Raw genomic sequence first — 57671 nt, 5'->3', positions numbered from 1 at the left:
GCTTTGCCAAAAGCTGTGTACAGATGATTGCTCTTAGGAGCCAGGGCCATGTATACGGCTGCCTCAGCAATAGCACGTGCACCTTCGGTCTCGCCTACACGGGTGTAGATATCCCAGGCATTCAGACCAATCTGCATGGCCTGAGGATCGGCAAGACCAATGTCCTCAGTAGCCACAGCCAGCAGCCGACGGGCCACATAAAGCGGATCCCCTCCGGCCTCAAGAATACGGGCATACCAGTAAAGGGCCGCATCAGGAGCCGATCCACGTACAGATTTGTGGAAGGCAGATATCAGGTCGTAGAAATTATCTCCGCCCTTGTCATAACTGATGAGGCGGCGACCGGCTACAGCTCCGACCATGGCGTAGGTAATGACCTTGCGGCCGTCAGGCAGAGGAGCGGCATCATCTGAGAGCATCTCAAGTGTAGTCAGCAGGTGACGGGCATCACCACCTGAAAGCTCCATAATGGCATGTCGCACCCTGTCATCAAAGGTCAGGTTCAGATCGGCAAGGCCACGCTCAGAGGTCAGAGCAAGATCGATTAGAGCCGAGAGCTCTTCATCGGTAAGCTTTTTGAGCACATAGACGCGGGCACGTGACAGCAGAGCTGAATTAACCTGGAAGGACGGATTTTCTGTGGTAGCGCCGATAAAAATCACAGTGCCGTTTTCAATATGCGGCAGGAAAGCGTCCTGCTGAGCCTTGTTGAAGCGGTGCACCTCATCGACAAAAAGAATGGTTCTGATGCCCCGGGCACGACGCTGACGGGCACGCTCCACAGCCTCACGTATATCTTTGATACCGCTGGTAACAGCTGAAATCTGCTCAAGATGGGCATTAGTACTGCGGGCAATGATAAAGGCAAGAGTAGTCTTACCCACACCAGGCGGTCCCCACAGAATCATGGAGTAGCACTGACCACGCTCAAGCGCCATACGTAAAGGGCGGCCCGGGCCAATAAGATGACTCTGACCAATGTACTCATTAAGATTGCGCGGACGCAGTCGTGCGGCCAGTGGCGCAAATGGGTCATCAGCGGCATTTTCATCAACCAGAGACTCAGGCTCACTGTCCATGGCAGGCCCGCCGCCGAGCATAAAGGCCGGACGGTCATCCTCCCATGCACCGCCTGATGTGCCCGAACCACCTGCCAGGCCGCCTGCACCTGAAGCCGCACCAGCTGAAGCACCTGCCGCCGCAGCGCCTGCGCCACCCACCTCATCACCACCACTGCACAAGGACAGCGGAGCACCACTTCCAGACAAAGGGGATGACAGCCCCTTGTCATCTGACTTTGCTGAGGGACTGAGGATATCGTTGTCAGCGTCGAGACAGCCGAAGAGATCTCCCTGTTTTGTGTCCATTAAAGTGCTCCTGGTGTATTAGTTACCCCTGCTCAATGCAAGCCCCCGCCCGGCCGTACCATGAGGTACCGAACAGACCGCACAGGCCGCTCCGCCGCAGTTGCGTCTGCAGCGGCGTCTGCAAAAGCGTCAGTTGCCGCAATGGCGGCCAGGCAGCTCACAACGGTGTGGCTTACGTTTTGTGAAGCAATCAGCGCTGATCGTCGATCTCTACGTCAGGTGGCAGGCTGAACTCAAAGTTTTTGCGGGATACGGCATCTTTCTGGTTGGTAAAGAGATAGAAATTGGTATTGCCATCGTCCATGCGAATGGTCAGCGAATCAATGGTGTTGATATAACCCTTGCGGCCATCAATATTGTGGTTGATGAACTTGATGGTAATGCTGCGCACTTCCTGAGGATCTTTAGGAATAAGGGTATAAATGGATCCGTCACGGCTTACGCTGTAGTTATCCCACCTGGCCGGATCGGAGCTGGAGAGCAGAATGATAGGATTGCTGCCCAGATTGTCCATGCTGAAAATGGAGACCTGATTTACGGCAGCGTCATAGTAGTAGATGTCCTTGCCCCTGGTATAGAGAGCGGTTTCATCAGGGATGCGGGTATGCATCATGAAGTGGTCAGGATTCATCATGTAAATCTTGCCACGGGCCTCAGAAAGAACAGTGCCACTCTCGTCCGTCAGTTCCTGCTTGAAGTTGGCAGTAAAGCGGGGTATTGCATCGACAAGCTCCTTAAGCGAGGCCCTGGCAGCATTGGTTGCTGATGCCTTTACAGCAGCCGGAGCCTGAGCTGCATGGGCCGTCATGGCGCCTGCCCCCAGTGAGGCTGCCAGCACCATGCCGATACCGGCTGACTTCAGGGCTGTAAGAGCCCCTCCCTTAGAAAACAGACGTGAGTAAGCCATAGTAATAATTGCCTTGGATAAAGAAAAACCTGTGTGTCCTTAATGCGCGCTTTGTCGGCAGGCCGCTGCAGCGCAGCACCAGATGCACCTGCCGCCTCACCTGCGACGCGGCGCCCTGTGAGCGCCCTGTGGACACCCACAGGGCGTATGTGCAGCAAATACTCGAGCTGATGCGTCAGCCGCATGGGGTCTTGAGTGTGCATACCACCTCAAAGCATGATAACCCACTACAGAGCATTTTATACAGCCAGGAGCTCACAGGCGGCATTTTTGCCAGGCCATTAAGCAGACAGGGGCGTCTGCATGATGCAGACGCCCCTGTCTTTGTCAGTATTTCTCTACCTTAAGCGGTATGAAGAAATCCTGTTAATTCAAAACTGACCTTGCAGCTGAATTATAAAGCGGCCTTGGCAGCAGCCAGAGCAGCCTCGTAGTTTGGCTCGTTGGTGATTTCGCCAACCAGCTCAACGTAGGCAACCTTGCCTTCCTTGTCAACTACGATAACAGCACGGGTTAACAGGCCACGCAGAACGGTATCGGCGATCTCAAGACCATAGGCCTCACCGAAGTTGGAGTCGTTGCGGAAGTCGGACAGAGCAACTACGTTCTGGATGCCCTCAGCGGTGCAGAAACGGCCGGAAGCAAATGGGAGGTCCTTGGAGATGCAGAGAACTTCAGCGCCCAGACCGGCAGCCTTCTCATTGAAAGCGCGGGCAGAAGCCTGGCAAACTGGGGTGTCGAGGCTTGGAACAACTGATAAAACTAATACTTTACCCTTGTTGGCAGCCAGCTCGTAGTCGCTCAGGTCGTTCTTGGTCATTACAAAGTTAGGAGCAACGTCGCCAACCTTGATTAAAGAGCCCTTTACGTTTACTGGTGCCTGCTGGAAAGTAACTTGAGTCATTTCATATCTCCTGGGTTAATGTTCTGCAACGATTATACATACTTCGCACAGTGACGCCGTCCAATTAGTTGCAACCAAGAATTTTTCTTAGATGCAACAGGAGTTTTCGATAAACAAAGCACATCCAGACTAAACAGACTGCTAAAAACGGCCTGCAACTGGGATCCAGGAAACCTGCCTTATGTTCGGGGGCCAAAGACATTTTGACTGCAGGAAAACACGCCAGTTCTGGCTCAACTCAGACTCACAGATAGAGCCGGAATCACGTGAAAAAAGACGGGGGCGCAGATTTCTCTGCGCCCCCGCTCTTTTATCTGCAGGCTCCATGCCTGCTACCGACCACGTTACTGAGCCCGTTACCGACCCAGTTACTGAGCCCGTTACCGAGCCCGTTCCAGGAGCAGTTAATGGTCCGGTAACTGGATCTGTAAACCTGTAACCGGAGCAGTTAATGAACCAGTAAGCAGTGGCAGGACCGGTAAACAGGAGCCGGGCCTGATCTGTCAGTTGAAGACGCCTTCACGCATGAGCTGCATGTGAATCTTCTTGGCTCTTGGGAAGCCTACACCAAGCTCAGTCTGAAGATCTGAAACGGTTGGCGGTTTGCCACGCAGCTCCAGGTACTCACGGGCCAGGGCAGCGGCAGCATCGAACTTTACGTCCAGTTCGCGCTCGCGGGCACGGGCCTCACCTGGCTCGTCATGCTCCTCTTCAGGAACGTAAATAACGTCCTCAAGGTACTCAGGAGCACCGGCATGCTCACGCCATGCCTCAACCACAGCCCTTACATCATCATTGGAGGTAAATGCGCCGTGAGCACGGGTAGCTGTGCTTGAGCCGGTGAACTTGTAAAGCATGTCGCCATTGCCAAGCAAAGTCTCTGCGCCCTTTTCATCCAGCACAATGGTGGAATCAAGACGGTTCTGCACAGTAAAGGCCACACGAGATGGGAAGTTGGCCTTGATGGTACCGGTGACCACCTCTGAACGTGGAGTCTGGGTAACCAGTACCAGATGGATACCTGCGGCACGGGACTTGGCACTAAGACGGGCAATCAGGCCCTCAGGAGTACCCTCCTTGTCCTTCTTGCGACCGCTTTGGGCCATGAGGTCAGCAAATTCCTCAACCACCACCACAATGCATGGCAGAGGCTCAAGAGCCTGAGGATGAGGTCCCTGATCAACAGTCCACAGCGGATCGGCAATAGAGCGTCCGGCCTGAGCCTCACGTCTTACCATTTCGTTGAACTCGGAGAGCTTTCTTACACCCAGCATGGACATGAGCTTGAAGCGGCGCTCCATCTCATCAACACACCAGTTGAGGGCTACCGGAGTCTTTTCAGCAACATCGGTGATTACCGGAGTAATCAGATGAGGCAGATCCTTGTAGATAGAGAACTCAAGCTGCTTAGGGTCCACGAGAATAAGACGCAGCTCAGCCGGTGAACACTTGAGCAGCATGGAAATCAGCATGGTGTTCAGACCGGCTGACTTGCCAGAACCTGTAGTACCGGCAACCAGCAGATGTGGAGCCTCAGCCAGATCCTTTACTACAGGGCTGCCTGTTACCGAGGCACCAAGACACATAGGCAGTGAGCTGGTGGTCTCCTGGAACTCACGGCTTTCTGCCATATCAGCCAGGGTAATAAAGCGGCGTACGGTATTAGGCACCTCAAGACCGACATAGGACGAGCCGTCAATAATCGGTACCACACGAATGTTAGGCACCATCAGATTGCGGCACAGCTCGGTTTCAATAGAGGAAATAGCCGAGGTCTTAACGCCCGGAGCCAGGTCCAGATCAAAGCGGGTGATCACAGGTCCGGTAAGGTAATCAGCTACTGTTGCCTTGACACCAAATGACTGCAGGACCTCATTGATAAGTTCGGCTCTCTTATTGAGCTCCTCAAGATCCTCGCTGACATGGCTGTTTGAGCGGGCCAGCAGATCAAGAGATGGTCTCCAGCTGTCGTACTTGCGGCGTGGCACTGTGCACAGAGCACGGCTGCCACGTGGCTCGCTCACCGGGCTTTGCCCCTGAGCCACTCCGGCCATGTAAGATGGCAGATTTGAAGTGCTGGAGTTGTAAGCTCCCATAAAGTTGTTACCGGCCTCAGGCATGCCAGCCTGTCCTGCCAGCCCCTGCTGGCCTGCAGAGGCAGGCTGACCTGCAGCAGCCGGCTGATTTTGCAGCTGCTGCTGACCTGGCAGTGGCAGCTGACCTGGCAGTGGCAGCTGTTGCTGGCCCTGCTGACCCATCATGCCATGTACGGCTGTCTGGCCGGGAAAACCTGACTGAGCTGCCAGGCCTTGCTGACCTGCAAAGCCTGCCTGTCCCTGCATTGCCTGCTGTGGGTGCATGCCATTTGCCATGGCTGGATTCATCATGCCGTTTAGCTGCCCCTGGTAAATCATGCCCTGGTTCATATTACCAGGCACGAACGGCATTACCTGTCCGTTGGGAAGCTGAACGTACTGCCCCATACCGGGCATGCTGTTTACCGGCTGGTTAACTGCACCTGGCATTACAGGTACTACCTGTCCGTTGGGCATCTGCATGTACTGCACAGGCTGGCCATTGTTACCGAAGCCGGCCTGAGCACCGGCAAGGGTCTGTCCCTCCGGTACAGGTACGAACTGTCCTGCAGGCTCCATATTCTGGCCACCGGCATTATTTAACTGTGCTGCACCAGTGCTCTGGTTTTCCATACCGGCGGAACCCTCATTGAGAGCTGAGGCTACGGCACCGGCCCAGGATGCCAGATCATCATGATCAGTATCTGCAGCGGTTGCGTAGGTGTTACCTGCGCTGTCAGCAGTCTGTTTCTTTTCTTCCTGTGCTACATGGGCAGCTTCAATGGCAGCCTTTTCAGTGCGCTGTGACTTTTCCTGAACAGATGCAGAGCCGGAGCGTACCGGAGTCTGTCTGACAGGAGCATGGTTGTCATCAGGTACAGGAATGAAGGCAGAGGTAAGCGCGCCTACTTCATAGCCGCTGTCTTCCTTGCCAATGCTGTCAAAGGCAATGATGTTCTCGTTGTCATCATCGTCTGCGTCATCAGAGCTGTCTTCACTGTGATCATGCATGGCGGCACCGGCAAAATAGCCCTCATCATCGTCATCGCTGTCACCAGATGATGAAGTGCCACTGAGGCTTTCATCGAGCTGACCTGCCTTCTGGCCGCTGCCAAAATCATAGGCATGACGTGGCTCATAAGGGCTGTCTGCATCATCAGAACCAAACATGTTTACTTCAACACTGCCAGATTCCTGAGCGCCATCAGCACCAGCTGCGGCTGCCGAAGCAGCTGCGTCAGCACCCTGACCCGACTGTGCAGCTTTAGCCTGAGCGGCACGGGCAGCCTGAGCCTCTTCAAACTCACGGCGGGTATCACGAATAATAGTGCTTGGGCCCTGCTCTTCTTTGTGCTCTTGAGCATCCTGAGCACTTTCTTCAAGCTCTTCGCTCTTGCGTCTGTTCTTGCGACCACTGCGGGCTTCCTGAGCCGCACGCTCACGGGCCAGCTTGGCGGCATAAGTACCGGCGTAGATAGGCGCCTCTTCCTCTTCGTCACTGGCACCATCAGTCAGCTGATCTGTATCATCAGCATCCTGACCTGCATTATCGGACTGAGAGTCCTGTGCAGCTGCAGCAGCCTGCTCATTTTCGAGCTCAGTCTGCTTACGCTCAGCTTCCTCTCGCTCCTTACGCTCTGCCTCTTCACGATCGCGGCGCTCTGCTTCTTCGCGTTCCTTGCGTTCGGCCTCTTCACGTTCCTTGCGCTCAGCTTCCTCGCGCTCCTTGCGCTCGGCCTCTTCGCGCTCACGGCGTTCAGCCTCCTCACGCTCCTTGCGTCGGGCTTCCTGCTGAGCAGCAAAAACCTCAGGATCGGTACGCTGAACGATAGTGTGTACAGCACCCGGATTTTCCTCAGCTGCCTCTTCTTTATTGCCCTGAGATTCTGTTGTCTCAGGTGCAGCAACAGCAGCATGATCTTCACGCTCGCGACGCAGCTTATGGGTAGCAGCATAAGTGCCGTAACCATAAGGGCTGTTCTCATCAGCCCCCTCAGGCTTGCCACTTTCCTGAGCAGCACGGGCCGCCTCAGCCTCGGCAGCAGCCTGAGCGGCGGCCTCTGCAGCTGCAGCCTCAGCGGCCGCTGCTTCAGCTGCTTCACGCTCCAGGCGCTCAGCCTCTTCGCGCTCACGGCGTTCAGCTTCCTCACGCTCCTTGCGCTCAGCCTCTTCGCGCTCACGACGTTCAGCTTCCTCACGCTCCTTGCGCTCAGCTTCCTCACGCTCCTTGCGCTCAGCCTCTTCGCGCTCACGGCGTTCAGCTTCCTCACGCTCCTTGCGCTCAGCCTCTTCACGTTCACGACGTTCAGTTTCCTCACGCTCCTTGCGCTCAGCCTCTTCGCGTTCACGGCGGGCAGCATCGTCACGCTCCTGGCGCTCGCGCTCCAGGCGTTTGGCCTCCTCGCGCTCACGACGGGCTGCTTCATCCCGCTCAGCAGCATCCTTATCTGCAGCAGCACGATCCCTGAAGTGATCAGCTGCAGCACTCAGAGCCATTACAGGACCGGAAGCGGCACTGCCAGCTGCATGAGCGGCTGCAGCACCGGCAGCGCCGGTAAATCCAGCAGCTGCAGCACGACCAGCTGCAGCTGCGGCGGCAGCGGAAATAGCACTGCGGGCTGCAGCTACAGATGAGTCAGAGGTCATGCCCTCAGAGGCATCAGCAGCTGCATTTGCAGCTTCATCATAGAACTCACCTGCAACTGGCAGAAGGTCATCTGCAGCGCGGTCGACCTCAGCAGCTGGCGCAGCTGAACGCAGATTCTGATCCTGAGAAGGCTGAACATCAGGCTGAGCACTGTCGGCAGCTCTCTGAGCTTCATCTTGCCATGAGGCAAATGAATCATCAGCAGCAATACCCTGAATTCCGCCCTGATCAGCTCCCAGAGTGTCTGGAGCACCGGCCTCAGGGGCAAAATCCCTGTAAGAATCATCAGCCTGGCTGATATTGTCAGCAGCACGCCCGAACTGATCTGAATCGTAATCAGCTCCCATGGCGTCATTAATGCCATCGCGCATACCGCCCATGCTGTCGCGCATGCTACCTGGGGCATTGCCCATTTCGACTGCCTCGCCGGAATCAGCCGGGGCTGCAGCTGAATCATGGGCCATGCTCTCACGCATGGCATCGTTCATGGTGGCTGCAAAGAAATCGTTAACCGGAGCGCTATCTCCAAGGTCAGGCATTGGAGAGACATCACCAGGAACATGTTCACCCTCGAGGGCGTCTACGCCTCCAGCCATTCTCTGTTCGGCATCGCTGACAATTGGGCCGCTGAAGAAGTCGCTGGCCACATCAGGATCTGAGCTGTTAAGAGCCTCATGCTCCAGAGCAGCGGCATCCTGAATTGAGCTGTCAAGCTGATTATTGAGTGAACCTGGCTCCTGGATATTGTAATCAGGCTTCAGATCAGGAGACATGCGACCATGTTCGCCAGTGATTACATTGCCAAAGAAATCGCCAGACATGGCTGATCCGTCATCCTGCCCCTCAAGTTCCTGATCACGGGCGGCCTCAACAGCAGCCTGCAGGAAGGCATCATCCATGTTGTTGACATGGTCAGGCATATCAGGACTGTACTGATGACCACCCATGCTCTGAGATTCAGGCATGTCACCAGCGCCCCCCATGTCGCCCAGCAGATCATCAGGCAGCCTTAATGAATGGGCCTGAGCGGCGTCTGCATCGGCTGCACCAGCTGCGGCGGCTACATCTGCTGCACCAGTAGCTGCAGCACCATTACCGGCTACAGAAGCTGAGTCGAGATCCTGCAGCTGCTGGCCTTGCTGAAGAGACAGAGTGTCACCGCGCTCGCCATTGAGATCTGGCAGTGAAGGGATACCGTCATCAAGAGGTACAGGCTGGCCAAAGGCAAGGGCGTCGGAGCTGCCCAGACCATTTGCCTGAGTGCCGTCGTCATTAAGGTCGGCAGGATCATCAAGAGGAATAACCAGATCACTCATGCCAGGCTGCAGCTCATTTCCAGCTGCCTGAGCCTCAGAGCCCAGGGCGCTTGCTGCCAGAGCTGCCCCGGCGCCGCCTGCTGCCAGCGCACGGGCATCAATACCATCATCCTGAGCACCGGCAGCAAGACGCTCCTGAAGTTCAGACTCTGACACGGATTCAGACTGGCTCTTGCGTGAACGGGCTGGAAGTACCTTGAAGAAGACTTCACCAAGGCCGTCAAAGAGGAAAAATGGATTGCGGCCCATTAACATGGATAAACCGCAGAAAGCTGTAATGGCGAAGATAAAGACACTGAGCAAGCCTGGCAGAGCCAGGTCAAAGAACATGTTGAGCATATCGCCCAGCAGACCACCGGCACCGGTGGTGCCCAGATCAGCTGTTCGTGACAGTACGCCGGCAAGGCCTATAAGCAGGAAGTTAAAGCCCAGCAGTCGCAGACAAGCCTTGTAAAAATCGGCATGCCAGATATCAACAGGCTTAAGTACGAGGAAGTAGCCCAGATAGACAATCATCAGGGCAAAGAGGTAGGTAAGAATACCGAAGTATTCAAAGAGGAAGCCTAAGACAGGAGAGTCCTTATGATTGTAGCTGGCAGAATCCACCTGGCCCAGAATAAGCTCACCACTGAGCTGAGCCTGAACAGAACTCTGAAAATCCAGAATGGAATAAAAGCCAAAAAGGCACAGGCCAATACTCAAAATAAAGAGCACCATGCGTAAGGGATTACGCTCACCCTGTGCGCCTGGTGTTCCCTTTGAAGCTGCCATAAAAACTTTCTCCTAATCTCCAACCACCCATGAGTTCACAGCCTCATGGCAGTCCGCAAAATCGAACTGTTTCATACCTGAAAAATTCAAGGCAAAAGCTTCCAAAGTATAAGGCAAAAATCGGTCTTTATAAAGCCGAAACAGCCTGCAAAGCCCCCGGTCATCCCCCTGATTTAACGGCAGTCACACAATATCACCTCCCCTGAGCCCCAAAGCTGACATAAATACAGAAACTGCCACCAAAAAATGACTCCACGCTTTTGCAACAGTCAATATTCCCCTGAGCTGCCATACCTGTTGCCATTCTGCCTGAACAGTCCTCCCCATATGCCACAGCTCCACGGAGTCAAAAAGAGGCCTCCAAAACCACCACGCCCGCGTGCACCGCCACTCCAGCCGGCAAAGCCGGCCCATCTGAGCCGTAACAGAGAGCAACATCAACTTGCCACTTAATCACACAGCGGCGCCAGCAAGACAGCAATACTGCACCCCCTCATGGAGCTGCAACCTCAACTGCACAGTACGCTCAAAGATCACTGCCTTTAACAGTCTGCCTGCTCTTTCCTTGCGCGCTGCCCCTGACAGTCATTGCAGGCGTACATTGTCCCATCGATCCGCAGCGCGTCACTTCCCACAACTGCCCGTATCCCCATCATTACCCGTCACCGCTATTCACTGCCCACAACTGTCCGTATCCACAAATCACTGCCAGTCACCCCCATCACTGCTCAGGAGCCAGGTTACCGGGCCTGAAGGAGTACTGCAGGACAGTGCACAGCTTCATCTGCCTTGCGTATGTATTAATTCTGCCAGGCCGTTCCAGTAGCGATGCAGTAAAACAGTTTGAAAGCCATGCAGTTGCCTGGACCGGTCATGCCTGGCAGATTGTGGCGGCGAGCTGTCACAGCTTGCTGACTGGACATATTGCCTCTCAGACCCTGCCCGTCCCCAGGCGCATTAAGGAGCTCAGCTCACGACAGAGCAAGGCAATAAAAGCAGGCACGGTGATGCTATGAAATGAGTTGAGTAGCACAGAGCCCGGGCCACTTGAGCGCCTGATGGCCGTCAAACGGCTGGTTGCGGGCTGGTAGATGTCCTGCCTCTGGACGGCTTATTGCTGGCTGTCTGGCTGGCCTGATATCTGGCTGTCTGGCTGACCTGATATCTTGCTGTCCTGATGTAAGGCTGTATGGCTGGGCTGACTGGTTACTGCCTGCAGGGCTGTGGTACTGGGCAAGGGGCCAGGAGATGGGTGAAACTCAGTATTTTCCTGGTGTTTTGAGAGGATTTTCCGGGGAAAAAGCTCAGTTGTTATGGGCTGATTTGAGCATATGGTTCCTTTGAGCAAAATGGGCGAAAAAACATAAAAAAGTTGTAAAAAACAGCTGAAAATGCCTCAAAAGGACCGATTTTTTCTAGAAAACCATCAAAAATCTGATAATATTCCTGTCGATTCTGAAAGTGTATGCACGCCTGTTCAGCTTCCTTTATCATGCTTATAGTCAGTCCTGTCTGTCTGGACAGGTGAGTCGTTCCTGCTGTATTTTCAGTACCATTGACACTGTTGCAGGCAGGCAGCAATGACAACGAATTTGGAACTTAATATGTGTATCTGCGTCTGTAGTCGACAAGAACTTATTAGAGTTAGCATTACATTAGAGTATAATTGCTGATCAGTTCTTGTTTTGTCGGTTTTAGCATCCTGCCTGTGCAGATGCCGCATGTGACGGACAGAGTACTCTTAACATGTGTATGGGTTTGCTCCCTGAGCACTGACAGAATGTCATGGCACATGCCAGATTTGACATGAAGTAATTCTGCCGAAGTTGACCTTGCTGACCAGGCCTTTACCGGCCCGGGCTCTCATTTAAAGGGATCTGAAGTGTTAGACTTTTTAATCGCCTTCTTTACTGACTATGGCTATCTGGCTGTATTTGGAATCTTAATCCTGTGCGGCTTTGGTCTACCGGTCCCTGAAGACATCACCCTGGTTTCAGGTGGTGTTATTTCCGGCCTTGATTTTGCCAACCCTCATACCATGTGTCTGGTTGGTCTGGCCGGCGTTCTTATCGGCGACAGCATAATGTTCATTGCCGGACGTGTCTTCGGTTATCGCATTCAGCGTATCCGCATGTTCCGCCGCATCCTTTCTCCACGCCGCTTTTCCCATATTCAGCGCAAGTTCAAGCAGTACGGTCTGTCACTGCTGTTTGTCGCCCGCTTCCTGCCGGGTCTGCGCTCACCTATCTTCCTCGTGGCCGGCATGAGCCGCCGCATTTCCTATCTGACCTTTATACTTATGGACGGCTTTGCGGCCCTCATTTCCGTACCGGTATGGGTCTATCTTGGCTACTTCTTTGCCGACAATCTTGACCTGCTCATGGAGTACGTCAAGGATGTGCAGAAGATGATCTACCTTGCTCTGGGTCTGCTCTTTGTCATCATTCTGATTGTCTACCTCAAAAAGCGCTTCCACAGCCGCCTCAAGACCTTTACTGATGACAGTCACCCACATCCTGCCCCATGCGGCTGCCCTGAAAAAAATGGCAATGGCACAAGCACTGCTGCCAACATGGACAGCTCAGCTTCCGCTTCTGATGCCGCAGCATCAGCAGCCTCAACACCGTCAGACACAGCCCCGTCCGCATCAGCTGCAGCTGCTGCCGACAGCAGCCCTGCTGCACTGGCTCAGGCTGATGGCAGCCAGCCATCTGATCTGAGCACAACTGGCAGCAAGGTCAGCATGGAAAAATAAAGCCTGCAGATTTCCTGTTACAAAAAGGGCTGATGCTTTGGCATCAGCCCTTTTTGTTTCTCCATTCCCAGGATCACTGCCCTCCATTCATGTCATGTCCGGACCATACATGCAGGCTCCAGCCGTCCATGCATGTTCTGCCCGGACCATACATGCATGCTCCAGCTCTACATGCATGTTCTGCCTGGACAAACATGCAGGCTCCTGCTCTCCATGCATGCCCTGGCCTCCATGCATACCCTGGTCGTAGCCATGGTCATAACCATTGGACGCGCTGTGCGTTAAGCTCATTGAGAGCTCAGCGTCAGATGACATGCTCCGGTGGAGCACGTTGCCCGCATCTTCCCAGCCAGCAATACGGTGGCAGGTGGGTCATGACAGTGCTGGCTGCTTATTTCGGTGCAAGAGCCGGGCTGGCGTGGTAAAGACGGCCAATATTGCACTATATAAGGGCAGTAACAGGGCTGATATGCTAGAATAGCCCGACGCATGCTAATGCGCTTTTTTTATCAACTGCAGTTTCGTATTACCAGTAATTCTGATCTTCGGCTCTGTTCTGGTGGATTGCGCTTCCTGTCCCCTGTTCAACATATCAGCCGAAACTGCTGCTCTCAAACCGTGCCCCGACATCAGGCTGACGCCTGCCTGCATAAGGCGCTGCCGGCACAGGCAAGAGCGGATTGAGTACTGCAGACCGGTTTTCCTTCCTGTACTCTGGAAAATTCTCATGTCTACTATGGATCAGCTCACGCATATTGTGCGTGAAATTAACTTCATTCTCTGGGGACCTTGGTGCCTTATCCCTATTCTGGTGGGCACAGGTATCTTCTTTACTTTCAAGCTGCGCTTTGTTCAGATCCGTCATTTTACCCGTGCTTTCAAACACGTGTTCGGCAACTTCTCCTTCAGCGGTGAAAAGGCCGGTCAGCACGGTATGACCTCATTCCAGTCTCTGGCTACTGCCATTGCCGCTCAGGTGGGTACAGGCAACCTGGCCGGTGTAGCCACTGCCATGGTTATGGGTGGACCAGGAGCCATTTTCTGGATGTGGGTAGCTGCTTTCTTCGGTATGGGTACTATCTTTGCCGAGGCCGTTCTGGCTCAGGTATACCGTACCCGTGATGGCGAGGGCAATATCACCGGCGGTCCATCCTACTATATCTACAAGGGTCTGGGCCTCAAGTCTCTGGCCATTCTGTTCTCGGCTCTCATCATCATTGCCCTTGGTTTTATCGGCAACATGGTGCAGGCCAACTCAATCACCACAGCCTTCTCCTCAGCCTTTAACGTGCCTAACTGGTTCTCAGGCATGATCCTTATCTGCCTTGCCGGCTTTATCTTCATTGGAGGCATCAAGCGCATTGCCAGTTTTGCCGAGAAGATTGTGCCTTTCATGGCAGGTGTATATGTACTGGGCGCCCTTTACATCATGGCCATCAACTTCGACATGATTCTTCCTGCTTTCAAGTCCATTATAGTTGGTGCTTTCAATCCTGAGGCTGCTACCGGCGGTGTTATCGGTGCCGGTATCAAGGAAGCTATACGCTATGGTGTAGCCCGTGGTCTGTTCTCAAATGAGGCCGGTATGGGTTCTACTCCTCACGCCCATGCTGTTGCCCGTGTCAGACACCCTGCCGAGCAGGGCATGGCCGCCATTATCGGCCTTACCATCGACACCTTCATCGTGCTCAACGCTACCGCTCTGGTAATTCTGGTAACCGGCTCTCTTGATGGCAAGACCACTGGTATCGTTCTGACCCAGACCGCCTTTATCAGGGGCATGGGTGAGGCCGGTGCCGGCTTCGTAGCCGTCTGTCTGTTCTTTGCAGCCTTTACTACCATTATCGGCTGGTACTTCTTTGCTGCCCAGAACTTCAAGTTCCTCTTTGGCTACCGCAACCTCAATCTCTTCTCGGTAATGGTGCTGTGCTTCCTGCTTATGGGTGCCTTCCTTGAGGTAAACCTGGTATGGGAGCTTGCAGACATGTTCAATGGTCTGATGGTTATTCCTAACATCCTGGCCGTAGTAGGTCTGTACAAACTGATAATACGCGCTGTTGACGATTACGACTATAAATTCCTCAAAGGCCAGCGTCCGCTCTTTGGTCCGTCTGAAGTTCTGACCAACCGCTTTGCATCCCTGCAGGCCGTAATGCGCCGCGCCATGTCCAAGGGCTACGTAAAAGAAAAGAACGCCCGCGACGACTAGCCGCACCAGCAAGCTTCAAGGCCAGCCTGGTTGCTGCCCAGGCACCAGGCAGTGCACATTGGGCCGCCCTGGCAGCGCCCTGACTGTCAGTGAACACATGAGCATGCCAGATCGCTCCCTGAGACGCCTGCATGTTGGCATGCAGGCTTAAGCTTGATGTATGGCAGGAGCCTGGCGTCGCTGCAGATTTATGGCATTCAATGCAGGCGGAAGCGCAAACTCATTTTTGCAGAGTCACTCTGAATGCCTCTGGCTGCTAAAACAGCTGAAAAAGCCGTTTTCTGAATGGAAAACGGCTTTTTTTATTTATACATTTTCCGGCGCAAACAAGGGTGTCCCCCGGTAACATGTTATCGATATTCATATATCAGTTTGCTTGTATGACAACACATTTTCACCTGTGACATAAGTCCGGTTTCAGGAGATAAGTTCCAAGTATTATGTGACTTGTATCTCACGAATGTCATATTTGGGCTTTTTTTGATGTACCGCTTTTAGTTAAGTTTATTTGCGCTGCACGTGGTCGTGCACTGGTTCAATCAGCCCGCACAGGCACGAAGCTGTGCGCATACGAAACATAAGGTACCTGACAGACACTGGAGTTTAAACCAGTGAATTAAGGTTTGTTTCGTCTTTTCAGCTTTATCCGTGTAAACGTTTCCACAGATATGACGAATGTGACTGTCCGGGAACGCTGACTGAAAAGTACGCTGTTGTGTGTTTAATTTTCGTAGCTGCTGCTACGACTCTGGGGAAGAGAATTCATGAAGAATTTAAAGCCTAGCCTCCTTACTATTGCCATATGCTCAGCACTTGCTGTAGCCGGCTGTGAGTCTAATGGTCAGAATGCCAAATGGAATGCCGGCCCTGATACCGTAGTGAAAGTCCACGACGGCTCCTTACGTGTTTCTACCGATCTGCCAAAGGCCCGTGATCCAAAGGCCGACGTCTTCAAGGGTGAAGAGTGGTTTGATCAGCCAACTGTCTATGCAGTAAACCGCGAAAAGGCCCACAGCTCTTTCTACTCATTTACCAGTGAGGAGGACGCCCTGGCCCGTGACCGCAGCCGCTCCGAGAACTACATGCTGTTAAACGGCACCTGGAAGTTCTCCCTTGCCAGGAACCCTCACGAGCGCAATACCGAGTTCTTCAAGCCAGGCTACTCCGTAAGCAAATGGGCCAACATTCAGGTTCCAGGCTCCTGGCAGACTCAGGGCTTTGACCGTCCATACTACACCGATACCCGTCTTTCCTGGCTGGGCACTGAAGAGCCTGGCGTAGGCGTATCCCCTACCGTATACAACCCTGTTGCCTCCTACCGCAGAGACTTCACCACTCCAGCAAACTGGGATGGCAAGCAGATTCTGGTTAACTTCCAGGGCGTCGAGTCCGCTTTCTACCTGTGGGTAAACGGCCACAAGGTAGGCTACAGCGAGGACAGCTTCACCGCCTCCGAGTTTGACATCACCAAGTACTTAAATGCTCCTGGCAAGAAGAACACCATTGCTGTTCAGGTATATCGCTGGTCTGATGCCTCCTACCTCGAAAACCACGACTATATCCGTCTTAGCGGTATCTTCCGTGACGTTGCTCTGATCGCCAAGGACAAGAACGCCAGCCTCTTTGATTTTGCTTACACCACCGATCTGGACAAGGAGTACAAGGACGCTACCTTTAACTTCACTGCCAAGATCCGCACCATGCTGCCACAGGGTCCACAGGGCTACACTGTAGAGACCACCCTGCTTGACAAGGATGGCAAGGCTGTATTCACCGAGAAGACTCCTGTCGACTTTGCAAAGACCGCCACTACTGCCACCATGCACGGCACCGGTGCTACCTACGACGCTACCGCCGGTCTTGCTGAGGTTACTTTCTCCAGGCAGGTAAGCGATCCATTAAAGTGGTCTGCTGAAAAGCCAAACCTCTACCGCGCCTTAATCACCTTACGTGATCCACAGGGCAACATTGTTGAAACCACTTCCTCCAATGTCGGTTTCCGCAAGGTTGAAATTTTCAACCGTGGTACCAACAAGGCCCAGGTTGCTGTTAATGGCAAGCCAATCGTCTTCCGTGGTGTAAACCGTCACGAGATCAGCCCACAGAACGGCCGTTACATCAGCGAAGAGTCCATGATTCGCGACATCATGCTGATGAAGCAGTACAATCTCAACTCCGTACGTAACTCCCACTATCCAAACGAGCCACGCTGGTACGAGCTGTGCGATGAGTACGGTCTGTACATGATGGACGAGGCCAACGTTGAGTCCGATTCCATCGACTCCGTACTGCCAGCTTCCGATCCAGACTGGATTGAGCCTTCTTTAGACCGCATGGTCTCCACCATCGAGCGCGCCAAGAACCACCCATCCATCATCATGTGGTCCCTGGGTAACGAGAGCTATGGCGGCGACGTATGGAAGATCCTGGCTGACACCTGCCATCAGATGGATCCTACCCGTCTGGTTCACTACGAGGCTCACCGTGACATCCCTGAGGTTGATGTCTGGTCCCGTATGTACCGTCGTGTAAACGACCTTGATAATCCAGACATGAACGCCAACCCGCTGGGCTGGTGGGCCAGGAACGGTGACAAGCCTGAGCTGCAGTGTGAGTACGCACACGGCATGGGTAACGGCATCGGTAACTTCAAGGACTACTGGGACTTCTACAACCAGCACCCAATCTTACAGGGCGGCTTTATCTGGGACTGGCGTGATCAGTCTTTAGAGATCCCAACTCCTGTTGACAAGATGCTCTCCGAGAAGGCCTCCAACCTGGAAGTTCGCCTGACCGGTAAGCTGGTAGCCGGCAAGAACGGCAGAGCCATGGACGGTTTTGCTTCCGTCTACAATGACCCAAGCCTGGTATTAAGCGGCAACCAGCCATTTACCCTCGAGGCTACTGTAAAGCCAGCCAAGGACCAGCCAGCTCTTGATGCCCCAATCATCATGAAGGGCGACATGATGGCTTCCCGTAACGAGTCTTACGGTCTGCACCGCAATGTAAACTACGACTCCGAGGGCAAGAAGGTTGTTTCTGACAACATCGAGTTCTACATCTACGGCGGCGAAGCCAATGCTGATGGCGTAATCGAGAAGTTCTCAGCTTCCATCCCAACTCCAGCTGACTGGAACAACAAGTGGCACCACGTAGCCGGTGTTTACGACGGTCAGGTCATGAAGCTCTATCTGGATGGCAAGGTTGTTGCCACTGCCATCAATCCAAAGGGCATTGCAGTTGGTCCTAACCCTGTAGGTATCGGTGGTGTTCCATTATTCGACGCTACCAAGGCTGAAACCCTCCCAACCTTCAAGGGCTTAATCGACAGCGTACGTATCTACAACCGCGCTCTTGATCAGGCTGAGCTGGCCAGAACCGACCGCAAGGTTGATTCAAGCTCCCTGTTATGGCTCGACTTTGAAGGCACCACCAACAAGAAGTATGACAAGCCTACTTACCTGTCATACGGCGGTGACTGGGATGACATCCGCTCCGGCAATCCAAATAACAAGAACTTCTGCGCCAATGGCCTGATCTCCGCTGACTTCACTGTTCAGCCAGAGCTGGTTGAGGTTAAGAAGGGTTATGAAGAGATCGCCATGACAGCTGACAACGCCAGCAATGGCAAGTTTGTTCTGGAAAACCGCAAGCTCTTTACCAACCTCAACGAGTTTGAAGCTTCCTGGAACCTGACCGAGAACGGTGTTGTTATCGAGTCCGGCAAGTTAAGCCCAGAGGATCTCGATGTTGCTCCGCTGACCAGCAAGAGCATCAAGATCGGCTTCACCAGGCCACAGGTTAAGGCCGGTGCCGATTACTTCCTCAACGTATCCTTCGCTCTCAAGCAGGATGAGCCATATGCCCCAGCCGGTCACGAGATTGCTCACGAGCAGTTCGCCCTTGACTTTGCCAGTGACGCTGAGGTTGCCCAGCCAGTTGTTGAAGTTGCCTCCATGCCAGCCCTCAAGGTTGCTGAAGACGGCATCTTAACTACCGTAACAAATTCCACTGGTGATCTGGTTGTTACCTTCGACCGCGCTGCCGGTACCGTAACCGGTATCAAGTACATGGGCAAGGATCTGATTATTCCTAACGATCACGGCTCCATCAAGACCCCAGGCATTATGCCTAACTTCTACCGTGCCGGTACTGACTCTGACCTCGGTTACTACTACCAGTTCCTGACCTCCAAGTGGCGTTATGCCGGTCTGAGCAAGAAGGTTGTCAAGGTTGAGACTGTCAAGGATTCCGACCAGCAGGTTACCTTCAAGGTTTCCAGCACTCTGCCTGTAGCAGACAACTCCGGTTATGAGCAGGTATTTACCGTCTACGGTTCCGGTGACATCAGGATTGAGACCACCTTAAACCCAACAGCCGGTCTGCCAATCATTCCTGAGATCAGCAACATGCTGACCATGCCACGTGAGTTTGCCAACGTCACCTGGTTTGGCCGTGGTCCAGATGAGAACTACATCGACCGTCAGTGGGGTTACCCGGTAGGCGTTTACAGCAAGGACGTCAAGGACTTCTACACCGACTTCATCAAGCCACAGGAAACCGGTAACCACACCGATGTTCGCTGGGTTGCCTTAACCAACGACGATGGCGTTGGTCTGATGGCCAAGGCTGAGGGCGGCGATCCAATCGAGTTCAACGCTCTGCTGTACACCCCAGAGCAGCTGTCCAACTACAACCACAGCTTCTACATGAAAGAAGGCGACATCACCTTACGCTTAACCGAGCGTCAGATGGGTCTGGGTGGTGACAACTCATGGGGCGCCATGCCATTTGAGAAGTACCAGAACCCTGCTGACAGACAGTACAAGTACACTGTAACCTTAAAGCCAGTGTCTTCTGCTGATGTAGCAAGCTTCAACTACGAATACAGCACCTTAATTAAGTAATTCAGTCTGACCGCAGTCAGCCCGTCAGCTGACTGCACAGCTGAACCAAAAGCCATGGGGAAACCCATGGCTTTTTTTCATTATGCATCCCCGCAGCTCAGCTGCGCTGCAACAGCGCCGTTGCAGCGCCGCAGCAGCGCGCAGGCACTGGTGCGCACCTCCTCCGTAAACGCTGGCCGTTGCCACAGCCTGTGGCCAGCTGCCGGGCATTTTACTTAATGGAAAAAAAGGGACCATCTGCTCAAGTACATGTGGTCTCTTTTATTTTGGAAAGCGTTTTGAAATACCCATGGTCACCTGAGGCGTGTGGACACCGCAGCAATCCACCCAGGAATCAAGGCTGCATGGCAGCGGCGCAGGCCATGAGGCATATGGGTGAGAGCCATGGCCCTGGTATTCATGAGCTCTCTGCACGTCTGCATAAAGTGCTGCCCAGGCGAGCATGTCGGCTGTTCCTGCCCTGCCATTTGCAGGGCATTTTACTTAATGGAAAAAAAACGGACCATATGCTCCAGAGCATATGGTCCTGTTTTTCTTTTGGGGTATCTTTTGTAAAGCGCCTTAAAAAGTCTCTGCGTGACAGACACGCTGCTGCGCTGATGGGCAATCATGACTGCCTGGCTGGCTGCCAGACTGCCTGGCTGGCTGCCTGGCTGGCTGCCTGGCTGCCATGCAGCATGATGCTCAGGCCTGAGGCATCAGTCCCTGGGCATCAGCCCTTGGCATCAGGCATCAGAACCACGGCTAAGGCCCCGGTCATTATGGCCTGAGAGTGCCCTCAGAGCCCTGCACGCTGCTGTCATGTGCTGCAGCGGCGACAGCAGCGGCTGCCGTAGCAGCTGCAGCTGCGACATCGGCCTGCTGCTGTGAGAGAGCTGATGGGCGGCCATCAGAGTCTGACAGAGTGGTTCCGAGCAGCTCATTGCGATCGTAATCTGCCATTAGGTCTCCGGCATAGCTCTGGGCATGTGATCCTTTGGCACTTGAACCCAGCAGATCAGAGGCAAAACAGATTTCACAGCGGCCTTTGCCATCGTAGGTAAGGACGTTTTTGTGCCTTGAGATCAGGGTAGAGCGATGTCCTACTGAAATGATAATGGACCTGTTAAGACGTTTGTGCAGGAGGTCATAGACCATGGCCTCAGTCTTTTCATCCATGGCTGAGCTGGCTTCATCAAGGAAGAGTATGTCCGGAGTATTGATGAGAGCACGGACAATGGCCACACGCTGCTGTTCACCCAGAGAAAGGATATGACTCCAGGTATCAACCTCATCAAGATGCTCAACAAGATGCTCAAGCCCCACCATTTTGAAGAACTCTTCGGTGCGGCCATCGGTTACCGGCTCAGACGGATAGGAAGCAGCAAGGCGCAGTGAGCCCTGTGGCAGATAAGGCTTTTGCGACAGGAAGAGCGTGCTGGCTCCGTTCATGTAGTGAACTTCACCGCTGCTGTAAGGCCAGATACCGGCCAGAGCCTTGATAAGAGTTGACTTGCCACAGCCTGAAGGACCACGGATTAACAGAGAGTCGCCATTGCTCATATCAAGAGACAGACCGTCAAGCAGCAGCTTGCCACGTGGGCTCTTTACTGTAAGGTTACGCACCTCAAGCTGATGGGCATCCTTTTTGACCGGCAGACAGTGCAGGGCCTCAACCTCTTCCATTGACAGATAGAACAGAGCAAGACGGTCAACCACTGACTTCCATGATGCCCATGAGGTGAAGTTGGAAACCAGAGTAGACAGACTGTCCTGAACACGGCCAAAGGCTGAGGAAATCTGCATGATAGATCCCATGGTGATGATCTTGGCAAAGTACAGCGGAGCTGAGATCAGCATTGGGAAAATCACGGCAGTCTGAGCATAACCAATGGTTAAAAAGCCCAGACGCTTGGTGCAGACAATAAGTTTGATGTAGTTGGCTACCAGATCAGCAAAGGACTGACGCAGATATTTGTTCTCCTCATGCTCACCCTTGTAAAGGGCGATGGACTCGCCATTTTCACGTACACGGATCAGGGAGAAACGGAAATCGGCTTCATAGCGCTGCTGTCTGAAGTTCAGACGTACCAGAGGCTTACCCAGCCAGAAAGTCAGAGCCGTACCAAGCACAGCGTAAAGCAGAGCCAGATAGCACATATAGCCATCAGGCAGATGGATATCCATGCCCAGAACGGTAATGTCTACAGCTGATGAGAGCTGCCAGAGCACCACGCCAAAGGAAATCATCATGGCAAGGTCAGTGGCAGTACCTAAAATGAGCACAATGGTTGCCGAAACAAACATGTTCAGGTCTTCGGCAATACGCTGATCAGGGTTATCAGTGTTCTTGTCAGCCAGCTGGAGCTTGTAGTAATTGTCACTTTGCAGCCAGCGATCCATGGTCTTGCCTGTAAGCCAGGTACGCCAGTTAATGGACAGGCACGACTTGAGGTAGGCGTTATAAACGCTCACTACCACGTGAATGGTAGCCAGCGTGGCAAAGACCACCAGCTGCTGTTTAAAGCCGTCAATATCGTAATTCTGGATAGTATCCCAGAAGGTCTTGTACCAGGTATTGATGGAGGTGGCGATATAAACAGATCCTCCGGTCAGGCCAATGATAATGGCCAGCAGCAGCCATGACTTGAGGCTGTCGCGCGTACCCCAGTAGCTCTTGAGCATAATGCCAAAAGCCTTGAGCGTAACCTTTAATGGCAGGCTGTCTACACCCTTGTGACCATCTTTCAGTCCGGCAGTGTTGCCAGCAATTTCTGTGAAAGTTCTGGCAGCTTTAGTTTCACTCATCAGATTTTTTCCTTGGTCCGGCAGCACCAGTATCAACAACCTTCTCATCAATTCTCTGTCTGCAGAGCAGCCCTGGCCACGATGCCATAGCATCAGCCATGGCATGCCCAGGGCCTGTGGCCCCGGCCATGCTCCTGACATGTGGCCCCGGCCATGGCTCTGGCCTGTGGCCCCGGCCATGGCTCTGGCCTGAGTGGCCCGGCCTCAGTGGCCTTTGAGGACCGTGGGTTGCTGTGACAGTAACCGAAAACAGCCGCCCTGATAAGAGAAGATACCGGACAGTAATTTATCCAACTGATTATCTCAAAACGCATAACAATCGCACAGTTAAGCGCTTTATGCCCTCTTTGGGCATGGGGCATATTGTGCCACATAAACTTTAGTGTGCAATTAGGCAATTCTATAAAAACAAATCCCGGACGCCCTGCTCACAAGAACAGTTCATCCGGGATCATATCTGGTCAGCCACCCTGCATCAGCCATGGCTGCTGAAATGGCGCTGCCTGCAGACCAGGCTGCGCTCTGCAGCGCCTGCCAGGCTCAGGCCTGGCTTGCAGTTGCAGGACAGCAGACTAAAGACGCAGCAGCTTGCGCAGGTAAACAGCTACACCGTCATCGAGGTAATTGAGGGTATGGTAGCGGGCTACGGCCTTTAAAGTCGGCATGGCATTGGCCACAGCTACGCCTACACCGGCATCTCGCACCATCTCAATGTCATTCTCGGCATCGCCAAATGCAGCCACATTCTCCATACCAAAGCCCAGCATCTTGCACAGACGGGCCAGGGTAGCGCCCTTGGAACAGCCCTTGTTCATGAACTCAAGGAAGTTTGGATGGGTACGGGCAATGTTAAAACGCTCTGAAAAATCTGCAGGACAGCTTGCGCGCACCTTGTCGAGTTTGTCAGCATCGCCTACCACTATTAATTTGTAGGCAGTCTCCTCAGGATTGACCTCATCAGGGAAGAGCAGCTTTTCAAATGGCTGCATGGAGGCGGCAATTTCCATCTCGGTAAAGACTATATTGCTCTCAGTAAGCAGCAGACGGCGGGTGGAATAGGCATGCACGGCACAGCCGCATGAAGCAGCTACAGCCTCAATATCAATCAGATCCTGGGCATTGATGGTGTTTATGGCCAGGTCCTTTTCCAGCTCGTTGATATTGACCAGAGAGCCGCCATTAAAACAGACGCAGTAGCCATGGCCACGGGTAAGGCCCAGAACCTCAGCCAGATCAGCAATACTCTCAGGAGCCCGTCCGGTACAGATAGCAACGGCAATGCCCTTCTCCTGTACCTTGTGAATGGTTTCAATCAGCAGAGGAGAGAAAGTCTTGTCCTCCCGCAAAGTAGTACCATCCATATCAAGGGCAACCAGTTTCACCGGTGGCATGTTATCCAGATCAGGCAGAGTGATGCTGTGATCGTGACGATCAGCCTCACTTACCTCAACTGTCATGTATTGAGTCTCACGCTCTTTCTGCTTTTGTGCAGATAAATGTTCCACTGTCATCCCTGAACCTCAAAAAATGAACAAAGTGCTGCCCTGAGGCAAAAGCCCAAATGGACACCGCTGTCCGAAAGACTGCAGCCATACGGTCCTGCCCGGAAGAAAGCAAAAGGCCCACAGGGATACCTCATATGCAGGAGTCCGTGCAGCTGACTGTCTGACCGGCCCATAAATTTATGGGCACTGAGCTGATATTGTGGCCAAACACAGCCCGGCTTGCAATATCCCCGGCACCATAGCCGGGCCTGTGGCCTGCCCCGAGTCTGGCCCATGGCCCGAGGGCTGCCTGGCCAGCACCCCAGGATGCTGCAGCCGACCGGCCGGCGGCGGACGAAGCCTGCCGCCATCCGGTGCCGCTTCCGGGCTGCTTTCAGCCAAAAAAAATAAGGCAGGATGCATTGCATCCTGCCCTATTTTTTCATCGGATATCAGTAATCACAGATTACTTGGAGCCGATAACGACAACCTTAACGGTGGTCTTAACGTCAGCGTGCAGCTGGAGAGCAATCTCGTACTCGCCAACAGAGCGGATAACACCCTCTGGCATACGAACTTCGCTCTTGTGTACCTCAACACCAGCGGCAGTTAAAGCCTCAGAGATGTCACGGGTACCGATAGAGCCGAATAACTTGCCCTCATCGCCAGCGTTGGAGGCGATGGTTACAGAACCGAGCTCAACGATCTTGTTGGCGCGGGCCTGAGCAGCGTCTAACTCAGCAGCAATCTTGGCAGCGTACTGAACACGCTCAGCTTCGAACTTCTTTAAGTTCTCTTCGGTAGCTAAAACAGCCTTCTTCTTTGGTAACAGGAAGTTACGGGCATAGCCGTTGCGAACCTTTACCTTGTCACCAAGACCGCCTAAGTGAGCGATCTTATCGAGCAGAATAATTTCCATTAGAAAATTCCTTTTAATCTTGTAAGCCTGAACTCATTGTCCCGGGATTAGCCGGGCCAGTGGAAATTAACGGCTGTGAAGATCGGTGTAAGGTAACAGGGCTAAGAAGCGAGCGCGCTTGATAGCAGTAGCGAGCTGACGCTGATACTTTGCACTAGTACCAGTGATGCGGCTTGGAACGATCTTACCGGACTCGGTAACATAGTTTCTTAAGAGAGCTACATCCTTGTAATCAATCTCGGTTACACCCTCAGCGGTGAAACGGCAGAACTTACGGCGGTGGAAATAACGAGCCATTATGATAGTCCTCTTAATTAAGCTTCTTGAGCTGAAACTTCAGCATCAGAGGACTCGTCACGGTCGCCGCGGCGACGGTCGTTGTTGTCCTCACGAGCAGCACGGCGGTCTTCACGGGCCTTCATCATTGGGGAAGGCTCAGTAACTGGACCATTGGTGCAGATGACTAACTTACGGATAACAGCGTCGTTGAAACGGAAATTGTTCTCAATGCTGTCAATAGCTTCCTGAGTAGCCTCAACGTTCATTAAAACGTAGTGAGCCTTGTGAAGCTTTAAGATAGGGTAAGCTAACTGACGACGGCCCCAGTCCTCAAGACGGTGAATCTTGCCGCCGGTCTTCTCGATCTCGCCCTTGTAACGCTCGATCATGCCTGGAACCTGATCAGACTGATCTGGGTGAACCAGGAAAATGATTTCGTAGTGACGCATGAATAAATGCCCCTTACGGTAAAAGTCTAAAATTTCAGTCTTGTTTTAGACAAGGAAGCTTACGTGACATCCAACCACTGGTATGCCAACGTGACTGAAGTGCGCAGTATTGTACCTGAATACCCGCAAAATGCAAGACAAATCACATTTTTTTCAGCATTTCCTGCACATATCCCAATATCACCTGTTAATTGCTCCCAAGGTGCCCACCCCTACTGGCAATCCAATCCATACTGCCCTGCCTGCCCCTGCTTGCCTGCCCGTCCCTGCTTGCCTGCCCGTCCCTGCGCCCCACCTGTCCCAGCTTGCATGCCCGTCCCCTAATCTGCAAGGGCCGGCCTCTGTTCGGCTATGTAAGCGACTGGCCATTCACTGCACCGCTCACCGCAAGGGCACAAGGCAGACCTGATCCTGTTGAGCTCAAATCTCTGATGCAGAAAAAGTTCAGGTCACAGCCCTGCAGGAGGAACTGTGACCTGAAAATAAGGACGAATGCACCAGCCATGGGCCCCTGGTTTGAGCCCGGATCCAGGGTACATGCTCCCTGCGCGGGGACGAGCAGGGCTGGAGTCCTTGTCCCTGACGGCTGCTCTTCGGGGACTAGTCCTGGCAGCTGCTCTCCGGGGACTAGTCCTGGCAGCTGCGCTGACGGACGGCCTCGAAGAGGGCAATACCGGCGGCTACGGATACGTTGAGACTCTCAACGCCGCTTGCCATTGGAATACGGGTGATATCGGTGCACTTTTCACGGGTCAGACGACGCATGCCGGACTCCTCAGAGCCCATAACAATAGCGACAGCACCGGTCAGCTTTGTCTCGTAGATGCTGTGCTCAGCCTCACCGTCCATACCAATGATGCGGATATCGCGCTGCTCGAGCTCATCAAGTACACGGGCCAGGTTGGTTACAGCAAACAGAGGGATTTCAGAGGCGGCACCAGAAGCTGTCTTGCGGGCTGCAGGCGAGAAAGGAGCTGACTTGTCCTTAGGCACAATCACAGCATGAGCACCGGCGGCCCATACAGAACGCATGGCAGCACCAAGATTGCGCGGATCAGTTACGCCATCAAGGATCAGGAGGAAAGGAGCTTCCTGCTTTCCATTGAGGCTGTCGAGGAAATCCATCAGATCGTGCTCATTTTTAGGCGGGGTAGCCTTCATCTCAATGACGATACCCTGATGAACGCCGTTGTCACACTTCTCATCGATAAAGTGACGCATGGCTGTCTGGGCCACAATGCCGTAATTGGCCAGCTCGCGCAGCAGCTTGTTGATTCGCTTGTCGTCCTCACGGCCCTTTACTACCCAGGCTGAAAGGATTTTGTCAGGGCTGGTCTCAATAGCCTGCTCTACGGAATTGATGCCATAGACCAGTTCGCGATTGCGACTCTTCTTTTGCACTTGCATTAATTGGTTTCCTTACATGGATAAGGGGCTAAAAGCTCTGCTTCCAACCCCTTATTGAAATAATTCTGTGCGGGGCAGACTATCCTGCCCCTGATTAAGTAATGACCTTTTGAAGACTACTTGTCAGAAGCGCCAGTCTTTTTGGCTGACTTTCTGATGGCAGGCTTTTTCACCGGCTTGCTCTCAGCACTTGTAGCACTGGCAGCTGTCTTCTTTGCAGCTGGCTTGGCCTCAGGCTCAGCAGCTGCGGACTTAGTCTTGGCAGCTGGCTTTGCAGCTGACCTGGCAGGAGCCTTGGCGGCAGCCGTCTTCTTTGCAGCTGGCTTGGCCTCTGGCTCAGCCTCAGCGTCTGCGGCCTTTGTCCTGGCTGCTGACCTGGACGGAGCCTTGGCGGCAGCGGCCTTGGTGGCGGCGGACTTCTTTGCAGCTGGCTTAGTCTCTGGCTCAGCCTCAGCGTCTACGGCCTTTGCCTTTGCAGCGGAGCTGGCCTGAGCCCTGGTGGCAGCGGCCTTGGTGGCAGCGGCCTTGGTGGCGGCGGTCTTCTTTGCAGCTGGCTTTGCCTCTGGCTCAGCCTCAGCGTCTGCGGCCTTAGTCTTGGCAACTGGCTTGGCAGCTGTCCTGGCTGGGGCCTTGGCGGCTGCAGTCTTCTTTGCAGCTGGCTTTGCCTCTGGCTCAGCCTCATCAGCGGCTGCGGCAGCTGACTTGGCGGCTGGCTTTGCAGCTGACTTGGCTGGGGTCTTGGCGGCTGCAGTCTTCTTTGCAGCTGGCTTGGCCTCTGGCTCAGCCTTAGTGTCTGCGGCCTTAGTCTTGGCAACTGGCTTTGCAGCAGTCCTGGCTGGGGCCTTGGCCGCTGCAGTCTTCTTTGCAGCTGGCTTGGCCTCTGGCTCAGCTTCGGCAGCTTCAGCCGCAGCCTTGGCAGCTTGCTTTGCTGGAGACCTGGCCTTCTTTGCTGCAGGCCTGGCCTCTGGCTCAGCCTCAGCGGCTGCGGCAGCTTGCTTGGCAGCTGGCCTGGCAGCTTGCTTGGCTGGAGTTTTGGCTGAGGCTGCCTTGCTGGCTGCTGTCTTCTTTGCAGCAGGCTTCGCTTCCGGCTCTGATGGAGGGCTGAGCTGAACCTCATCGGCTCTGACCAGCTCCATGCTGTCTGCCTGAGTCTGGGCCTTGGCTCTGCTGCGTCTGGTTACGGTAACAGTGGTATCACCGCCCAGAGCTACTTCCTGCTCAGAGACAGTTTCCTCGGCCTGACGGCTCTTGGCATTGGACCTGGAGGCAGTACTGCGGCCTGATTTTGCAGGTGCAGCACTGTCGCCCTTGTCAGCCTTCTCGGCCTTGCTCTTGCCAGACTTTTTGGATGGACGGCTCTGCCCGGCACTTTCAAGGTCAGCATCGATACGTGATGCAGTATCAATCAGCAGTGGATCAACATCATCGTCGTTCTTGCGGGCTCGGCTGCGGGCCGGCTTTTCCTGAGCCTTTTCGCTGTCATCAAGAGCAATGACTTTGGTCCTGGCAGTGCTGCTGCCAGTCTTGCGCTTGACGGTAATAACGGTGCCTGAAGAGACGGCCTCATCCTGAGCTTCATCCTTTGCAGCCTCAGCTTTTGCCGGTGCTGCTTTGGCAGCGGCTTTGGACTTGCCCTTTGCTGCCTTGGTCTCCTGAGCGTCAGCTGGCTCTGATGTGGCCTGCTGAGCTGGCTTAGTCCTGGCAGCGGCCTTGGAACCTTTGGCGCTGCGGGATGAGTTTTTGGCATTCTCGATATTGCTGATGCTCTCATCCTCAGAAATGTTCAGACTCTTTGCCACTGAGAAGTCGCAATGCGGACGGGTAACAGTATTGCTGTTATCAGGCTCAACACCACGGGTAAAGCGGCCAATGTCATCGAGGAAAGCATTCTTGACGTCATTGCTGCCACGGTAGCCCTCACTTGCTGTTGACTTGAGCTGCTCCTTGGCTGCATTGATATCAAATTTGGCGTCACTCTTACGTGGGCTTTCAACAGGCATCAGGTCGATAAAACGGGCCTGACTGTTGACGTTGCCAATACGTACCTTGATCTGATCTCCCTCATGGAAGACAGCGCCGCCGTAGCAGACAAAGCTGCGGTCATTGGCGTTGATGGTGCAGCCATCCTTGAGCATGCCGTCAATGTAGAAATCATTGAGGGTTACAAAGATGCCATGGCTGGAAATAGTGGAAACAGTTGCATCCACAGCCTCGCCAATGAAGTTCCTGACGTACTCGCACTTGAGGGAGTTATCAACATCGTACTCGGCATCAGCTGCAGAGATTTCCTTTTCAGTACAGGAGTTGCCCAGCTTGACCAGAGCATCGTGGCTGTACTGCTGAGAACCAATCTTGCCCCACTCGCGCTTCTGCTTCTTCTCCAGAATGTATTTGATAACACGGTGAATCTGCAGATCAGGATAACGGCGGATTGGAGAGGTGAAGTGTGAGTAGTTCTCCAGAGCCAGACCGAAGTGGCCGATGTTGTCAGGGCTGTAAGTAGCCTTGGACATGGAGCGCAGCAGCTGCAGGGAAATGATCTGGTGTACACCTTCGGCAAGCTTGCTTACCTGCAGGGATACATCCTTGAAATCAAGGGGGGTTGGCTCATAGCCGTGGGCCAGATCGATACCGTGCTTGGACAGAATGGCGCGCAGACGGTCGAGCTTCTCCTCAGTTGGGCGGGAGTGCACACGATACAGGCTCTGGAAGCCGTTTTCCTTGACGAAAGATGCAGCACAGACGTTAGCTGCAATCATGCACTCTTCAATGAGCATGTGAGCGTCATTGCGCTCGTATGGAACCATGCCCTTGATGCGCCACTTTTCGTCGAAGAGGAAGTTGACCTCAGTGCTCTCAAACTCGAATGCGCCACGGCCTTCGCGGGCCTTTCTCAGAGCCTGATAGAGCTTGTGCAGAGTCTTGACCCATGGGACGCACTTCTGGTTTTCCTCAGAAATGGCCTTGCCCTCGGAAATCATTGACCATGCTTCGGTGTAGGTCAAACGGGCGTGAGAGTTCATGACGGCCGGATAGAATTCGTAGCTTTCAATGCGGCCACGGGTATTTACTATCATTTCGCAGACCATACACAGACGATCTACACCAGGATTGAGCGAACAGATGCCGTTGGACAACTCCTCAGGGAGCATAGGCACTACGTAGTAAGGGAAGTAAACGGAGGTGGTACGCTCAAGAGCTTCGGCATCAATGGCGCTGCCTGTTCTTACATAGTAGGAAACGTCAGCAATGGCGACATACAGGTGGAACTTGCTGCCCTGCATCTCACAGTAAACAGCATCGTCAAAGTCCTTTGCATCCTCACCGTCAATGGTAACCAGAGGCAGATCACGCAGGTCGACACGACCCTTGATCTCATCTTTCTTAACCACGGCTGGAATGCTCTTGATAGAACTCTTTACGGTCTCAGGCCATGCTGAAGGAATACCGTGCTCGAGCAGAGCCTTGATAATGAAATTATCAAGCATGCCGCGATCGCCCTTAACAGGAGTAGGACGGACTACCAGGATATTTGGAGCCTTGCGGGCAAGAATTTCAGCTACTACCAGAGAGCCGCCCTTGATGTCCTTTTCATCCTTGGTAACACGAATGTCATAGGCACTGAAGCCCTTTTCACGGAAGAAGATCTTCTTGTTGCCGCCGGTAACATCACCGATCAGAGATGAACGCATCTTGACCAGCTTGATGACATAGGCTGCATTGATAAAGGTGTTGACCACAACCTTGACGCGATCGCCAGGTATGATCATGAACTTGCTGAACAGCGGGTATGTATTGCCCTCGCCGTCATCAAAGCGCAGTTCAACAGCGCTTAAAGGAGGTTCACGGCGTACGTTTACGCAGCTGACCTCGCCCTCGCATACGCGGGCAAAGCCGGTGGCCACAAAGCCTGCACTGTGTCCGATGTACTGCAGGGCGCCATCATCAATGAGCTCCTGAATGACATCAAGATATTGCTCAATACTGATATTTGAGGTGGATCCCTTGAAACCTACTGAAGAGAGCATAAAGCTCAGCAGATCAAGGCGGCGGTTGGAAAGTACTTCCTCAAAGGAGAAATGACGGGTGGCTGCACACAGATAAACAGCTGTCTTGAAGTCGGAGGCGACATCTCCCTTTGGAGCATTCTTTTGTTTTAGCAGCTCAGATGCATCTGCCAGAACATCAGTCTGAGCTGTGTCGGTATGCATATCATTAGCCATAGCAAAATCCTTAATATAAAAAGCCGCATAACAGGCAGCCATCCTTAACTGATGACCAGCTCTGCGTGAAGCCTGCGGGGGGCTGCAACCCTGTTCACCTGGTGCATGAATCTGTCCTTGCACACCACAATCCATCCGGGAAAGCCATGCTTTGAGGTACACAGAGATACCGAGGCAAGACCAGAACTGTCTGATAACACCATAACTGTCTGGTAACACCTGGATCCACTGATAGAACCTGAAATGACTGATCCTGGTATTGTTGTTCCTGCATTAAGGGATGTATGAGAAAGGTGAGAGTTGAAAACTTAAATATAAATCCTGTTCAGGCCCTGACCAGTACAACCAAAAGACCTGAATATCATGCCTTAAAGTGCAGCTGGCTGTGCTGCCCTCAGGCCATAAGAAAAACCGTGTGAACTGACAGTGACGATGTGATCCACATACGTGACAGCCCGGTGCGGCTGTCCACTGCAACCTCCCATTACCGGCCTCAGCCCTGAATTAACCCGATTACCAGCCCCTGTCCGGGCAGGCTGTGCACGCTCACATACACAAAGATCTGCCCCAAATCACAGGACACAAACGCTGCTCAACACAATAGCCTGTCTGAACTCAGACTATGTCAGTCAGACTACCTTGCCAGCTGTAAGGCCAGAGGCCTGTATCTGCAGGCCACACCTCACCGTCTTACAGATGATGCCGGTCTCAGTATCAGTCGCAGTTTTTGCTAACTGGCCGGAGCTCTTAATAAGAGCAGTGGCTTATGACTTTGCTGACTTTATCAGCTGTGTCATGGTTGCCGGACTCATGGGCGCAAGGTCAGTACTTGTAGATGACCATTGCGCAGAGTCTGCCTGTAGTAACAGTATTTTGGGTCAGGTATGTAAGCAGCATAAGGGACTTAAGAAAAGGCTGCGTTAAAAATGCACCTGACTGTACTGTAATCATACGCTTTTCACGCGGCTGTGCACGTATATTTCCTGTCTAATCTGACAACAGCGGGCTCCTGCTCAAAAAGAGCAGGTTAAAAATTCTTATTGCTGCGGCGCAGCGCTATGCTGCAGCACCTATGCAGCGTCACCGTATCTGCAGCAAAGATTGCGCACTGCGTTGCTGCAGAGCAGCGCTATGTTGCTGCAGCGCTGAGCGTGCAGCGCTGGTCCTGCCGCGTCAGGCAGACGGTTGCAGGCTCATACTGGTATTTTTTCACAAAAACCGCGCAATAACATCATTTAACATGATTTTTCCCTGCTGCGTCAAAGAAAAACTCAGATCATGCTCCAGCTCAATGAGGCCATCGGCAGCAATCTCAGTCAGACTGTCCTTGAGTGAAGACACAGGCATGCCGGTGCGAAGCTGATATTCACTGCTGTCTACCCTGTCTATGAACAGACGCAGGCGGTTGAGCATGAACTCAAAAGGTATGTCTCCTGACTCAACAACTGTTTTACTGCGCACGCCCTTACCATCCTTGAGCTGGCCCTGAATGCACCAGTTGAGGTAGTCCTGATAGTTTTCAGGATTTGCTGAGCGGGTAATGACAAAATCATTGCCTGATGTCAGAGTGATTTTCTGATGAGCGGCCGCGCCAATGCCCAGATAGTCGCCATAGAGCCAGTAGTTCTGATTATGAACACAGCGGTATGCGCCACCAAGGTTATAACCTGACACTTCATAATGCTCAAACCCGGCCCTGTCGATAAGATCAAAGCCCTGCTCCTCAATGGCAAGGAGCACGTCCTCATCAGGCAGCACCGGAGGACGCTCTCCAAAAACAGTACCCTCTTCAAGAGTCAGCTCATACCAGGACAGGTGGGTGCTCTCAAGCTGCAGAGCAATAAGCAGATCATCAAGAGCCTGTTCCACATCCTGACGTGGCAGGCCGTGCATAATGTCCAGATTGTAATTGTAAAATCCGGCAGCCACGGCATTACGGCAGGCAGCCCTGGCCTCATCGCCATTATGGATACGGCCAAGACGGGAGAGCATGCGATCGTTAAAGCTCTGTACGCCAATGCTGATGCGGTTAAACCCCGCAGCCCGCAGCTCACGCATTTTGGCCAGATCCACAGTGCCCGGATTGGCCTCCAGCGAAACCTCAGCCCCAAGTGCAAGGTAAGGACCGACCTTTTCAAAAAGACGCGCCCACTGGGCAGGCTGACACAGACTTGGGGTGCCTCCGCCAATGTAGACACTGACAATGCTGCGGCCCTGCAGCAAAGGCAGCTTGAGCTCAAACTCACTTATGAGCAGGTTTACGTACTGCGCATCACGGGAGCTGTCCTCACCTGAGGCTATGGAGGCAAAGTCACAGTAAGGGCATTTTTGCACGCAGAAAGGATAGTGGATATACAGCCCCACATCATTGCGCGAAAAGAGCAGCTTATGGCGCTGCTCAGGCTCAAGCATCAGCCCCGGTGGCATGGTAGCCGCCTGAGCACGGGCCCGGCTCAGATGAGTATTGAGCGTGTCAGCATGCTGGTTAAACAGCTCCTGAGCATTTGCAGTCATAACCTACCTTACAAATCATCATCTCTTCCCTCCAGCATAATCCCACACACTCACACTGTAATGACGTACTGGGTCACCATAGTGGCCTGACCTGCCATGGGTGCAGCTGCGCTGCAGGCCTGCAGCGGTGCCTGAATGAACAGCCAAGCATATGGACATGCATATGGACATGCATGCGGTCATCATGCGGCAGTGTATGCGTGCAGGCATAAGGCCACCATGCCGCCGGCGTGCAGGCATAAGGCCACCATGCCGCCGGCGTGCTGGCATGCGGTCGAGCAGCGTAGGAATGGACTGAACGGCCCCTGCAGTCTGTGGTGCCGGGGTTACTCTTATGTCTTGAATGAGTGGAGGGAAAGAAAAGAAAAGTTTAAGCAAAAGACTCAGCCCTGCAGACTGGCTGGATGGCTGCTGCAGGACTGCAGGGCAGGCATGTGCTTCCTGCCGTGGGGATATCAGATTTCGTTGCAGCGGGAAAGCTCAGAGACGAGCAGTGACAGAGCGCGGGCACGATGGGAAATTACATTTTTGATCTGATGAGGGATCTGGGCTGCAGTGCAGTTACGTCCTGTGACCACAAAAAGAGGATCGTAGCCAAAGCCGTTCTGTCCCATCGGCTTCATGCCAATGGTGCCTTCCCATGAAGCGGTCACGACTACAGGCACAGGATCGTCCTTGCTGCGTACATAGGCAAGGGCTACAAAGTAACGGGCGGTACGCTTGTCAGCAGGAACATCCTTGAGAGCCTCGAGAAGCTTGTCATTATTGGCCTTGTCATTACCCCAGGTGCCACAGTAACGGGCTGAGTAAATGCCCGGAGCACCGCCAAGGGCATCGACGCACAGGCCGGAGTCATCAGCAAGAGCTGGCATATGAGCATGGGCAGCGGCATTGCGGGCCTTAATCAGAGCGTTTTCAATAAAGCTCAGACCATTTTCCTCAGCCTCGGGAATATCAAATTCCTTCTGCAGGTGTACTTCAATGCCCAGAGGTGACAGGATGTCGCCAAATTCGCGTGCTTTTCCGCTGTTATTGGAGGCAAGTACTATCTCTTTGACCATTTTGTGCTCAATATCCTTATCTTCGGTAATTCTATTGCGTATGCAGTGCCTGCATGTTGTGTGTCTTCAGCTGCTAAGCAAGGCTCAGCCTGGCAGCCTGGCAGTAATGACCGGACTGACCTCAGGCTGGCCAGCCGGGCTTGCAAGCCGGGCGGGCTTCCCGGCAAGGCAGAAGCGGCTCTTCAGATCAGGAAGCCTAAAGCCCTACGGCCTTGCGGGCTATGTTTTTGATGGCCTGCTCACAGGCTGACTTAATGACGGCTTCGTAGGATGGGGTGAAGTACGGCAGCTGTGCTACCTGCTCTATTGTGAGCTCCTGGGCAATTGCCATGGCCAGCAGATGAGCAAGATGACTGGCGTCATGCATGCACAGCTCGGCGCCCAGAATTTTATGGCTGCTCTCATCTACGTACATGCGCAGCAGTCCGCCATCGTTATGGGTGATGAGGAACAGCCCGCTATTACTGCGCACCTCTGCTGAAATAAAGGAGTTGCCTGCGCGGGCACGCACCTTGACCTCTTCATAACTCATACCCACCATGGCCATTTCAGGGTCAGTTGCCAGAATGTTCAGAGCAAATGCCGGCTGGCACTGCTTAACATCAGGCCAGGTAACAGCATTGGTGCCTGCAGCTGCACCCTGCTGCCGGGCCTTGTCAGTAGTCATGGTGGTGTTGGTGACATCACCAGCTGCAAAAATATGAGCAATGGAGGTCTGCATGGTCTGCTCATTGATTTTGATGCAGCCGTTGCGATCGACATCCATACCAATGGCTCTGAGGTTAAGACCATCAAGTTTTGGATAGCGTATTGAGCAGGTCAGAATGGTATCCACACCCATATGGTTTTCGTAATTATCTGAATCCAGATAGTAGATACCAAAACCGCGCTCATACTTTTCAATGGCTGTGGTGTAGCTGTTAAGTACCAGATCAAAGCGCTCGTTGAAGGCATCCACAGCTGCTGAAATTACTGACTCGTCAGTAAGATTCCACAGTCCGTTGTTGCCAAACACCACTACTCTGACGCCAAGGTAGGAAAGTGCCTGACCAAGCTGCAGACCTTCGCGGTTGGAGCCGAAAATGGCAATGGACTGTGGCAGCTGATCGAGCTCGAAAAAGTCCTGAGTGGTATAGACACCCTGACTTTGATACTTGCTGAGCTCGTATGGAACTACCGGTACTGAACCTGTGGCGATAACAGCGGTCTTGAACTTTACCGTATGGCTCTCATTGACCATCAGGGTATTGGCATCAATGAAGTGGGCACGGCCGATAAGACGGTTACTTTCAGGAATGCGGTAGATAAAGGAGAGAATCTCGCTGGTATCTTTGGCGCGGACGGCACGCAGATTATTCAGCACATGATGATTATCAATGGCCGGATCAAATTTGGTGGTAAGACCAAAGCGCTCAATACTGTGGATAGCATGGCAGCTTTGTCCGGCAGCCGACAGGTAGGACAGAGGGGTATCACCGGTGCGCTTGGCACTGGTTCCCAGAGGACCTGATTCTACAAGGATACAGTAGGCACCGGAGGCTGAAGCTTTCATAAAAGCCTCAAGGCCGGCCGTTCCGGCTCCAATAATGACAGTATCGCAGGTAAGAACGAACTCGCTCATAGAAAATCTCTCTGACTTCAGCTGAAGACTGCCCTTAATAATAAACGAGCAGGCGCTTTTTTGCTGATAAATTAATAGCCAGCCTGCATTTTGAGGAAATTTTTCCCCCACACAGCTCTTATTTTGCTATAAACGGAATGTTCGTTATAAGGAGCCAATCATGATCGATGTTGATTTTTCCCCATATCAGGGTCTGATCTTTGACCTTGACGGTACCCTTATTGACTCTATGCCGTATCACATTCAGGCATGGCAGCAGACGGCAAAAGAGCACGGTTTCTCCATTGAACCTGAATTTATCTGCGAAAGAGGTGGTTTCTCCTCACGCAATATAGTTCTGGCCATGGCTGACGCCGGTCATGATGTGGGTGACGTAAGCGAATTTGTGCGCCGCAAAGTTGAGCTCTACCGCTCATGGATTAACAAGGTCCCCCTGTTCCCAAGAGCTTTTGATATTCTCAAAACAGCCCGTGAGCGCGGTGCAAAGATTGGCATTGGCACCGGAACCCAGCGAATTAACGTTGTTGATATCCTTGAGATCCACAATATCTCTGACATGATCGACTTCATTGTCAGCGCCGATGACGTAACCAGACATAAACCGGATCCTCAGACCTATCTTGAGCTCATGGAGATGATGAAGCTCACAGCTGAAAAGATTCTGGTAGTCGAAGACGGCCTGCCAGGCATTCAGGCAGCCGCCGCAGCCTCCATGGACTGCCTCGTGGTTGATAACGACAAGTTTATCCGCCTCGACCGCCCTCAGCGCAGCTGACCGCCACCAGCAAGCCAGCCCCTGCGGGCATGCAGCTGGCCTGCTGCTGGCATGCTGCCGCATTCAGACCATAAGGCCTGACCTGCCCTCCCCAGCCGGGCACGCACAGCCAGCCCGGCCCCGCCTATGCCTGCCCAAAGCACACCAGTAACTCTCATCCCAACCAGCACCCTCACAGGCATTGCAGAGCATACCCATACCCAAACAGTCTTGCCCGCGTCTTCAGCATGAAGCTGGCGCGCCGCTGTGCCCACTCTCTGCCCCGGCACGAACCTGCTCACGCGGCAGCCGTATGCGCAACAGCCAGTACACGAGCGACACGCAGCGTCATAGCAGGCACCTGCAGCGTCGATGCAGAGCCTGCTTGCATGAGTGCATGGGACAGCAGGACCAGAACTGGTTGCGCACTTATGACAGGAGTGGTTGCGCGCTTATGAAATGAGCTTTTGTGGGCTGGAGGAGTTATATGGAGCTGGTGATCTGGAGGGAGTATCGTTGAGGCACTGTTATGCCGACAGTGTTACGGCAGGAGACAGAGCTGCCCAGCTGGGCATGAGATGGCTGGCGCGAAAGCGCGTGTCTGTATCTAGCAACATAAAAACAAAAAAAGCAGCTAATGCTGCCTGGTAAGTGGTGCCCAGACCTGGAATCGAACCAGGGACACAAGGATTTTCAATCCTTTGCTCTACCGACTGAGCTATCTGGGCATCGGTGATGGTGACATTGTTGCGGCACCATTTTACTTTGATGGTGCCCAGACCTGGAATCGAACCAGGGACACAAGGATTTTCAATCCTTTGCTCTACCGACTGAGCTATCTGGGCAACGGCGCTTATTAAACCAAATCGGCCCTGCAGTGTCAACAAAATTTTTAGAAATTTTTCATGTATTTTAAACATGGACATTACAAAGCGATATACAGGCCAAATCAGGCCCTGAAAAACCTGCCTCCCAAATGCCCTCAAAAACCGCAAATCCCCGTCGCTGCGTCACTGCCGGGCTCAAAGCCACCCACCCTGCTCTCTGATCTCCAGCTCCTGATACCCAAAATACACCCTGCAACACTCGGAAACCGCCACAGCTCCGCCTAAATCATCCTGCCTTACCAGACATGATCTCAGCTTAGCTAAGCGGAGCTTACACAGCTTATGCTTCGCAGGGATCAATGCTGACATATGCATGGCTGACATGGCAGCTCACGCCGTCATAAAGCCAGCCGGGCATGGCAGCTCGCTGCCAGCTGATGCGCCTGGCCTGCTGGCTGTATGCGCGGTGCTATGAGGGCGAAGCTGCAATGAGCTGCCCGTAAAAAGCAACAGACCACCACGGTATGGCCATAAAGGTTTTACCGGGGTGGTCTGCTGCTGACAGCACTGCTGTGCACGGTGGTGCTGCGTACTGCTGTACGCGGCGGTGCTGTACTTAAGGTTTTAGCAAGTGCCTGTGACTGTAGCCAGGATTAGCGGGCCTTGCCGTGGCAGTCCTTGTACTTCTTGCCAGAGCCGCATGGGCATGGGTCATTACGGCCAATGCTTGGCTGCATTAAGGACTCGGCAGCTGCTGCGTTCTGGCGAGCATCTTCCTCAGCACGGCGGGCCTCTTCAGCGGCAATCTCCTCTGGAGATGGACGCATCTGAATCTGGACGCGGGAGAGCAGCTTGATTACCTGGAACTTGATGTTATCAAGCAGACGGGTAAAGAGGTTGAAGGACTGAATCTTGTACTCGTTCTTAGGATTACGCTGAGCATAGCCCTGCAGGCCAATACCAAGACGCATGTAATCCATGGCGGCAAGATGCTCTTTCCACAGGGTATCGATGGTCTGAAGCATAACGCCCTTTTCAAGCTGCTTCTGGTTTTCCTCACCGATAACCTTGCACTTCATGTCGTACAGTTCCTGAGCACGGGCAACAATGCGCTCACGTACATCCTGCTCGACCAGCTTGCTGTCCTCTTCCATCCACTTGCCGACAGGTGCATCGACAACAAATTCGGCCATCAGGCGCTCTTCGAGCTCCTTGACCTTCCAGGACTCCGGCAGAGAATTAGGCTCGATGTACTCGTCGATAACGCTGTTAAAGACGTCGATACGGATGTTGGTAATGGTCTCGGATACATCCTCACCATTTAACAGAGCATTACGCTCCTCGTAGATAACCTTGCGCTGCTGATTGGCAACGTCGTCAAACTCAAGCAGGCTCTTACGGATATCGAAGTTTCTGGTCTCAACCTTACGCTGAGCAGACTCGATAGCACGGGTAACAAACTTGTGCTCCAGAGGCTGACCATCTTCCATGCCCATACGCTTCATGAAGTTCTTGAGCTTGTCAGAACCAAACAGGCGCATCAGATTGTCATCCATAGACAGGTAGAAGCGTGAAGAACCAGGGTCACCCTGACGACCGGCACGACCACGTAACTGATTGTCGATACGACGGGACTCGTGACGCTCAGAGCCGATGATGTGCAGACCACCTGCAGCCAGAACCTGATCGTGGCGCTTCTGCCACTGGGCAGTTACACGATCGATATCCTTCTTTGAGGCATCAGGACCAAGGGCTTCAATTTCAGCTTTGAGGTTGCCACCGAGAATAATATCGGTACCACGACCGGCCATGTTGGTGGCGATGGTAACAGTGCCTGGTCGGCCTGCCTGGGCCACAATGTGGGCTTCTTTTTCGTGGAACTTGGCGTTGAGTACCTGATGGCGAATTTTGGCCTTGTTAAGCAGACTGGAGAGCTTTTCAGAGTTCTCAATGGAGATGGTACCAACCAGCACAGGACGGCCCTCGGCAACGCGCGCCTTGATGTCCTCAAGAATGGCGTTGTACTTCTCATCTTCAGACAGATAGATGAGGTCGGCCATGTCGTTACGAATCATTGGCTTGTTGGTTGGCAGAACTACGGTATTCAGACCATAGATCTGCTGGAATTCGTAAGCTTCGGTATCAGCAGTACCGGTCATACCGGCAAGCTTGTCGTACATACGGAAGTAGTTCTGGAAGGTAATGGTAGCCAGAGTCTGGTTTTCAGACTTGATGGCCACGCCTTCCTTGGCCTCAACAGCCTGGTGCAGACCGTCAGACCAGCGGCGGCCTTCCATCTTACGGCCGGAGTGCTCGTCAATGATTACTACTTCGCCGTTTGCTACCACGTAGTCTACGTCACGCTTGAACAGGGCATGAGCACGCAGGGCAGCCATGACGTGGTGGAGCAGCACGATATTACCTGATGAGAACAGGGAATCGTTTTCGTTGAGCAGACCGAGCTCACGGAGCAGATCCTCAACGTAAAGCTGGCCGCGCTCGGTCAGATAGGCCTGACGGAGCTTGAGGTCAACGGTGTAGTGACCGTCGCCGGTATAATCCTCGGTATCCTCTTTTTCCTGGATCTCCAGCTTTGGAATGATGCCGTCAATCTTGCGATAAAGCTCGGAGCTGTCTTCGGCCTGACCGGAAATAATCAGCGGAGTACGGGCCTCGTCGATAAGAACGGAGTCAACTTCGTCAACAAGAGCGTAGTTAAGCGGACGCTGAACACGCTGCTCTGGGGCATAGGCCATGTTGTCACGCAGGTAGTCGAAGCCGAACTCGTTATTGGTACCGTAGGTAACATCACAGGCGTAGGCAATTCGCTTGGAATCAGGATCCATACCTGGAATGTTGCAGCCTACAGTCATGCCCATGAACTCATAGAAAGGACGGGACCAGTCGGCGTCACGGCGGGCCAGGTAGTCGTTAACAGTAACTACGTGAACGCCCCTGCCGGTAAGAGCGTTTAAGTAACATGGCATCAGAGCGGTGAGGGTCTTACCTTCACCGGTCTTCATTTCGGCAATCTGGTTGGAGTTGAGAACCATGCCGCCCATGAGCTGTACATCAAATGGACGTAAACCAAGAGTACGCTTTGCAGCTTCACGTACAGCAGCGAAAACTTCAGGGAGAATATTCTCGAGGGTGGCGCCCTGCTCTAACTGCTCCTTGAAAGAGGCGGTGAGATCCTTGAACTCCTCATCCTTTAAGGCCTCATACTTTGGCTCAAGGGCATTAATCTGCCTGACGATTTTGTTTAAGCGCTTGATAGTACGCTGATTGCTGCTGCCAATGATCTTGGTAACGATTGATGTAATAAACATTTTTAATTAACACTGTTAGAGGAAACCACTGGCTATTATATAGCACTTTGGCATTATGGAAAGACTGGACGGAGGCGACCGGCATGCCATCCGTGCCGAAAAATCCGGGCTTTGCGGGCACCTTTGATCCCCTGTCTGCAGACAGTTCAGCCCCACGATCAGAGGGCATGGACTCACAGGACCATGTGAGCATAGCCGCTCAGCCTGATGGGCTCATTGAGGCATGGGTACACAGGCAGAGGGCGCATATTGCATCACGCTGTATCTTAGCAGGCCCTCCCTGGCTCAGGCACAGCCCCGGCCGAGGATCAGATGCCCATGCTGCTGGACAGGCCTGTGGCTGCTCATATAGCAGCGCAGCTTGACTGCAGCCAGGCAGACCCTGATCAGGCAACGCCTGTTAGAGGCTGCTGGCATCACAAGGTGCTATGAAGCTGTATAAAGGATGAACTACAGTAAGATCGGCCCTGTCAGTACAGCTGCAAAGATGCAGCATAAGTACGGAGCCTGACATGACCTGGAGCACCGGCGCAATTTAATGAGGTGCTTTACTGTCAGCTCTTAATATTGAGGGTGAACGCTAACCTGACAGATCTCATAAACTGCACGGCAGCAGCACCCGAGGCTGCTGGTGTATGGCTGATCTGTACAGCCCTTATTGTCAGTAGACTGTGCTCAGTCAGTACACCTGAGTCTTACCAGCATCATCTCAGGCAGTGGTGAAAAGCTGCATATAAGCCTTGCCTGTAACTGCTGACAGTTATTACATTGGGGCGGTACAGCTGTTTTTCAAGTACTGTGACCTGCATTACATTCAGCAAAGCCATAATATGCTTATCCTGTAAGCCGGCCCCTGCCCGGCTTCCCGTGCCATGCCGCCATGCAGGCACGACCAGCAACCAGCACATCAACATCTGCGGCTATATATGAAAGCATGTGGCCCTGTGGACATACCCTATGTCAACCGCACAGGCACGGTCTGCCTCAGGTCATGATGCTTCTATACTGAGCTTAATGCTGCAATATTGGCCTGCCAGGGCCACCTGAGTATCAGACTGCTGTAATGGCTCCAGTATGAGACTGCAGACCATGCAGCTTATGACAACTGCATGCACCACCTGCCTGTCTCTTTATTGCCCGCTGATATCCTCATTGGCCTCAGACCCCATCATTGACACAGATATCATCATTGCCCCCGGGATACCATCATTGACCCTGGATAACATCATGGACGAGTTTGAGAAGAAATATATAGAAATCAAAAAGCTTCAGTCGCAGTGCGACAGCGGACCTCAGTGGGTAAACGCCCTTTATGAGCTTAAAGAAGAGCTGGAGCAAGATGACAGCACAGCTGCCCGTAAAGTACTGGTTAATGTCTATGACCAGCTCAACCTCAAGAAAAGTGCCTGCGAGCTGCTAAAAGCCATAAGCTCTGACAGTAAGGGCGGTGCTGCTGCCACTGATCGCAAGATGCTCGGTCGCATTGAAACTCTCAAAGAGCAGGCAGCGGGCTGGGCTGACCGTTTTCCACTGCCAAGAAGACTGTCAGAAGCGCAGCTGCAGCAACGACGCAAAGAGCTCTGTGAACTTGGTATCCCTGAATTTCGCTATCATCCGGATCCTGTGCTCAGTGGGGCCATAGAGCTTAGTGAAGAGCCTGTCACCTGTCAGTGCTGTGGCAAGCAGACAAAGGTAAGCTACAGTGGTCCATTTTATTCAGTGGAGGATGTCGACTGTCTGTGCCCGCAATGTATTGCTGATGGCAGTGCTGCAAAGAAGTACAAGGGCGAATTTCAGGATGAGTGCTCACTTGATGAAGGTTGCAGCAAAGAGGCTGTTGATGAGCTTATTTACCGTACCCCTGGATACAGAGGCTGGCAGCAGGAATACTGGAGGGCTCACTGCGGTGACTTCTGCGCCTATCTTGGCCCTGTTGGCGCCACAGAACTCAAAGCTCTGGGCCTGCTCGAAGAGGTTCTGGACGATGACTTCTGGGACGACGATGCAAAAGAAATGATAGCCATGAGCTGTAACGGAGGCCAAATCCAGTGCTACCTGTTCAGATGTCTGCACTGCGGCCGCCATTTTGTCTACATGGACTACAGCTGATACCCAACAATCAGCTCCATACCTGTACCGGCACCAGCCATCACCGCTCCGGCGCCGCTCCGGCGCCAGCTATCGGCACTCCGTAACTGCACTGGTGCCCTGCCAACAGCACTCCATACCTGTACCGCTGCCAGTAATCGTTGCTCCGGACCTGTAGCCATAGCCAGTTTGTTTTCGTCCTCACGGCCCATGGCTGCACACATAGCATGATGCAAAGGCACCAGTGCTGGCTGAGCTGATTGCCTCAGCTTGGCAAGCCATGATCACAAGAGGCGGGTGTTCACTGGGCATTGGCCCACGTCAGCGCAGCATTTAGCCTTAATATTAATGAAGAGAGTGCTGGCATAGTGTCCCTGCAGAGATATGACCTGCTGGCCATAAAAGGACTGGCAAGAAAGGAAGATGACAGGACAGGACTGGGATGGACTGGACGGTACTGGGATGGACGGGAAAGCATCTGCACAGATTGATGACTCTGCAGCGTGACATTATGACTCGGAAAAGTCAGCATATTTGACGCTGGTCAGGTGACCAGTGATTGCAGGCAAGGTCCGGGAAATGGAATGGGGACAGGAATGAGGATTCTGGTGGAAAAGGCACAAAAAAAGGACCTTGAGGTCCCTGTGCTGGCCGCGTGCCGGCTGATGGATTTTTTGTGTGTCCAGAAACGAAAAAAGGTGCCTGTAGCACCCGTTCTCATCTTGAAACTGCTTAAGTCTGGAGCGGGAAACGAGGTTCGAACTCGCGACCCTAACCATGGCAAGGTTATGCTCTACCAACTGAGCTATTCCCGCGTCTAGATTAAGAGTTTCTGACCTGTCTTACATTGGAGCGGGAAACGAGGTTCGAACTCGCGACCCTAACCATGGCAAGGTTATGCTCTACCAACTGAGCTATTCCCGCATGTAAGTCAAGTTTTTAAATACTTCGTCTTTGGAGCGGGAAACGAGGTTCGAACTCGCGACCCTAACCATGGCAAGGTTATGCTCTACCAACTGAGCTATTCCCGCATTTCAAAGAATCTGTATTTTAATTTGGAGCGGGAAACGAGGTTCGAACTCGCGACCCTAACCATGGCAAGGTTATGCTCTACCAACTGAGCTATTCCCGCTCTCCATGCCGCAGCATTATAAGGACTTTTTTACCCAATGCAAGCATTTTTTTAAATTTTTTTTAACTTTTTCGCGTCCATTTGTCACAAATCAGATATAAATCAAATTTTCCCTTTCCCCGGCGTGGTAAGATTTAATGCTGCGCTGCATTAAATTGCCCCCAAAAACTGCACACTGGCCGTACATCCCACCATAGACAGCCCTATCACATTCAGTATCACAACATTCAGACATTTTTACTGTCAGCTTTATTCAGTCACCCGTCTCATTCAAACATCCCTATTGCCTGCCCCTGTCATCTTTCCTGGTATTCGATTTCAAAGTGCGTTGTTGTGTGCCTGCGCTTCATTCTGCAGCTACCCTGAGCCCATCCACTTTAAAAGCTGCCGCTCGCCTGTGTGCATACAGCAATAAAGACAGTCTCTGATCTGGCATAAAGCAACCTGCATGGCATAAAGTGACTGAGCTTTCAGACTTGCTGAGCAAGTGAGCTTAAATATGCCTTATGCGATAGTCGGCCCTTACAGGGTAAGCATCAGCATCAGGGCATGCTTTATAAAAGTCATGTGCCCTATGCTCTGGATACCATCGGCCCTCCCTCCAGGGAGCAGTGATTGCAGCACATGTCAGCTCTGTCTGTCTGAGTATATGGGGCTGAACATACTGAACAGACCGAACCGTCTTTCATCAGTTGCTGTTTTTCGGCGCTGAGACTGACTGGCATACTGGCGACTGGTGATGCCATTGCTGCGGTGATCCTGACAGGTATTGAAAGCAGTCTGTCTTTTCCATAAGTTAAATGAGCGATTATTAAGCTCATACCAGGGCAAGTAACAGTACAGCCCCCTGCTGCCGGCAGGAGGCTGCGCGCTGCGGCTCACAGGGTATGCTGCCTGTCTTTTGCAATAGGTTTACAGTTTGACAGCAGTGACTGAACTTTGCACAATTGAGCCCCCTGCTGAGGAGAATCATATGTTTGGGCTGCTTTTAAAAGTTTTTGAATACCTTACCCCACTTTCAACTCTTACCTATCTGTCCTCCAGGCTGACAGATGCCAAAATGGGTGGCTTTACTCAGTGGCTGATCGGCAAGTTCGTTGCTACTTATAAGATCAACCTTGAGGAGTGTGAAAACAGTGACCTCAAGAGCTACGAGACTTTCAATGACTTCTTTATCAGAAAGCTCAAGCCAGAGGCCCGTCCAGTTGCCTCAGCTGACAGCTGCATTGCCGTATCCCCTGTAGACGGTACTGTAGGTCAGGCTGCCAACATCAAAGCTGGCCGTCTTATCCAGGCCAAGGGTATTGATTACAGCCTTATGGCTCTTGTAGGTGGCCGCAAGCAGGATAATGACCTTTTTGAGGATGGCAACTTTGCCTGCGTCTATCTGTCTCCGGCAAACTACCACCGCATTCACATGCCTATGGAAGGCAAGCTGCTGCGCACCATTCATATCCCTGGCCGCCACTTCCCTGTAGGACGTCGCAATGTTTCCTACATGGATGACCTCTTTACCAAGAATGAGCGCCTTGTCTGTATCTTCCAGACTGCCCGTGGCCCAATGGCTGTCATTATGGTCGGCGCTGCAATGGTAGGCTCCATTGGCACTGTCTGGGACGGCACTGTTGTGCGCCGCTCCGGCATTGAGGTCAAGGAATATGCTGACCGCAACATGATCTATGGACGTGGCGATGAGATTGGCCACTTCAAGTTCGGCTCCACTGTCATTACCCTGTGGCCAAAGGAGCTGGGCGATCTCTGCCCTGACTTCCAGCCAGGCGCCCCGGTAAAGATGGGCCAGAGCATGATTGGCAACACCCGTCTTGCCGACGCCACCTTCTCAAAGAGCTAAGCTGCCTCTAAAAGCAGCCTGGCTGGCACTCTCCGGCTGCGCTGAGCACGTCCGATTCGTGCCAGACCAAGGACGTGCCGGCCAGGCCCGGGACGACCAGGCCCCCACCAGGTACCGTTGAATTCCCTTATGCATCCCCCTGCAGGTTCATAAGTCCTGGCGGCATTGCGGCATTTCAGCACGGTAACCATAGCCGCATGGCTGACTGTACTGAATTGATTTGCAGATAAGTTTGTGTACTGAACTTAAATATAAGCGCTGAAAAGTGCACGATTAATACAGCTTGCGGCGCTGGTGCACAGGAGGTCTGGACAGCAGATCTGTTGCTGTCTGTCATGATGTCTGCCCGGGCGCGCTCTTACCAGGCGCCAGCCTGGATCCAGGGTGAGCTCTTACAAGGCGCAAGCCTGGATCCATGGTGAGCTCTTACCAGACGCAAGCCTGGATCCAGGGTGTGCGTGCACTGCAAACTTGTGGTCCTGTGTAAATTGCCAAAAAAGCCCCTCTGAATTTGTGCTCATGAGGGGCTTTTTTGTATATAAAACACAACTTTTTTGAAAGAAAACGCCATGCCAGTGGGATTTTTGGAGGTCCTGAATATTGACTGCAAATGTCGTCGCAAGCCCCATATTCCGGGGCATTGAGCATTCCATCTCGGAGCATGTACATAGCTCAAATAAGATTTTTGGTGGCGAAGTTCGCATTTTTGACTACTCGATCGCATTGAATATTACAATTCACGATAGAATATTCTTTATGACTTTTTAAGGCTTTTGTGCATTGCACATGACCTGCAGAGCCCGGCCGGGATCATACTCACTGGTTTGTGGCCGCATTTAAGGCATTGCCGAGAAGTAATTCAGATCTGTCTGAACGCAGCATTAATGCCATTATGTTCTTCTATGTGGGGCAACATACGCACAGCTGCAGATTCCGTCATCAGGGGACCTTAACTGCCTGTCCTGATACTGAGCATGCAGGAGACAAGGGATCTCAGGCAGACAGAATCAAAAACAAACAGGACCTGCCATCAGCAGCAGGTAACAGGAATTACATGGGAGTCCCTGCCTTACCGTTTTCCCCAACAGGATCACTGATGCCTGAGGGCACCTGTTTTACCTGAGCTGCCACGCTGCAGCACGGGAGAGTACGGACTTTGTCCCCATAAAATGATTTCTTTGAGAAATCCTCCTGGACCACTCTGACCCGTTTCAGAATGACCCGGGTAAATATCCCGACTTTCAGCCCGGTTTGTTGATAAAAACGAATCAGAAATCAGTAACGGATGATATCTAGATAATTGCCTGCAATTTCTTTGTCTTTCCGTGATCTTGACTGGCTTTTGTTGGGGAAATATGCCCCTTAGTATGGTATATTAAACACGATTTTTGCTGTTTGCCTCGGGTGATCTGTCATTTATGAATACACTCAGGGCTTAGGAGATACACGTGGAAAAAATTCAAGCTGACGTTGCAATCGTCGGTGCTGGCGGAAGTGGCTTACGTGCCGCTATTGCAGTAGCACAGGCTGATCCAAAGCTTCGCGTTGCACTGATTTCAAAGGTTTACCCAATGCGTTCCCATACTGTGGCCGCAGAAGGTGGTGCTGCTGGTGTTGTTCGTGATGACGACTCTTACCAGAAGCACTTTGAAGATACTGTTGCAGGCGGTGACTGGCTGTGCGAGCAGGACGTAGTTGAGTACTTCGTCCGTCACACCACCGAAGAACTGTTCCAGTTAGAGCACTGGGGCTGCCCATGGAGCCGTAAGGATGACGGTGACGTAAACGTACGTCGTTTCGGTGGTATGAAGGTACCTCGTACCTGGTTCGCCGCTGACAAGTCCGGCTTCCACATGCTCCATACCTTATTCCAGACCTCCGTACAGTTCCCATCAATCGAGCGTTTTGATGAGCACTTCGTTCTGGACCTCCTCGTTGAGGAAGGCGTATGCCGTGGTGTCGTAGCTTTCGACATGCAGAATGGTGTATTCCGTCAGATCAATGCCAAGTCCGTAATCATCGCCACTGGTGGTGCAGGCCGTGCCTACATCTTCAACACTGACGGCGGTATCGTTACTGGCGACGGTATTTCCCTGGCCTACCGTCACGGCGTACCTATCCGTGACATGGAGTTCGTACAGTACCACCCAACCGGTCTGCTCGGCTGCGGTATCTTAATGACCGAAGGCTGCCGTGGTGAAGGCGGTGTTATGTACAACAAGGACGGCTACCGTTACTTACAGGACTACGGTCTGGGCCCTGAGACTCCAGTTGGTCATCCAAAGAACAAGTACATGGAATTAGGTCCACGTGATCGTGTATCTCAGGCCTTCTGGCAGGAATCCCGTAAGGGCCGCACCATCAAGTATCCATTAGGTGAAGCCGTTCACCTCGACCTTACTCACCTTGGTGAGAAGTACCTGCACGAGCGTCTCCCATTAATCTGCGAACTGGCTAAGACCTACTCCGGTGTTGACCCAGTCAAGCAGCCTGTTCCGGTACGTCCAGTAGTTCACTACACCATGGGCGGTATTGAGACCGATGGCAAGACCGCTACCCGCATGCCAGGTCTGTACGCAGCCGGCGAGTGTGCCTCCGTAGGTATTCACGGTGCCAACCGTCTGGGTTCCAACTCTCTGGTTGAGACCGTTGTATTCGGTAAGGTATCCGGTGACGAGGCTGCCAAGCGCGCTCACGAAATCAAGCACCACGACTCCAAGGAACTGGACCGTCAGGCTGAGGCCGCCATGGCTCGCGCTCTGGCCTTATTTGATGTTCAGGGCAATGAGTCTCAGTACAAGATCCGTACTGAAATGGGCGAGAGCATGGAAAAGGGCGTTGGTATTTACCGTGAAGGCGATACCATGCAGGAGACCATTGATGTACTCAAGGACCTCCGCAAGCGCATCAAGAATGTTCCATTAACCGATCGCGGCCGTGTATTCAACACCGAGTGGATGAACTTAATCGAGCTTGGTTACACCCTCGACTGTGCCGAGACCATGGTTCACTCTGCCATCAACCGTAAGGAATCCCGTGGTTCCCACCAGCGTCTGGACGGCCCTGACGGCGCTTACCAGCAGCGTGATGACAAGAACTTCCTCAAGCACACTCTCGCTGTTTACAACGCTGAGACTGGTTTACCAGACATTTCCTACAGCGAAGTCAAGATCACCACCTTCCAGCCTGCCAAGCGTGTATACGGCGCCGAAGCTGAGGCTGCCGAAGCCGCCAAGAAGCAGAAGGAGGCTAAGTAATAATGGCACAGCAGAAGACCATGAAGATTACTGTCGTCCGTTATCGCCCAGAGCAGGACGAGAAGCCATGGGAACAGACTTTTGATGTTCCTTACATCCACGAGACCTCCGTATTAGAGGCCCTGTTCTACATCAAGGACCACTTTGAGCCAAGCCTCTCTTTCCGCTGGTCCTGCCGTATGGCCGTTTGCGGTTCCTGCGGTATGATGGTTAACGGTGTTCCTCACCTGGCATGTAAGACCTTCTTACGTGACTACGAGGGCAAGGACATGAAGATCGCCCCACTCGACAACTTCCCTGTTGAGCGCGATCTGGTTGTTGATATCTCCGACCTCATCGAGAAGATCGAGCGTATCAAGCCATATATCATTCCTGCCGAGAAGGACAAGAACAAGCCTTTAACTGAAGGCTACAAGCAGACTCCACAGCAGATGGAAGCCTACCGTCAGTTCTCACAGTGTATTAACTGTGGCTGCTGCTACGCTGCCTGCCCTCAGTACAAGCTGAACAAGGAGTTCATCGGCCCAGCCGCTCTGACTCTGTTATATCGTTACAACATTGATAACCGTGATGGTGGTAAGGCACTTCGTCTTCCATATCTCAACGCTGAAGAAGGCGTCTGGAGCTGTACATTCGTTGGTTACTGCTCCGAGGTTTGCCCTAAGCACGTTGACCCAAGCTCCGCAATCCAGCTGGGTAAGAAGATGAGCGCTACCGATTACGTCATCAGAATGTTCAAGCCGGAGTAAAACAAATGAGTGATGTAAAGAACTATCGCAAGCCTTACAACCCTCCAGTAGACAACTTCTGGTGGACCAAGAATCCATTCTTCTTCCGCTATATTCTCCGTGAGGGCACTGCCGCATGTGCTCTGTTCGTAGCAGCTGAAGTATTACTTGGTATTTTCATGTTCTTACTTAGCGACTTCGGCAGCGAAGTTGCTACTGCCAAGAACGCAGCCCCATACCTCTGGTGGGTTCAGGACTTCCTGGGCAACCCTCTGGTATTACTCATTAACGTAGCCGCTCTTGGCGGTCTGGCATTCCACGCCGTAACCTGGTTTGCCTTAATGCCAAAGGCTGTTCGTGTATTTATGAACAAGCACACCACTGAGCTCGTTCCTGAAAACTTAATCATTGGCAGCCTCTATGCTGCAGCCGGCGGCGCTACCGTAATCATCTTACTTGCCGCTTTCGCCAGCATGTAATAGGAGACAAAGACATGCAGAACAAGCCACAGAGATCCGATGAGCCAATCTTCTGGTTATTATTCGGTGGCGGCGGTATGGCCGCAGCAATGGCATTACCAGCTATCCTGATCGTTTTAATCGCTGCTGGTTTAAGCTCCCCAGATCTGACCTCCGGTTTATTAAACTTCGAGCAGGCCAGAGCCATCATGGGCAGCTGGATTGCCAACCTGATCTTATTCACTGTGTTAGGCGGCGTATTCTTCCACGCCTTACACCGTCTGTACCACTCCTTACATGACTTTGGCATCCACACCACCAAGTTACACCACTACGTGTTCTACGGTGCTGCCTGCGCCCTTACCTTCGGCGCCATGTTCTTACAGTTAGCTGCTTACTTCAAGGCCTGATTAAGGCCCTGCAGATGCAGGAATCTGTAAAAGGATCAGAAAAAGCTGGCTTCGGCCAGCTTTTTCTTTTTCAAAATCTCAACCTCAAAAAATCAACCGGCCTTCCGCCGCGCTCATCCGCGCCTCAGCGCTTTAAGGCCCTGCCCCAGCACCACCTTACCCCGCCACTTTCGTCCCCAGCGCCTCATCGCCCCGCTCCGCTACTTTCGGCCCCAGCGCCTCATCGCCCCGTTCCACCAATTTCGGCCACAGCGCCTCATCACCCCCGCTCCGCCACTTTCGGCCCCTGACCTCATCATCCCCGCTCCGCCACTTTCAGCCCAGCGATTTAACGCCTCAGCAGCACCGGCGTCCTAAGCGTTTAAAGCTCCACCATGCCGCCATCAGCCCTGCGCTTCATCCCCCCGTTCCACCAATTTCAGCCACCGCGCCTCATCGCCCCCGCTCCGCCACTTTCGGCCCCTGTCCTCATCATCCCCGCTCCGCCACTTTCAGCCCAGCGATTTAACGCCTCAGCAGCACCGGCGTCCTCAGCGTTTAAAGCTACACCACGCCGCCGTCGGCCCTGCGCTTTATCACCCCACCTCGACACTTTCGATTCGTGTGTTTCCCTAAATCATCAGCATCATTACCCGCATCAAAACCGGTCCAGATCCAGCTCAGCACTGAGGATCAGTACGATTCTGAACGCAGCCCATTTCATGAACACAGGTCGGTTCCGTCTTCTGTCCTGCTCTCTGCTTCTGGCCACAGTACGAGCTTCACAGTCATACACATAACAATATCAAGCTCACACTGCCCTCAGCCCCTGCCACAGCATGACACATGCCCCTTCGAAGCTACCTGACGACTACAGCACGTACAACGCTCCATAGCCCTGGGCAATGGCAGCAGCATAAGAGTACTGCGGTAAGGTGTGACGCCGAACTGGGGCTCGGCACACTGCAGCCCCCAACATCATGCCCTGCGAAAGTGGCCACTTTCAGTCATAACGTTAAGCATCACATCACCAGTATGGGAGCCTCAGCATACCTGAGCCTGCATTTCATCCAACATGTCCCTGTCGATTCAACGCTGCAGACAATGACTTCAAAGCCCATAGAGAATCTCATAAGCACGACCTGCTGAAACCGCCCAGGCTCAACCTTTATGGCACTCATCACCATCCCGGCAGGCACAGCAAAGCTCCTTTACCATCAGTCAACATCACGAGCACGAGCACGTTTAAGTGCCATTGCGTTGCGCCAGCAGGAATCACCCCGTACCTGATACAATCCGGCCCAACTGGGTTCCTTATGGTCCTGCCTTGAAATACGCCTCATTGTAATTCTGAGCAATCAATATATTTTGCAAAGCATATATAGAGCTCACTCACAAAGACAAACTTACTGCCCTGTTAGCAGCAACATCCTTAACTGTCGCGTCTAGTCTCAGCTGTATACCTTTTATAAAGGATTATTTATACAGGCATAGCTTCATGCAGCTGATGAAATGGCCGTAATGACAGCTCAAGCGCAACGTCAGCACCAGCGTAATGACATAATCACCGTCAAACCATTCAGCAAGAGGTATAGAGGTCTGCTCCTGTAACAGAAAAGCATCTTTATGATGGGCTGATAAAGTGCGGTTGCTGAGTATGAGTTGCTGTGGCTGGCATGAATAAGACATGTATTGAATGCAGGCATGCAGGAAAAAGACAGGAAAGAAAACGCAGATATCTACTCAGGCAAAGGGCAAAGCCGTGAGCATCATTGCATCCTTGTCGTGTGCTGCTGCTGGAACATGAGCAGCCGGGGGAGATGTGACAGGCTGTGGGAGCAATGGCCAATCTACCTGGGGGTGGGTGGCACGGCCCAATGTACCTGGTGGTGAGGGCAAAGGTAATATGAAATCTGCCAAAAACGTGCGGGTCGTTTTGCGGAAGCCGTCATATATCAATGAGAATCACTGTTATCTAAAGGGCATATACAGGCGGTTTATGTGTTTATGCAAATTTTGCATTATGTTGCAGTTTTGTTGCATTATTTTGCTGAAATGTTGCAAAAAGCCTGCGTACGGCCCAGGAGGGATGCCCAGTGCTTTGTCCAGACATACATATAGCTGTAAATGTAAGTTTTCTTCCAGGGGCTTTGCTGCTGTCCCGCATGGCAAATAGCGCAGTACTGTTTTGACCTTGGATACAAGTGCCTTATTTATGCGGTTTTAAAACTATCATTTCAATGGCATTAACACCATAGCCTGATCTTATGAAACAAAGGCACCGGCAAATGCAACAGACTGCAAAACAATGAAAATATGTGTCATTTATCGCCTCAATTTAGAGCAATTTATAAAACCCCCTTAATAATATGGCCTTTTATGGTGCTTTTTATGGGCTGTTTGAGGGGCAAAATGAGTCAGACCTCACGCTTATTCTATTTGTTTAAAAAAATTGATAAAAATCGCTGTTTTTTTATCAATTTACCCTTGATTTTACGTTATTTTTAAATGCCTTTTGATATAATCAGCGCGCTAAAAATTCAGTTAGAAAGAACAACCGTCACGAGGTATTTGTAAGTGCTGAAGAAAACCAAAATGGTTTGCACCATTGGCCCTAAGTCCGAAAATCGCGAAGTCATGGAAACCTTATTAAACGCTGGCATGAACGTCATGCGTTTAAACTTCTCCCACGGTGACTTCGAGGAACATGGTGGTCGTATCACCAATTTAGAGGCCATCATGAAGGATACCGGCAAGATCTTCGCCGTCCTTCTTGATACCCGTGGTCCTGAGATCCGTACCTGCTCCCTGGAAAATGGCCAGGACATCCAGCTGGTAACCGGTCAGAAGATTACCATCACCACCGACAGCTCCGTTGTAGGCAACCGTGAAATTATCAGCGTTACCTACCCAGATCTGGCCCGCGACCTCAACGAGGGCGACATCGTACTGCTCGACGACGGCTTAATTGCCTTAAAGGTTTTAAGCACCACTGATACTGAAGTATCCTGTGAGGTTTTAAACAATGGCCACCTGGGTGAGAAGAAGGGCGTTAACCTGCCTAACACCCACATCTCCATGCCATTCTTATCTGAGCACGACAAGAATGACCTGCTGTTCGGTATCAAGCGTGATGTTGACTACGTAGCCGCCTCCTTTACCCGTAACCGTCAGGACGTTATGGATATTCGTAACTTCCTCAACGAGAACGGCGGCCAGAAGATCAAGATTATTGCCAAGATCGAGAACCAGGAAGGCATCGATAACTTTGAGGACATCCTCAGCGTTGCTGACGCCATCATGGTTGCCCGTGGCGACCTTGGCGTAGAGATCCCTGCTCAGGAAGTTATCTTCCACCAGAAGCACATCATCAAGCGCTGCAACGAGATCGGCAAGCCAGTTATTACTGCTACCCAGATGCTGGACTCCATGATCAAGAACCCACGTCCTACCCGTGCAGAGGCCGGTGACGTTGCCAATGCAATTCTTGACGGTACCGACGCTGTAATGCTCTCAGGTGAGTCTGCCAAGGGCAAGTACCCATTAGAGGCAGTCTCCACCATGGCTACCATCTGCCGTCGTGCTGACCGTGAAGTTCATGCCGCTATTAATCCTCCACGCTACAAGTCCAAGCTTCCTAATGTAACCGACGCTGTAAGTCTGGCTGCTGTTGAGGCTGCTGAGACCCTGGGCACCCAGCTTATCGTAGTAGCCACCGAGAGCGGCTTTGCTCCACGTGCTATCCGCAAGTACTTCCCAACCTCTTTCATTCTGGCTCTGACCCCAAACATGAAGACAGCCCGTCAGCTCTGTCTGGTTCGTGGTGTTATTCCTACTGTTGTTGACCGTATCCAGTCTACTGACGAGTTCTTTGAGCTGGGCAAGAAGCTCGCCGTTGAAAGTGGTCTGGCCAAGAAGGGCGACAAGATCCTGATGGTGTCCGGTGCTCTGGTTCCTTCTGGTACCACCAACACCTTATCTGTTCACGAGATCTAATCCGTTTAGGAGAGCATTCTCCTGTAACTAATTGAATCTCAAAAAAAAGCCGGGCGAAATGCCCGGCTTTTTTTTATCTCTTAAAGTCAGAAGAGGCTTGCTGCTTATCACAAAATGCATAACTGCTTATGCAGTACGCCGCTTGTGAAATTCAAATCGCTTCATGTCAGGTTTTAGAACGCATTAACAAAAAAAGGCCCCCTTGCGAGAGCCCATTTTCAAACACTGAGTCTGTAATTATGACTCGTAAGCAAAGCCCTTACGGTTGCGCTCACGCTGAGCAGCATCGAACTCTTCGTGCTTCTTGGTGATGGCAATGTTCTGCTCATCCTGAATCTCTACTGGAATCTGATCCCATGCTTCCTTAATAGGAGTAATCAGCTTGATAACCTCATCAATTGGCTCAATAGAGTTGGTTGCATTAGCATCATTAAGACGAATCTTCATGTAGTCATAAAGACCGATGATACGGGCACCTAGCTCTTCATCGTAGCTTGGATCTACTGCACCCTGAAGACCGTTGATAATACCCATGGCCTTACTGATGAAGTCAGCCTTCTTGGCCAGATCTCCAGTCTCAATGTATCCCTTTGCCTGGCTCAGGCGCTCAATCAGACCTTCAAACAGCATCTGAGTAACACGGTAAGGGGTAGCAACGAGGAGTTCAGCTTCAAGCTTGGTACGATTGTAAGCCTTAAGGTTACGTCCGTAGGCCATGTAAATCTCCTTTAATATGAGGCAACGTATACTATGAGAACGCTTTATAAATCAGGTGCCGGCTCCTTTAGCCCGGTCCACTATATATTCTGCTGACAGACAGCAGCGGGCCCGGCAATCAGTCCTGAAAGCTGTAACTCATAGACTTGGAATTCTGTGTAATTTACTGCATGCCCCACACATAATATGGAGCTGATCAGATTTTTATCAGGACAATATAGCACAGTACTTTATAAGCAAGCACACAACCACGAATTTTTGTTGGCAGACCTGCCATTTGACGGGAATTACCGTCAGGTCGTGATTATCATCTGTGCTGTGTATATAACGGCCCAAAAGCCAAAAGCTTAAACGTTGCGGGATAAATAAAGAGGCCTTATCACCAAAATGATAAGGCCTTCATTGTTGTTCACACCCGGAAGAGAACTTCCGGAGAAATCCTGTTAAGGTAATTTTGCCTGTATCAGGCCATGGCATCGAACATCGCTCCACGCAGATTCTCATTCACATTGGCTGTCTCTACGCCCTTGGCCTTAATGGCAGGATCAACGACCATTTCATCATGAGCCAGTCTCTGCTCATACTCTCTGATGGCAGCTGCGATACGAAGGAATTCCTCAGACGGAATCTGACGAATAATCTCGTTGGATACGGAGTCAATTACATTGATAATGCGGGCATTCTCAAAGTCCTTGGCAGTATCAAAACGTAAGGCAAGCTTTCTCTGATTGAGAGCAGCGATTACTTCCTTGGCCTTTTCGTAAGACTCTTCGAGCTTACGCTCTTTTTCTGCCTCACGTGCGAGCTGACGCTCCTCACGCATGGCTGCAAGGTATGGATTCTCCTGAACAAGGGAAGCATCCTGAATGGAGGCATTTGAGGCAAATGAATCCTGCTGCCAGACATTCTTACGGCGAAGGTTGTAGGCAACAGTATGGTAAGCGCGATCCGAGGCAGAGACGCCTGACTCAACTGCAGATGAAGCTGATCTGAAGGCATTTAATAATGGGGAAGAACCCTTGCCCCTGATAACAACAGGATCTCTGACTGCTTTTACTACACTTGAAAAATCCATGGCTAGTCCTCTTTCCTACTGAGGGAACAGTACACTGATATCATTACAAGCAAAAGCCTGTGTGCTCAAGAATCAGTACCTGTCCTTCTTATCTTGCTAACGTCATTTGCTCTATGGCCTAACTGGTGCCATATGGCTAGTCGTTATATCTTCAGAAGGCTGTGACAAATCAGCGTACCAGGATGTAACAGGTGCCGCCATGAATTTTCCAGCCAGTCTGCTCAAGTTGGATGGAGTTAACTGAATTATGAGCTCGTCCTGAACTCCACGAACTTAGGGAAATGGAGAACAGGTGTTCAGAAAAGACCTGATGAATGGGGGTACAGCATACAGTTCACAACAGAGAATGAACTGAATGAGTGATCTCCCCAGTTTTGCGCCATGGAAAGTCGATATCAGAACTGGAACTTCGCAAGGACAGTCCAGCAGGCTCATTTCTCACCGCTGTCTTCAGTAAATCTGAAGGA

The 57671-nt window shown here is 52.4% G+C and carries 28 protein-coding genes and 6 tRNA genes (1 of these 34 only partly in view); 11 read left to right on the top strand and 23 right to left on the bottom strand.

Annotation, left to right across the window (positions count from 1 at the left end):
* From MXE41_RS05150 to MXE41_RS05135, 4 genes are all read right to left on the bottom strand, one after another.
* A protein-coding gene (locus MXE41_RS05150; protein WP_247099598.1) for a replication-associated recombination protein A crosses the window boundary here: on the bottom strand, window positions 1-1079 show its 5' portion. Its footprint begins 370 nt before the window's first position; 1079 of the gene's 1449 nt are visible here — the first part of the coding sequence; it begins with the start codon at window positions 1077-1079; its stop codon lies off the left edge, out of view.
* 478 nt (window positions 1080-1557) lie between these two features.
* Window positions 1558-2274 (bottom strand): outer membrane lipoprotein chaperone LolA, encoded by a 717-nt coding sequence (lolA, locus tag MXE41_RS05145; RefSeq protein ID WP_246978835.1) that lies wholly within the window; start codon window positions 2272-2274, stop codon window positions 1558-1560.
* Window positions 2275-2668: 394 nt separating this feature from the next.
* Window positions 2669-3178, bottom strand: coding sequence for a thiol peroxidase (gene tpx, locus MXE41_RS05140; RefSeq protein WP_246978836.1), 510 nt, complete (start codon window positions 3176-3178; stop codon window positions 2669-2671).
* Between the two features lie 503 nt (window positions 3179-3681).
* Window positions 3682-9987, bottom strand: coding sequence for a DNA translocase FtsK (locus MXE41_RS05135; RefSeq protein ID WP_247099592.1), 6306 nt, complete (start codon window positions 9985-9987; stop codon window positions 3682-3684).
* A 1882-nt stretch (window positions 9988-11869) separates the two neighbouring features.
* On the opposite strand from MXE41_RS05135, the gene MXE41_RS05130 reads away from it, so the two are divergent.
* From MXE41_RS05130 to MXE41_RS05120, 3 genes are all read left to right on the top strand, one after another.
* Entirely contained in the window at window positions 11870-12742 is an 873-nt protein-coding gene (locus MXE41_RS05130; protein WP_247099591.1) for a DedA family protein, read from the top strand.
* A 727-nt stretch (window positions 12743-13469) separates the two neighbouring features.
* Window positions 13470-14951 carry a sodium:alanine symporter family protein gene (locus MXE41_RS05125; protein ID WP_246978823.1) on the top strand — a complete coding sequence of 494 codons (1482 nt, stop codon included), beginning with the start codon at window positions 13470-13472 and terminating at the stop codon, window positions 14949-14951.
* Between the two features lie 764 nt (window positions 14952-15715).
* Window positions 15716-19858, top strand: coding sequence for a glycoside hydrolase family 2 TIM barrel-domain containing protein (locus tag MXE41_RS05120; RefSeq protein WP_247099590.1), 4143 nt, complete (start codon window positions 15716-15718; stop codon window positions 19856-19858).
* A gap of 759 nt (window positions 19859-20617) precedes the next feature.
* Here MXE41_RS05120 and MXE41_RS05115 read toward each other — a convergent pair.
* From MXE41_RS05115 to MXE41_RS05070, 10 genes are all read right to left on the bottom strand, one after another.
* Entirely contained in the window at window positions 20618-22645 is a 2028-nt protein-coding gene (locus MXE41_RS05115) for an ABC transporter ATP-binding protein/permease (RefSeq protein ID WP_246978821.1), read from the bottom strand.
* Between the two features lie 572 nt (window positions 22646-23217).
* Window positions 23218-24156 carry a Cof-type HAD-IIB family hydrolase gene (locus tag MXE41_RS05110; protein ID WP_247099589.1) on the bottom strand — a complete coding sequence of 313 codons (939 nt, stop codon included), beginning with the start codon at window positions 24154-24156 and terminating at the stop codon, window positions 23218-23220.
* 439 nt (window positions 24157-24595) lie between these two features.
* A complete protein-coding gene (gene rplI, locus MXE41_RS05105; protein ID WP_246978819.1) occupies window positions 24596-25048 on the bottom strand; it encodes a 50S ribosomal protein L9 in 453 nt (150 codons plus the stop codon).
* A 66-nt stretch (window positions 25049-25114) separates the two neighbouring features.
* Window positions 25115-25345 (bottom strand): 30S ribosomal protein S18, encoded by a 231-nt coding sequence (gene rpsR, locus MXE41_RS05100; protein WP_246912924.1) that lies wholly within the window; start codon window positions 25343-25345, stop codon window positions 25115-25117.
* Window positions 25346-25362: 17 nt separating this feature from the next.
* Window positions 25363-25776 carry a 30S ribosomal protein S6 gene (rpsF, locus tag MXE41_RS05095; protein ID WP_246978818.1) on the bottom strand — a complete coding sequence of 138 codons (414 nt, stop codon included), beginning with the start codon at window positions 25774-25776 and terminating at the stop codon, window positions 25363-25365.
* Window positions 25777-26403: 627 nt separating this feature from the next.
* Window positions 26404-27183, bottom strand: a complete 780-nt coding sequence (gene rlmB, locus MXE41_RS05090; RefSeq protein ID WP_247099588.1) for a 23S rRNA (guanosine(2251)-2'-O)-methyltransferase RlmB — start codon at window positions 27181-27183, stop codon at window positions 26404-26406.
* A 116-nt stretch (window positions 27184-27299) separates the two neighbouring features.
* Window positions 27300-31406: a VacB/RNase II family 3'-5' exoribonuclease gene (locus tag MXE41_RS05085; protein WP_247099586.1), complete on the bottom strand. Its 4107-nt coding sequence runs from the start codon at window positions 31404-31406 to the stop codon at window positions 27300-27302.
* Window positions 31407-32615: 1209 nt separating this feature from the next.
* Window positions 32616-33920, bottom strand: coding sequence for a radical SAM family heme chaperone HemW (gene hemW, locus MXE41_RS05080; protein ID WP_247099585.1), 1305 nt, complete (start codon window positions 33918-33920; stop codon window positions 32616-32618).
* Between the two features lie 455 nt (window positions 33921-34375).
* Window positions 34376-34981 (bottom strand): RdgB/HAM1 family non-canonical purine NTP pyrophosphatase, encoded by a 606-nt coding sequence (gene rdgB, locus MXE41_RS05075; protein WP_247099584.1) that lies wholly within the window; start codon window positions 34979-34981, stop codon window positions 34376-34378.
* A gap of 196 nt (window positions 34982-35177) precedes the next feature.
* The gene (locus MXE41_RS05070; protein WP_246978813.1) at window positions 35178-36602 is read right to left on the bottom strand and encodes an FAD-dependent oxidoreductase; all 1425 of its coding nucleotides are present in this window, start codon (window positions 36600-36602) and stop codon (window positions 35178-35180) included.
* Window positions 36603-36762: 160 nt separating this feature from the next.
* Here MXE41_RS05070 and MXE41_RS05065 point away from each other — a divergent pair, with 160 nt between their 5' ends.
* Complete coding sequence (locus MXE41_RS05065; protein ID WP_247099583.1) at window positions 36763-37377, top strand: HAD-IA family hydrolase; 615 nt, start codon at window positions 36763-36765, stop codon at window positions 37375-37377.
* Window positions 37378-38008: 631 nt separating this feature from the next.
* Here MXE41_RS05065 and MXE41_RS05060 read toward each other — a convergent pair.
* From MXE41_RS05060 to secA, 3 genes are all read right to left on the bottom strand, one after another.
* Window positions 38009-38084: transfer RNA gene (locus tag MXE41_RS05060), tRNA-Phe, on the bottom strand.
* 41 nt (window positions 38085-38125) lie between these two features.
* Window positions 38126-38201 (bottom strand) — tRNA-Phe (locus MXE41_RS05055).
* Window positions 38202-38836: 635 nt separating this feature from the next.
* Window positions 38837-41512 (bottom strand): preprotein translocase subunit SecA, encoded by a 2676-nt coding sequence (gene secA / locus MXE41_RS05050; protein ID WP_247099581.1) that lies wholly within the window; start codon window positions 41510-41512, stop codon window positions 38837-38839.
* A gap of 1227 nt (window positions 41513-42739) precedes the next feature.
* On the opposite strand from secA, the gene MXE41_RS05045 reads away from it, so the two are divergent.
* The gene (locus MXE41_RS05045) at window positions 42740-43621 is read left to right on the top strand and encodes a CbrC family protein (RefSeq protein WP_247099580.1); all 882 of its coding nucleotides are present in this window, start codon (window positions 42740-42742) and stop codon (window positions 43619-43621) included.
* Between the two features lie 718 nt (window positions 43622-44339).
* On the opposite strand, the gene MXE41_RS05040 is transcribed toward MXE41_RS05045, so the two are convergent.
* The 4 genes from MXE41_RS05040 to MXE41_RS05025 all read right to left on the bottom strand — a co-directional run bounded on the left by MXE41_RS05040 (window position 44340) and on the right by MXE41_RS05025 (window position 44732).
* A tRNA-Gly gene (locus MXE41_RS05040) sits at window positions 44340-44415 on the bottom strand.
* Window positions 44416-44448: 33 nt separating this feature from the next.
* Window positions 44449-44524, bottom strand: a tRNA-Gly gene (locus MXE41_RS05035).
* 31 nt (window positions 44525-44555) lie between these two features.
* Window positions 44556-44631 (bottom strand) — tRNA-Gly (locus tag MXE41_RS05030).
* A gap of 25 nt (window positions 44632-44656) precedes the next feature.
* A tRNA-Gly gene (locus MXE41_RS05025) sits at window positions 44657-44732 on the bottom strand.
* A 973-nt stretch (window positions 44733-45705) separates the two neighbouring features.
* On the opposite strand from MXE41_RS05025, the gene asd reads away from it, so the two are divergent.
* The 6 genes from asd to pykF all read left to right on the top strand — a co-directional run bounded on the left by asd (window position 45706) and on the right by pykF (window position 55412).
* The gene (asd, locus tag MXE41_RS05020; protein WP_246978949.1) at window positions 45706-46584 is read left to right on the top strand and encodes an archaetidylserine decarboxylase; all 879 of its coding nucleotides are present in this window, start codon (window positions 45706-45708) and stop codon (window positions 46582-46584) included.
* A gap of 1448 nt (window positions 46585-48032) precedes the next feature.
* Window positions 48033-49841: a fumarate reductase (quinol) flavoprotein subunit gene (gene frdA, locus MXE41_RS05015; RefSeq protein WP_246978950.1), complete on the top strand. Its 1809-nt coding sequence runs from the start codon at window positions 48033-48035 to the stop codon at window positions 49839-49841.
* Between the two features lie 2 nt (window positions 49842-49843).
* On the top strand, window positions 49844-50590 hold the full coding sequence (locus tag MXE41_RS05010; protein ID WP_246978951.1) for a succinate dehydrogenase/fumarate reductase iron-sulfur subunit: 747 nt from the start codon (window positions 49844-49846) through the stop codon (window positions 50588-50590).
* Between the two features lie 5 nt (window positions 50591-50595).
* A complete protein-coding gene (locus MXE41_RS05005) occupies window positions 50596-51048 on the top strand; it encodes a hypothetical protein (RefSeq protein ID WP_246978952.1) in 453 nt (150 codons plus the stop codon).
* 14 nt (window positions 51049-51062) lie between these two features.
* Window positions 51063-51437 (top strand): fumarate reductase subunit FrdD, encoded by a 375-nt coding sequence (gene frdD, locus MXE41_RS05000; protein ID WP_246978953.1) that lies wholly within the window; start codon window positions 51063-51065, stop codon window positions 51435-51437.
* A gap of 2559 nt (window positions 51438-53996) precedes the next feature.
* Window positions 53997-55412 (top strand): pyruvate kinase PykF, encoded by a 1416-nt coding sequence (gene pykF / locus MXE41_RS04995; RefSeq protein ID WP_281503463.1) that lies wholly within the window; start codon window positions 53997-53999, stop codon window positions 55410-55412.
* Window positions 55413-55649: 237 nt separating this feature from the next.
* Here the strand turns inward: pykF and fliS are convergent, their stop codons facing one another.
* Both fliS and MXE41_RS04985 read right to left on the bottom strand, forming a co-directional pair.
* The gene (gene fliS, locus MXE41_RS04990; protein ID WP_246978137.1) at window positions 55650-56129 is read right to left on the bottom strand and encodes a flagellar export chaperone FliS; all 480 of its coding nucleotides are present in this window, start codon (window positions 56127-56129) and stop codon (window positions 55650-55652) included.
* Between the two features lie 463 nt (window positions 56130-56592).
* Complete coding sequence (locus tag MXE41_RS04985) at window positions 56593-57204, bottom strand: flagellar protein FlaG (RefSeq protein WP_246978136.1); 612 nt, start codon at window positions 57202-57204, stop codon at window positions 56593-56595.
* Window positions 57205-57671: the final 467 nt, after the last annotated feature.

Source organism: Anaerobiospirillum sp. NML120449 (genome assembly GCF_023051105.1).
GTDB lineage: Bacteria > Pseudomonadota > Gammaproteobacteria > Enterobacterales > Succinivibrionaceae > Anaerobiospirillum.
Note: the sequence above shows the minus strand (reverse complement) of the source record. Positions and strands in the feature narration are given on the sequence as shown.

Coding starts and splice junctions, on each gene's coding strand:
- lolA (WP_246978835.1), bottom strand. CDS start 2,274: ATGGCTTACTCACGTCTGTTTTCTAAGGGAGGGGCTCTTACAGCCCTG.
- tpx (WP_246978836.1), bottom strand. CDS start 3,178: ATGACTCAAGTTACTTTCCAGCAGGCACCAGTAAACGTAAAGGGCTCT.
- MXE41_RS05135 (WP_247099592.1), bottom strand. CDS start 9,987: ATGGCAGCTTCAAAGGGAACACCAGGCGCACAGGGTGAGCGTAATCCC.
- MXE41_RS05125 (WP_246978823.1), top strand. CDS start 13,470: ATGTCTACTATGGATCAGCTCACGCATATTGTGCGTGAAATTAACTTC.
- MXE41_RS05120 (WP_247099590.1), top strand. CDS start 15,716: ATGAAGAATTTAAAGCCTAGCCTCCTTACTATTGCCATATGCTCAGCA.
- MXE41_RS05115 (WP_246978821.1), bottom strand. CDS start 22,645: ATGAGTGAAACTAAAGCTGCCAGAACTTTCACAGAAATTGCTGGCAAC.
- MXE41_RS05110 (WP_247099589.1), bottom strand. CDS start 24,156: ATGACAGTGGAACATTTATCTGCACAAAAGCAGAAAGAGCGTGAGACT.
- rplI (WP_246978819.1), bottom strand. CDS start 25,048: ATGGAAATTATTCTGCTCGATAAGATCGCTCACTTAGGCGGTCTTGGT.
- rpsR (WP_246912924.1), bottom strand. CDS start 25,345: ATGGCTCGTTATTTCCACCGCCGTAAGTTCTGCCGTTTCACCGCTGAG.
- rpsF (WP_246978818.1), bottom strand. CDS start 25,776: ATGCGTCACTACGAAATCATTTTCCTGGTTCACCCAGATCAGTCTGAT.
- rlmB (WP_247099588.1), bottom strand. CDS start 27,183: ATGCAAGTGCAAAAGAAGAGTCGCAATCGCGAACTGGTCTATGGCATC.
- MXE41_RS05085 (WP_247099586.1), bottom strand. CDS start 31,406: ATGGCTAATGATATGCATACCGACACAGCTCAGACTGATGTTCTGGCA.
- hemW (WP_247099585.1), bottom strand. CDS start 33,920: ATGACTGCAAATGCTCAGGAGCTGTTTAACCAGCATGCTGACACGCTC.
- rdgB (WP_247099584.1), bottom strand. CDS start 34,981: ATGGTCAAAGAGATAGTACTTGCCTCCAATAACAGCGGAAAAGCACGC.
- MXE41_RS05070 (WP_246978813.1), bottom strand. CDS start 36,602: ATGAGCGAGTTCGTTCTTACCTGCGATACTGTCATTATTGGAGCCGGA.
- MXE41_RS05065 (WP_247099583.1), top strand. CDS start 36,763: ATGATCGATGTTGATTTTTCCCCATATCAGGGTCTGATCTTTGACCTT.
- secA (WP_247099581.1), bottom strand. CDS start 41,512: ATGTTTATTACATCAATCGTTACCAAGATCATTGGCAGCAGCAATCAG.
- MXE41_RS05045 (WP_247099580.1), top strand. CDS start 42,740: ATGGACGAGTTTGAGAAGAAATATATAGAAATCAAAAAGCTTCAGTCG.
- asd (WP_246978949.1), top strand. CDS start 45,706: ATGTTTGGGCTGCTTTTAAAAGTTTTTGAATACCTTACCCCACTTTCA.
- MXE41_RS05010 (WP_246978951.1), top strand. CDS start 49,844: ATGGCACAGCAGAAGACCATGAAGATTACTGTCGTCCGTTATCGCCCA.
- MXE41_RS05005 (WP_246978952.1), top strand. CDS start 50,596: ATGAGTGATGTAAAGAACTATCGCAAGCCTTACAACCCTCCAGTAGAC.
- frdD (WP_246978953.1), top strand. CDS start 51,063: ATGCAGAACAAGCCACAGAGATCCGATGAGCCAATCTTCTGGTTATTA.
- fliS (WP_246978137.1), bottom strand. CDS start 56,129: ATGGCCTACGGACGTAACCTTAAGGCTTACAATCGTACCAAGCTTGAA.
- MXE41_RS04985 (WP_246978136.1), bottom strand. CDS start 57,204: ATGGATTTTTCAAGTGTAGTAAAAGCAGTCAGAGATCCTGTTGTTATC.